A 55,925-nucleotide genomic window follows, 5' to 3' on the forward strand; every position below is an offset into this window, starting at 1 on the left:
GAACGGCGCTCGCACGCCATCGCACTCTCGTAAGCTCGATGGCGCTGCTGATCGCCAGCGCGCCCTTCGCGGCTCTGGCGCAGACCGCGCCCGCCGATCCCGGCACACCCCCCGTCGCCGGTACCAAGCCGGCGGCGCCCGCCACCGAGGAAATCCTGGTCACGGCGCAAAAGCGCGAGGAAAAGCTGAAGGACGTTCCAGCATCGGTCACGGCGTTGAGCGGCGACAAGCTCCAGTCGCTCGGCGTGCAGGACCTCGACCATCTTTCGGTCTACGTGCCGGGCCTGTCGGAACAGACGACCCGGCCGGGACAGTCCGGCGTCACCCTGCGCGGCATCACGACCGGCAATGCCGGATCGGGTGTCACGGTCGGCACCTATATCGACGACGTGCCGATCGGCAGCAGCAGCAGCCTGTCCGGCCCCGTCCTGGCGCCCGACACCGATGCGTTCGACATGCAGCGCGTCGAGATCGTGCGCGGCCCGCAGGGCACGCTCTACGGCGCCAGCAGCATGGGCGGCGTTATGAAATACGTGACGAATGCGCCCGATCCCAATCATTTCGACGCCCGGACCGAGGTCGATCTCGGCGGCATCGACGGCGGCGGCCTGACCGCCGGCGGCAAGGCGATGATCAACGTGCCGCTGGTGTCCGACAAGCTCGCGTTCCGCGCGACGGTTTACGACCGTAGCGCCGACGGCTTCATCAAGGACATCGGCACGCATAACGACGACGAAGGGCGCAACACCGTCACCGGCGGGCGCTTCTCGCTGCTGTTCACGCCGACGGACGACCTGTCGATCCGCTTCACCAGCCTGCTGCAGGACATTCATGACGATGGCACGCCGACCATCGACTACAATCCCGTAACCGGAAAGCCGCTCTATGGCGACTTGGAGCAGAGCCGGCATCTTCGCGAGCGTTTCACCTTCCAAGATCAGCTGCACAACCTGACCGTCAACTGGAACCTGCACTGGGCGACGCTGACCTCTTCGACCAGTTATGGCGCCGGGCGCAGCTATCAGCTATCGGATGCGACCGTGCAATATGCACCCTTGCTTGGTCCCGGTATCTACGGCTTCCCGTTCACGAACGACACGTCGAAGATTACGCAGGAAGTCCGTCTGGCCTCGCCGCAGAACCATCGGTTCGAATGGCTGGCCGGCGCGTTCTATACTTACGAATGGTCGAACGACCGGCAATCCATCGTGTCGCTGACGCCCAGCGGCCGATCCTCTACGGATATCATCGATGCCTGGTCTCCCAGCCGGTTCCGCGAATATGCCGGCTTCGGCAATATCGACTATTATTTCACCGATGATATCGACCTGGGCTTCGGAGCCCGCTGGAGCCGAAACCGCCAGGCGTTCCACGAGACCGAGGCCGAGGGCGGTGCCACGGCGATCGATGTGCTGAACTCGTCCGGCGATAGCAGCTGGACTTATTCCATAACGCCGCGCTGGCGGATCAACGACGTGATCTCGGCCTATGGTGTGGCCTCCAGCGGGTATCGGCCGGGCGGCCCGAACGTCGTGCTGCCGCCAGCGCTGACCGGCGGCGATGTCGTTCCGCACACGTTTGGGCCGGACTCGCTCTGGAACTATGAAGCCGGTCTCAAGACCGAGTTGCTGGACAAGAAGCTGACCTTCAACGTGGCCGCGTTCCAGATCGACTGGAATTCGATCCAGCTCACGGCCACGACGCCCAACGGCGCCGGCTATACGGCGAACGGCGGTAAAGCGCAGAGCCGGGGGCTGGAATTCGACGTCGGCTATACGCCGATAAGCGGCCTGCATCTCGGCCTCAACGGCTCCTATACCCGCGCGGTGCTTGAGGATGACGTGCCGGCGATCGGCGCGGTCAAGGGCGATTTTCTCGCGAGCGTGCCGCGGTGGTCCGGTGCGGCCACCGCTGACTACTCCTTTCCTGCGTACGCCGACTGGGACGGCGTGGTCGGCGGCACCATCGCCTACATCGGCCCGCGCAATTCGGAATACCGCAACACGCCGACCGATCCCAACATCCGCATGGCGGGCTACGAGCTCATCGATCTTCGGGCCGGCGTCCAGGACGAGAAATGGAGCGTCACGCTGTTCGTGAAGAACCTGCTCGATCGGCGCGGCATCACCAATGCGACCAATGGCTTCGTCTCCTCCGGCGGCCCGCAATATCGCTACATCACCCAGCCCCGCAGCGTCGTGCTGCAGGTCACCACCCAGTTTTGATCGCCCATCCGGCTCGAGCGTCCGCGACCGGTCGAGCCGGATTACGTCTTCGGGAGCCAGGCAAGTGAGGCCAACCATGCGTCGCGCGGCAACGCGGTTCGGATACAGTATCGGGCCGTTCGGGCTCGGGATCATCGGCGTGCCGATGGCCATGTTCATGATGATCTACATGACGGACACGCTCCGCATCTCGGCCGTGGTCGCCGGCATCATCATGGCGATCCCGAAGGTCTGGGACGTCTTCATCGACATTCCGGTCGGCGGCCTGTGCGATACCATCTCCCATCGCTTCGGTGGCCGCTGGCCGTTGATCCTCGTGGGCGTGGTGGGCTTCCCGCTTGCCCTCGTCGCTATCTACGGTGCGGCATTCCTGGGGTCGGTCTGGGTCGCCGGCGTCACGATCGCCGTGGCGCTGACCTTCAACTCGACCCTGACCACGGTCTTCCTGGTCGGGCATACCGCGCTCGCCGACGACATGGAGGCGGACCCGGCCGCCCGGACCGGGCTGCTGGGCGCCCGGAACATCGCGAGTACGCTGGGTGCCATCGGCGCCAGCATCGCGGCCCCGCAGGTCCTGGCCTGGGGCGGCGGCGACCGGGCGGGCTATGCGATCATGGCGCTGATCTTTGCGGGCATCGGCATCGGCCCCCTGGTGGTCATGCTGGTTCTGACCGGCCGCGTTCCGATCGGTGCCGGCAGCGCCAAGCGCGAGGCGCTGCCGCTGCTCGAAGCGGTCCGCACGACCATCGACAACAAGGCGTTCTACGCCCTGTTCTTCGTGCTGCTGCTGTCCGGCATCGTCAGCGCCTTTCTCAATACCATCTTCCCCTATTCCAATCGCTACCTGGTCGGCGGCGGCCCGGATCTGCTGTCGGAGCTCTATACCTCGGTGCTGGTCACGACGATCCTGGGCATCCCGGTCATGACCTGGATCTCGGCGCGGATCGGCCCGACGCGGGCGCTGCAACTCGCGACCTGGAGCATGGTCATCGCCGTTGGCGGCTTCTACGCCGCAACCTTCCTGCCGCCCTGGGCCACGGTCGCCGCCGGCGCCTTCGCCGGCCTGTCGAGCGGCGGCTACGCGCTGCTCATCCAATCGGCCACGATCGACGCGGCCAAGATGCCGCACAAGGGCGTCGCCGTGGATTCGATCGGCGTCTATCTCGGCATCCTGTTCGCGGGCACCAAGATCGGCGACACCATCGGCGGCCTGCTCTGCGGCTTTCTGGTCGATCTTTCGGGCGCCTCGCCGGACGCCGCCATGACCGACATGGGACGCGAGATCTTCCGGACCGGCTTCGGCCTGTTGCCGCTGGTGCTGACCATCGTCAGCCTGCCGCTGCTGCGCCGGGCCGGCTCGGCGAGCGAGCCGCCGGCCGACCGCGCTGCCCTAGCGGTCGAGTGAGGAGGCCGGCCGATCCAGCCAGGCGCGGTAGAGGTCGCAAAAACGGCTGAAGCCGTATCCGCCCTGGGCCGCGGCCCGATAGAGCGTCCATTGCTGCGACAGGGTTCCGCCCGGTGCCTGCAGGGCCCGGTGGATCGACGGCCAATCCGGCTGGGGCTTGCGGCGGGTGCCCGCGACGGCGCCGGAGCCCGGGAACAGCAGGAGATCGAGCGCGGCGTCGTCGTGGCCGGCCGGCAGCGGCCATTGCAATGCCGCTGCCGCGGCACGCTGGATACAGGCCGCAACGATCGCCCGCGAGGTGCCGAGCCGGCGCGCGATGGCGCTGTCGGACCATCCGGCCTCGTGCTTCAGACGCAGGATCTCGCCGATCGGTCGCCGCGTGCGGACTTCCTCGGTCGCCTGTGCGGGCTCGAGTGTGACGTGGGGGGGATACGCGGAGGATTCCGATATGAATTCATTGTTATTTTCCGATATGAAATCGTCTGAGGCGGTAGCGGCAGATGCGGCCGATTGCGGGACGCCGAAGATTCTCGGCGGAACGCCTGGCGCAAGCAGGCCGCGAAACAGCGCTTTCGAGTTCGCGAACAGCCTCTCGGCCTCTCCGCGCGACCCCAGCGCATTGACCACGCGAACGCCGATGCTCGTCGCCGTCCAGAGGGTCGCGACATCCGCGGGATTCACGGCCGGATCCACCTGGCCTCTTTGTTGGCCGATCTCCAGTATTCCCTTAAGCAAAAGCGCCGTGCCGCGGAAATGTTCCACCACGATGTCGCGAACTCGCTCGTTTCGCATCGCCTCCGACAGAATTTCCATCGTGATTCTCTCGGAGATCTTCAAGTCATCGAGCATTGTTTCGTGATTTTCGTCATACATCGTATCGAGTATGGCTTCCAACGTGTTCGGCGCATGAATGATCTGGTCGCCCAGTTCCTTGCTTCTGGCGAAGGTATCCTGAATCGCATAGGCAATAAGATCCTCCTTCGACTTGAAGTAATAGTACAACAGGCCGGGTCTGATCGACGCCTCATGAGCGATGTCGGCGAGGGTCGCCTTGGCAAATCCGCTACGCGCGAAACAGGCGAGCGCCGCCTCGATGATGTGGCGCAGACGCTCTTGCGACTTCTTGGATCCGGGTTTCCGCACGCTTTTCACCTTTGTTGGTTGTCTAACCAAAAATCGCTTGACGATGTCGGTCACCGAGAGGATATGTATCGGTAGGTTCACCAACCAAAACAACGCAATCATACGCATGATCCTGCGATGTTCAAATTGGAAATCTACTTTCCGGCGTCAGAACCCGCCGGGCGATGATCGGGAGTATCGAGGATGACGGACGATCCGAAGCAGCAGACCCCGGCGGAGGGACTCGATGCCCTGTTCGCCAAATGGAACCGGATGGACGAACCCGGCCTCGTCGTCGGCGTCGCCCATCGCGGCGCGGTGATCTACCGGCGCGGTTTCGGCATGGCGAGCCTGGAAAGCGGCCTCGTCAACACGCCGAAGACCCGCATGCGCATCGGCTCGACCACGAAGCATTTCACCTGCCTCGCGGCCCTGCTGCTGGCGGAAGAGGGCAAGCTCGACATCGACGCCGGCATCCGGACCTACATTCCGGAACTGCCCGCGTTCGACCCCGATCCGACCCTGCGCCAATTGATGAACCACACCGGCGGCCTGCGCTGCTTCATCGATCTCGCGATGTATTCGAGCGGCATCTCCGCCATACCGGACGGTGGCGCACTCGACTTCATGGTGCGGCAGCACGATCGAAACTTCGCGCCCGGCGACGAGATGATCTATTGCAATGGCGGTTACTTCCTGCTGTCGCTGGCGATCGAGCGGGTGAGCGGGCTCAGCTTCGAGGCGTTCTTGAAGGAACGCATCTTCCTGCCGCTGGGCATGACCGACACGGTCGCTCATTCGAGCGATCTCGAACTGCTGTCCGGCATGGCGACGCTGCATAACGCCGCCGCCGACGGGTCGTTTACGCGGGGCATCTTCCCCGTGCGGATCAAGGGCGAAGGGTCGATCGTCTCGACCATCGACGACATGCTGGGCTGGATCCGTCATCTGCGCGCGGCCGACCATCGCGTCGGCGGTGCCGAGACCTGGCGGCAGATGCTGACCCGGCCGCGCTACAATAGCGGGACCGAAAGCAACTATTGCTTGGGCCTGTCGCGCGAATTCTATCGTGGCATCGAGACGATCCACCATGCCGGCGGTGTCATGGGCGGCCAGTCGCAGATGCTGACCGTGCCGGACCACGAGCTCGACATCATCATCATGGCGAACCGGTCGGGCACCGACCCGTCCGGCCTGGCCCTGAAGATCATCGACATCCTGCTGGCCGATGCGCTCGATCCGCTGTCGGCGAAGGTCGAGGGAACCGTCGGCGAGGCTGTGGCCGGCCGCTATCACGGCGCCCGCTCCCATTTGCTCTACGGGCTGTCGGTGACCGATGGCAAGCTGGGCTTTTCCTTGTCGAATTCTCCGGCCATGCCGCTCACTGCCGGGGCGGACGGTGCCTTCGCCTTGAGCATCCCTGGCATGGGCGACTTCGTCATCCGGGCCAACGATCCGGTCGAGGGCAAGTCCCGCTCGATCGTGGTCGATTATTGCGGTCGTCAGGAGGCGGCGGAACGGTTGCCCGACGAGCCGCCGGAGACCGCGGCGGCGGCCGATGGGTTCGTCGGCCGCTATGACGGGCCGGACCAGGGCGCCGGCGCGACGGTGACTCTCGTCGACGGCCATCTGCGTCTGGCGCTGCAGGGCCAGTACGGTCGGACGGTCTACAAGCTCATGCCCGTGTCGCGCGACGTCTTCGCCGGGATGGCCGACGATCCGCTGCTGCCGTTGCCGCTGTCGATCACGGCGCATCGCACCGGCGGCCAGGTCGACCTCTTCTGGATCGATACCGGCCGGACACGCCACCTGCAGTTCACCCGGCTGTGACCGTCGCCGAGAGGGGGAAATCGATCATGACCGAAGATCAGCCACAGGATCCCGTGACGGCGCTCGACGCGCTGTTCGCCCGATGGAACCGCAGCGACGAGCCGGGCCTCGTCGTCGGCGTGGCCCACCGCGGCAAAGTGATTTACCGCCGCGGCTTCGGCCTGGCGAGCTTCGAGAGCGGGCTCGCCAATACGCCGAAGACGCGCATGCGCATCGCCTCGACCACGAAGCATTTCGCGGCCCTTGCCTGCCTGCTGCTGGCCGAGGACGGCAAGCTCGATATCGATGCCAGCATCCGGACCTATGTGCCGGAGTTGCCGGCGCTCGAACCCGAACCGACTTTGCGCCAGCTGATGAACCACACCGGCGGCTATCGCTGTCCGACCGACATGTCGTTCGGCCTCGGCGAGATGACGAGCCAGGATAGCCTGGACGGCATGGTGCGGCAGACCGGGGTGAATTTCCCGGCCGGCGAGCAGATGATGTACAGCAACGGCGGCTACGAGCTGCTGTCGCTGGCGATCGAGCGGGCGAGCGGGCAGGGTTTCGCCCAATTCCTGGCGGAACGGATCTTCCAGCCGTTGGGCATGCTTGACACGCTGGTCGCATCCACCGACCGCGAGCTGGTTCCGGGCATCGCCACCCTGCACTTGCCGAGTCCCGCTGGCGGCTTCGTCCGTGGCTATCTGAGCGGTGAAAGCCGCGGGTCCGGCGGCATCGTCTCGACCGTCGACGATATGCTGATCTGGCTCGCCCACCTGCGGTCGGCCAAGCATCGGGTCGGCAGCGAGGCGAGCTGGGCGCAGATGCTGACCATGACACGCTATGCGAACGGCACGGTCGGCACCTATTGCCTGGGCCTCGAACGCGAGACCTACCGCGGGGTCCAGACGGTGCATCATGCCGGCGGCCTGATGGGCGGCGCCTGCCAGATGCTGACGGTGCCGGCCGAGGCGCTCGACATCATCATCATCACCAACCGCGTCGACGGCGGCGTGAACCCGAGCGCACAGGCCGAAGCCATCGTCGACCTGTTGCTGGCCGAGGTGCTGGCGCCGCCGGAACCGAAGATCGAGCAGGATACCATCGCTCGTCATCTGGGCCGCTACTACGTTGCTCGGACGCACATGCTCTATGGGTTGCTCGACAGCAACCTGTTCGGCGTACCGGACGGTGCGGGCAAGCTCGGCTTCTCACTGTGCAACACGCCGGGCATACCGGTCTATCCGATGGCCGATGGCGCCTTCGGCATGAAGCTGTCCGGCATGGCGCAATACGTGATCCGCCCAGGTGCTGCGAAGGACGGCAAGACCCAGAGCCTCGACATCCAATATTGCGGTAGCCACGAGACGGCCCTGCGCCTGCCCGATACGCCGCCCGAGCCGGCCGTCGCGGCCGCCGGTCTGCCCGGACGCTACTACTGCAACGACATGGATGCGACGGCCACGGTCACGTTCGCCCAGGACGAGATCCTGATGGATGTGCGCGGCGGATCCGGTCACGTGGCCTATCGCCTCAATCCGCTGACCGCCGAGGTCTTTCGGGCGAACGGCACCGATCCCATGCTGCCGCTGATCGCCAGTCTGGCGGTCGAGCGCGCGAATGGCGAAGCGCAGACCCTCTGGTTCGATACCGGCCGTACCCGCCACCTGCGCTTCACCCGGCTGTGACCGCCGCCGAGGGAGAGAGTTCATGACCGAAGATCCCAAACCGCAGGACCCGGTGGCGGCACTGGACGAGCTGTTCGCCCGATGGAACCGCAGCGACGAGCCCGGGCTCGTCGTCGGCGTGGCCCATCGGGGCCAGGTGATCTACCGCCGGGGCTTCGGCTTGGCGAGCCTGGAAAGCGGGCTCGCCAATACGCCGAAGACGCGCATGCGCATCGCCTCGACCACGAAGCATTTCGCCGCCCTCGCCTGCCTGCTGCTGGCCGAGGACGGCAAGCTGGAGATCGATGCCAGCATCCGGCAATACATTCCGGAGCTGCCCGCGCTCAAACCCGAGCCGACCCTGCGCCAGCTGATGAACCATACCGGCGGCTATCGCTGCGCGCTCGACCTGTCGTTCTATTCCAACGGTTTCTCCGACCTCGCCGGCCAGGACAGCCTGGACTACATGGTGCGGCAGACCGGAGTAAATTTCCCGGCGGGCGAGCAGATGATGTACAGCAACGGCGGCTACGGCCTGCTGTCGCTGGCCATCGAGCGGGCGAGCGGACGCAGTTTCGAGCAGTTCCTCTCAGAACGGCTGTTCCAGCCGCTGGGCATGGTCGACACGCTTGCGGTGCCGACGGACCGCGAGCTGGTGCCGGGCATCGCCACCCTGCATATGCCGCGTCCGGGCGGCGGCTTCGTCCGCGGCAACCTGGGCGGCGAGAGCAAGGGCGACGGCGCCATCGTCTCGACGATCGACGACATGCTGATCTGGCTGGCCCATCTGCGGTCGGCGAACCACCGGATCGGCAGCGAAGCCAGCTGGGCGCAGATGCTGACGCCCACCCGTTATACCAACGGTACGGTCGGCACCTATTGCCTGGGCCTGGAACGCCAGACCTATCGCGGTGTCGAGACGGTGCATCATGCCGGCGGCCTGCTGGGCGGCTCGTGCCAGATGCTGACGGTGCCGGCCCAGGCGCTCGACATCATCATCATCGCCAACCGGGTCGATGGGGGCGTCAGCCCCAGCGCGCATGCCCAACGCGTCATAGACCTGCTGCTGGCCGACGTGCTGGCGCCGCCCGTGCCGAAGATCGAACAGGCTACCGTCACCCAGCATCTGGGCCGCTACTACGTCGCCCGGACGCACATGCTGTACGGGCTGCTCGACGCCGACGGCAAGCTGGGCTTCTCGCTGTGCAACACGCCGGGCATGCCGGTCTATCCGCTGTCCGATGGCGCGTTCGGCCTGGAATTCTCCGGCTCAGGCCAGTTCGTCATCCGGCCGGGCGATGCCGTGGGCGGCAAGACCCGGAGCCTCGACGTCGATTATTGCGGCAGCCACGAGACGGCCTTGCGCCTGCCCGACACGCCGCCCGAGCCGGCGGTCGCGGCCGATGGGCTGCCGGGCCGCTACTATTGTCACGACATGGATGCGACGGCGACGATCGAGCTGGTCGACGGCGAAATCCGGATGGACCTGCGCGGCCGCACCGGCCGGATGCCGTACCGCCTCGATCCGCTGACCACCGACATCTTCGGCGCCCAATGCACCAACCCGTTCCTGCCGGTAACGGCGGGGGTCTCGGTCGAGCGCACGAACGGCCAGGCGACGGCCTTCTGGTTCGACACCGGGCGAACCCGCCACCTGCATTTCACCCGGATCTGATCCGCTTTTTTCGCACGCGAGGATATGATGGCTCTTCTGTTGACCGACGCGCCGGTCTCATACCCGTATTTCGAGCCGTTCCGGATTTCCCGGGGCGCCGCTTCCGTTGCCAATACCGTGCTCGTGATCCTGAGCCGCGACGGCATCGTCGGGCGCGGCGAGGCTGATGGCGTCGGCTATGCCGGCGAGACCGTCGAGACCATGCGCGCCGAAATCGCCCAGGTGCGGGCGGCGGCGGAGGCCGGCGAACTCACGCGCCAGAGCCTCCAGACCCTGCTGCCGACCGGCGGTGCCAGGAACGCGCTCGACTGCGCCTTCTGGGATCTGGAGGCGAAGCAGCAGGGCATCAGTGCAGCGCGGCTCGCCGGCTTCGAGGCGCTGCGGCCGCTCAAGACCACGATCACGATCGGCATCGACACGCCGGCCCGCATGGCAGCGAAGGCCGCCGCCTTCGGACCGGGCGCGCTGATCAAGATCAAGCTGGGCGACCGGGGCGACCTGGAGCGGGTCGAGGCGATCCGTGCCGCGGCACCGACGGCGGGCCTGATCGTGGACGCCAACCAGGCCTGGCAATTCGCCGATCTCGCCGATCTGGCGCCCCGGCTGGCCGACCTGGGCGTCACCTTGATCGAGCAGCCGGTGCCGGCCAAGGACGACGAGGCGTTGCGCGGCTATCGCGGCCCCGTGCCGCTCTGCGCCGACGAGGCCTGCGACGATCGCTCGTCGCTGCCGGGGCTCGCCGGGAAATACGAATTCATCAACATCAAGCTCGACAAGAGTGGCGGCCTGACCGAGGGCCTGGCTCTGGCGCGCGCGGCGCGAGCCGCCGGCTTCAAGCTGATGGTCGGATGCATGAGCGGCACGTCGCTCGCCATGGCGCCAGCGTTCCTGGTCGGGCAATTGTGCGAGGTGGTCGATCTCGACGCGCCGCTGTTCCTGCAGCAGGACGTGCCCGATGGCATGCGCTACGAGGGCAACCTGCTGCATCCGTACAGCGAGCGGCTCTGGGGTTGACCGCCGGTCAGGGCGACGCGCGCCACCGGTCGGCGAACTCGCCCAGTTCCGTCTTGTTCAAATCGGAAACCGCCCAGAACACCATTTCGTCCTGGGTCCAGCGCAGGTAGTTGTAGCCGCTGTGCTCGCCGCTGCCCGGCGGTGACTCGATCGTGCTCGAGCTCGGCCAGACGTAGAGATCGACGACATGCTGCGCGCGGCGATAGGCGAGGGCGGCGACGGGACGGCCGGCCAGATAGTCCAATCGTCCGCCGATCAGCGGAAACCCCTGGGACGCCAGGTCCTTGACCGGCGGTGCATAGTCGAGCCGACCATCGAACCAGGGCTTGACGGTATGCTGGTCGGTCGAGACGACGTCCATCAGATGGCCGGGCTGCAGGGCGCGGATGTGGCTGGAGACCACGCTGTCGGTCAGGTCGCCGCCGCGCGGCAGGATCATCGCCAGCGCCAGCACGGCCGCCATCGCGGCGCCGGCGCCGAACGGCAGGGCGCGCGCGCGCCAGCCGCCGGCGGCCCTGACCCGGGAGGCTGCCGCCGGGCGAGCCAGCGGAATGGGCGCGGGCGGCGCCGCGGTCCTGGATGCGGCGAGTGCGGTTTCGATCGACCGGCGCAACCGATCGGGTGCCGCGTGATACGAGGCTTCCGTGCCGAGCCGGCCCGACAGGTCGCCCAGCGCCGCCTGCTTCGCCGCGCAATCCGCACAATTCGCCACGTGCGCGGCCACCCGTGCGGAGCCGCCGACGTCGAGTTCGCCGTCGAAATCCGCCTGCAGCAGGAAGGTCACTTCCGCGCAGTCATCGGTCGTCATCAGAACCCTCCCACGGCATGCAGCCGCATCAGCGCCCGGCGTGCGCGCCACAGTCTCGACATCACGGTGCCGATCGGCACCTGGGTGACCCGGGCGATGTCCTTGTAGGAAAGCTTTTCCAGCTCGCACAGCACGAGGCACTCGCGCAGTTCGATCGGCAAGGCGGCGAGGGCGGCGTCGAGCCGGGCCAGGTCCTGTTGCTGGGCGAGGGCCGCCTCGGGATCCGGGCCGGGATCCGGCACGTCCAGGCCGAAGCCTTCGCCGTTCTCGTCCTCGGCGCCGCCGCCGACCGGCACCTCCGTGCCGGGGCGCCGGGCCTTCAACGTCGAATAAGCCGTGTTGCGGACGATCTGCAGCAGCCATGCCCGGCCGTCCCCGCCGCGGAACGACGGGAAGTACCTGAGCGCGCGGAGCACCGCGTCCTGGACGATGTCCTCGGCCAGGGACCGGTCACGGACCAGCCATCGCGCGAGATTGTACGCCGCATCGAGATGGGGCAACACGATCTGCTCGAACGGCGGAGCGGCCTCCGCGGCTTCCGTCATTCTAGGCCTTGGCGCTTGGTGGCCGGTGTGCGCTGGGACATGTCATACCCCCGGCAAATCGCTCTGCCCGGGCGAGCGGCGCAGGCTCGGCAGCATGCCACGAAGCAGATCGTCCCGGCGGATAAAATGGTGATGGAGGGCCGCCCCCGCGTGGAGCGCGATCAGCGCCAGCAGCACGAGCGCCACCGTGCCGTGGAGGGCGAACAACTGTCGGGACAGCGCGCGATCGGTCGCCATGACCGACGGCAAGGTCCAGAGGCCGAAGAACCCGACCCGGTCGCCGTGCGCCTGGCTCGCGGCAAGGCCCAGCAACGGCTGCAGGAACAGCAGAACATAGAGAAGGATCGCCACGCCCTTCGCCGCGATCCGCTGCGCCCATGGCATGCTGTCGGGCAATGCCGGCGCGGGCGACACTTGCCGCCACCCGAGCCGGATCACCGTCAGCAACAGGATGGTCAGGCCGAACGATCGATGCACCATGCGCAGCCATGCGGCCTGGTCGCGCGATGACGCGCCGTCGATCGACCAGGCCAGCGCATAGGCACCGACCAGCAGCGCCAGCGTGATCCAATGGATCGCCCGCATGGCGCCGCCGTAGCCGTGGCGGGCAGGAGGCTGTGTCATTGCACCACGACCGTTCCCTGCATGTGGGGATGCAGGGAACAGAAGTAGTGGTAGGTCCCGGGCGTCGAGAACACGTAGGAGAACGCGTCGCCGGTATCGAGTGCCGGCGATTTGAAGGTCCTGGGCTCGCCGGCATCGACGATGGTGTGCGGGATGTCGTCGCGGTTGGCCCAGGTGATCTTCGTCCCGGCCGCGACGGTCAATTGCGCCGGCGCGAACGAGAAATTATCGATATTGACCTGGGCGTCCTCCGCCCAGGCCAGGGAAACGACGCTGCTGTTCAATAGAACGGTGCTGAATATCAATCCGGTCAGCGCAAATAAACGTCGGCGCATGATGTCTCTCGTCTGTAAAATGGGATCAGTTGGCGAGCGGAGTATCGACGATCGCCAGCTGGGCGTTGCCCTGGACTTGCCGAACGCTGGTGACGCCCAGGACCGACCGCAGCTTTCCCGGGGGCAAGTCCTTGATCGGCCCCGGGCTGGGGGCCGTGCCGGGCGCCGGCTGCGGGAACGCGGTTGACAGCGCGGTGTGGAATGCCACGTTGCCCTCGACCTTCTGCATGACCTGATGGATATGCCCGTTCAGCACCGTCACCGAACCGAACCGCTTCAGGTACGAGAGGGCCTGGGTGCCGTCGTCGGTGCCCCAACCCCATTCCTGATAGACCGTCCACAGCGGGATGTGGGCGAACACGACGATCGGCTGGCTGCTCGGGCGGCCGGCCAGATCCTTTTCCAGCCATTCGAGCTGCTCCTGGCCCAGGTTGCCCAGGCCGCCGGCCTTCAGGTCCTGGACGTTGTTCAGCCCGATGAAATGCACGCCCTGCTGGTCGAAGCTGTAATAGCCCTTGGCGGCGCCCTTGGTGAACCGCTCGAAGAAGCCCTTGCCGTCCTCGTCCAGCACGTCGTGCTCGCCCGGGACGTAGTGGGTGTCGAGCCCGGCGCCCTTGATGATCTGCTCGGCGGTGTCGAACTGGTCGGCGCGCGACAGCTGGCTGACGTCGCCGGTATGGATCAGCAGCGAGGATTTGCCCTTGAGCTGCGTCACCCGCTCCACCGCCTCGCGGAGCGTGCCTGGCGTGTCCATGTTCGGCGGATTGGCAAAGCCGATGTGGCTATCGCTGATCTGCACGAAACTCAACTCGCCGCTGGCCGGCGTCGCGGCCATGGCGCCGCCGCCCATCAGGATGGAACGCGGCACGCCGCCGCTCACCGTCCAGAGCACGCCGGTGCCAGCCCAGAGCATGCATTTCAGGAACCCGCGGCGCTGTGGTCCCGCCGCGTCCTCGATCTCGTTCGTCACGTCCATCACGACCCTCGTTCGGCTTGTTGCTGCAGCGTCTACCGAGGGGCGGCTCGCTTTATTCGCGGGCGTCGCAGCTTTTTATGCGCGATCGGAAAGATGGCGTGCGCAGGGCGAGGATTTGCGAGAACCGGCGGAATTTGGAAGGGTTCAAACATCTGAACCGCGAACAGATTCTGCTCGTGGCGACGACGACGCGCGTCGGCAATTGGAATATCCGGGATTCGACCAGCGTTACCGGCACCTTCGACAGCGCCCGCAACTTCACGGGCTCCAGGACCGACGCCAACAACAATGGTTGCCACTACGCCGGCATCGTCTCGGTGATCGCGGCCGGTTTCAACGCCGAGAGTGCGACCATGACCGTCACCGGCTGCTCGCTCGCGGACACCTACAGCGGGTTGGCGGCACTCATCGACTTCCGGTCCAGCGATGACACGATCGTGTTCGGGCTGGCCTCTTCCGACAAGAGCACGGCGGAGGCGAGCCGCCTCACCCGTTTCTAGGGCCGATGGCGCCACCCGATCCATCGGGTGGCGCTATTTCGCTTTTTGCGGGACGAGCGACGCGGTAAACGATGCCGGCGGCCCCTTGGAACTGGAGGCGCCCGGCGTCGGGCGGAAGCGATTGTCGGGAATGAACGATCACGCCGATGCCGTTCCGCCGTTCGAAGTCGCCTATTACATCGACCAGTGCTGGTGCGATGCCTACGGCCTCTATCTGAAAGGCTGGCTGCATTGCCACCAGCATCGGCTCGACGCGCTGACGGTTCATGTCGGCCCCGACAGCGCGCGGGTGGTGGATTTCCACGACCGGCCCGACCTGCTCAATTTCTTTGCCGACCATCCGCACGTCGTCCATAGCGGGTTCGAGGTCTATGTCGCCTGCCGTCCGGGTGTTCCGGTCGGCTTCGAGGTGGCGACGAAGGCCGGTCGGCGCACCTTGGCCGTGGAACTGCCCCGGCGCGAGTTGCCGCCACCCCTGAAGCAGCCCGGAAAGCCTTGGGCGCCTGGCGGGCCGCCGTTCTTCCTCGACTTCATCGACATGGTCAACGACCGGCATCTGTCGATCCTGGAGATCGGATCCCGCATCGTCGGCGGTGCGAGCGTCGATTTCCGGCGCAATTTCCCGGGTGCCGGGAACTACATCGGCTTCGACATCCATCCGGCGCCGGGCGTGGACGTCGTGGGCGATGCCCATGCCCTGTCGAGCCTGGTGGGCGAGGGCGCGGTCGATGCGGTGTTTTCGCTTTCGGTGCTCGAGCATCTGGCCATGCCCTGGATCGTCGCGGCCGAGATCAACCGTGTGCTGAAGCCGGGCGGGCATGTGTTCCACAGCGCGCCCCAAGCCTGGCCGATCCACGAATATCCCAATGATTTCTGGCGGTTCTCAGACCACGGCCTGCAGATCCTGTTCGGGCCGTTCTTCGGCTTCGAGGTGGTCGAGGCGACCATGATCAATCCGGTGCAGCTGTATCCCGAGCACCGGGAGGGGCCGCATCTTCAATTGCCGTTCAATCCCGGCTTCGGCAACGCGTGCATCTTGTCGCGCAAGGTTGCCGAGCTGCCGGACAGCGTGCTGACCAGTTTCGACCGCGGCCTGACCGGCCTTGCGGAACGGTCACGGCAATATCCTCGACGGCCCTGAAGGCGAGGGTCTTTCCCGGCCTGCGGGAAAGACCCTCGTTGGCTCAGTTGGTCTGGACGGCGACGCTGGTCGAACCGTGCGACAGGCCGTTGGAGTCGAGGAACCGGACGAAGACGCGCGATGATCCGGGGTTCAGCGGCACGGCCGCAGTGGCCGTGACGAAGATCGAGAAGGTCGGCGTCTGGCCAGTCGCATAGTTGGCGAGCGCGACCGACGATGCCGGCGGAGCCAGGCACTGGCCCGAACCATTCGTCTGGCACATCGTGACGATGATGGGCAGGGTGGCGCTTCCCGTATCGACCGTTGCGGTGATCGGTGCGGCCGCGCCGATATTGTCGCTGGCGACGGCGAAGGCGCCGGCCTGCTGGGCCGAGAACGGCACATTGACGATCCCGTTGGCGCTCGACGTTGCCGCCAGGGCGATGATGTCGGGCACCGGCGTCGTAGAGAATTGCAGGTCTATCGAATTCACGCCGAGCGTGATGGGGGCGTAGGTCGTGCCGCCGCACACGAACAGCAGCGGCTGCGACGGGTCGAGGGCGCCCGACGAGCCCTGGAACGCCAGCACGAAGGTCTGCGACCCGTTGGCCGCGATCGAGACCGGGGGGTTCTGCCCGCTGTTCGCGGTGTTGGTCGACGGATCGGTCGTTTCATAGAACATGCTCATGCCCGACGGCGCCGAGGTCGGCAGCAGGATCCGGCAGTTGTTGAGCGCGTTGGCGCCGGTGTTCAGGATGGTCGCGTAAATCGTCGCCGTCGAGCCGACCTGGACCGACCGGCCGCCGGGCAGAACCGCCGACAGCAGGACCGATGCCGGCTGCGCCTTGCCGATGAAATCGCTGCCAAAGGCCGCCGGCGCACTGCCGACCGCGATGGTCTTCACGACAGTGTCCGAGGCGACGTCGATTTCCGACACCGTGTTGTCGGTCTTGTTCGCGACATAGGCCTTCGCGCCGTCCGTGGTGAAGGATACGCCGAACGGACCCTGGCCGACCGGTATGGTCGTCGTCACCGTATTGGTGGCGGTGGAAATCACCGAAACGTTATTGTCGTTGTGGTTGGCCACGAAGACCTGGGTGCCGTTCGGCGAAACCGCGACGCCGATCGGACCGCCGCCCACGACGATCGAGCCTGTCACGAGGCCGGTCGCTGGATTGATCACCGTCACCGAGCCCGAGTTCAGGAATTGGGTGACATAGAGCTTGCTGCCGTCCGGCGTGATCGCGACCCCGTCGGGGCTGTCGCCGACCGAGATCGATCCGATCAGGGAATTGGTCGTGGTCGAGACGACCGAGACGAGGCCGCCCGTCGTTCCGTTCGCGACATAGAGCTTGGTGCCGTCCGGCGAGACCGCGACGCCGGCAGGCGTGCCGGGCACGGCGACGCTCGCGGTAACGGTATTGTTCGACGTGTCGATGAACGACACTTCCGGCGTGCTGGTCAGCCCGTTGGTCACATAGGCCCTGGTGCCGTCGGGCGACAGGGCCACACCCGGCGGGAAGGTGCCGGTGGCGATCGTCGCCGTGACCGTTTGGGGAAATTGCGCCGCATCGATGACCGAGACGCCGCCGAACAGGCTCGCCACATAGGCGGTCGTTCCATTCGGGGCGACCGCGACGCCCTGCGGTTCGGAATCGACGGGAACCGCGCCGATCACGGTTCCGCTCGGGACATCGACGATCGACACGGTATTGTCGCCCGTATTGGTGATGAATGCGTTTTGCGCATCCGCCGGCAGGATACCTGCCAGGGACGCCACCATTACGGTGCCGAGCAGCGGAAGGAAGCGGTCTAAGCGCATGGCTGTCACCAGATCATTGTTTTGTCGATCACCATAACTATTTGCCAGATACTATGCAATCACGGCGTGTTGAGAGTGCCCGCAATAATGGTTGGCGCTTCTTATGCGTGAGTTTCTACCTATCCCTTGCAAGTGTGCTTGAATGGCCGAACTGCTTGACGCCCTTACCGCGCAACCATAAAGTGCAGCATGGGCTTTAGTCTTTCAGATAAACCGGCGTCCGCGCTCCTTGCGGGGGTGTTCATGAGCATCGTCCTGGGCGGCGGCGGTGTCCGGGCCGCTGCGCCGCCGGATACGGACGGGCAGGCCGCGGCCGGCGCCAGCACGCTACGCGACGCGGTCGCCCTCATGGGCCAGACCTACGATTTCAGGATCGACGGCATCGATCGGCTCGGGACCGAAGCACCCGATTGGCCGGCGTCGGATCAGCCGCCGGCGGCCGTCCTGAAGCGGTTGCTGCGCCACTACGGCTATATCGCGGAATTGAAGACGGGCAATGCCGCGGCCCAGGCCGGCATGCCGCAGCATCTGCTCGTCGTCGGACCGAGCGCCGATCGCGGAGACGGTTCCGACCGTTCGTCCAATCCCATTCCGGCGAACCTGCAGCACGACGCCCAGGCGCGCCAGTCGTCGCCCTCGGCATTGAGCCGGGCGCTCGGGCAACTCGCCCTGTCGACCCATCCCGATCCGGCCTTGGCCGTGCCGGCACGCCCGACGACCGGCGCCTCGTCCCAGGTCGGTGCGCTGTCCGGCCCGAGCGCCAGCGCCGCCCAGCCATCGTCGAACGCACCCAACATGGCCGCGCTGACCAATACGGCCCGGGCGAACCTGGTCGGGTTGGTGACGAGCCTGCAGAACGCCTGCAAGGGCCGTGGGTGCTGATCAGATACCGTCGTCGATGACGCAGGCCGCATGACCGCCAGCCCCAACCGCTCGTACCTTCCAGAGGTCGACCAACTGCGCGGCATCGCGGCTTTGCTGGTCTTCTTCTATCATGGCTTCCAGCTGTTCGGCGCGCGGCTGGCCCATGGTGCGGTCTTCGATCCCAGCAAGCATTGGGTGATTTCGCGCAACCCGATCATCGCGACGATCGAGGAGGGGCACAGCGGCGTCGGCCTGTTCATCGTCCTGTCCGGCTTCATCCTGTCGATCGGGACGGTCGGGCGGCCGATGAGCTATGGCAAATTCCTGCTTGCCCGCATTCTGCGGATCTATCCGCTGCTGCTGGTCTTCGCAATCGTCGCGTTCGCCGTGGCGCCGACCGATCTCTCGAACATGATCGCGACCATCCAGCCGTTCGGTGCCAGCAATGCCCAGCGCGGCAATCTGGTCGCCATGTTCTGGGCGGTCGCTGTCGAATTCCAATGCTACCTGATCTTTCCCTTCCTGATCCTGTTCAGCGATCGGTTCGGCACGCGCTTTCTGGTGCAGATCATCGCGAGCGCCATCGCCCTGCGTTGCCTGGCGGTGTTCTCCGAAGGCGCGATCGCGCGGGACATCAGCTATTGGACGGTGGTCGGCCGTATCGACCAGTTCTGCCTCGGCATGATCGCGGCACGGCTCTATCTGCTCCACGGCTGGCGCGAGCGGGTCGGGAGGCTGGTTTTCCTTCCGGTCGCCATCGCTGTGCTGCTGATCCTCTGGGTGTTCAATCGCGCCGGCGGCTGGCCGCTGGCCAGTCATTGGAAACTGCTCTGGCCGACGGTCGAGGGCGGTTTCTGGGCCGTGTTCGTCCTCTGCTACCTGCGCATCGGTCCCTCGCTGCCGGCGCTGCTTTCCCGACCGCTCACTCAGTTGGGCGTGGTCAGCTATTCCCTGTACCTCGTCCATTTCACCGTCATAAATCTCTGCATCGCGAACGGGCTTTACTTGCGAATGACTGGAACGGGCTACTACGACGCCCTGCTGACGACGGCTTTCGTTGCCGTTCCGATTGCTCTCGGAATTTCGCTCTTGCTGTACGACACGATCGAGAAACCGTTCATGCAGCTTCGCCCCCGGTACGTCGAGGTCGCGAACGGAGCGTAGCGCCGCCTATCCGCCCATCATCGGCGGCAGGGGCGACGCGTCCGAGAAATCGAAGAAATAGCCGCCCGTCGGATGGCGCGAGGCGTGCCCCATGTCCGGTCGGTGATCGATCGCGCTGTAGTGGGATATCAACGACCGGCGCTCCGCGCCCGGACGGGTCGCCAGCGAGCCCCGGTGCAGCAGGCGGGAATGCCAGATCAGCACGTCGCCCCGCTCGCCCAGGAACTCTTCGACCTCGGCGCCCCGCCGCGCGATCTCCTGTTCGAAGAATGGCGTCAGCAAGCGCTCGGACCAGGTCGGCCAGTTGGTATCGGATCCGTCATGATCCAGCAGCTGCAAGATCTTCTGCTGGCGGATCAGCGGCCAGCGATGGGACCCGCGCACGAACTGGAACGGCCCTGCGTCTGGATGAATCCGGTCGAGCGCCATCCAGACGGCGGCATAATGTCCGGAGACGAAGGGAGGGTTGAGGTAATCGTCCTGATGCCAGTCCCGTTCGGTGCTGACCCAGCCCGTCAGGTTCAGGTGCAGCCCCATGGGATGGCCGATCAGATGTTCGAGCAACTCGGCCAGGGGCGGATGGAGGCAGAGATCCTTGATTTCGGGAACCTGCCGGTAGGGGGTTTCCGAGACCCAGCCGCCGGGCTCCCGCACCTTCGAGCGCACGGCGCAGTAGCGGTCGATCAGGTCGCTGGGCAGAAGCTTCGGCAGGATCACCATGCCGTCCTCGCGCCATTGACGCTGCAGGGCGGTAAGGCGGCTGGCATCGACGGTGCTGCGATCGAGGAAGGGTACGGCAGCATCGTCGACGACGTCGCCGATGTCTTCCCAGCGCAGCAGCGATTCGTGGGGCCGCACGGCTGTCACGCGCAAGAATAGATCGTCTGCGGTGCCGTCGTGCGGGGTGATCTCCAGACGGGTGAAACCGCACGCCCCGATCAGTCGAGCGACTGCGTCGGCCGTGTAGGCGCCCATGTGGCTGGTGGGTACGAAGAAATTCCAGTCCCAGCCGGCGGCGGTCCGCTCCGCCGAAGCGGCGTTGGGGACGACCAGGTACAGCATGCCGCCCGGCTTGAGCGCGCGATAGCACGCCTCGGCATAAGCGCGGGGCGCTGCCACGAAATTGAGCACGTCGAGGGACAGGACGATATCCTGGGACGCGGGCTCGAGTTCGGCTGCTTCGAGCTTCACGGGATCGATCGGCAGGCGTAGATATTTGGCTCCGGCGGCTGCGACGGAACGCCACGGCTCGACTCCGCGCGCCGCCCAGCCATGGGCGCGGAAATGGTTGAGGACCTGCCCGGCGCCGCAGCCGGCCTCGAGAATGCTCGGCGTCCGGTGGCTCCTGATCGAACCCGGCGCCCGGCGTCGCAGGGTGGCCATGATATGGTCGTACAGATGCGGAATGCCGGCGAGATCGAGCAGGCGCCAGTCGTCGTAGAAAAAGCTCTCCGGCAGGTCCGCCCAAGCCTGCTCCACGGCAGGATGCGGGAACAGGAAGCCGCAGTGCGGGCATTCCCATATGTCACGCCGCAGTTTGGGATCGTCGGGATGGGAAACGTGGACCAGCGTGCAGCCGGCTCCTTCGCAGGCCGGACAGGCGGCGGAGGAGGTATCGCTCATGGTCTGTTTCCGATGCATAGATCGATGATCGCCGCCTCCAGCCGATCCGTTCCTCGTGATGCGGCTGACTCTATAGGCCGGCATATTGCCTGCCAACCCGCTGCTTCGGCGGCACGGGGTCCGGCCGCCCGAGGCTTGACGGCGATCAGACCCATCACCAGTTGTTGCGAACGATTTTTTCGCGGCGACCGGGCGCGCGCGCAGCAGCAAATCGCGATGAAGCCTCAAAGATGCCACAAGTCCATCGCCGACGAGGCTCATCGCGGACAAAAATATTCATCAAAAATTCGTTCGGCCATCCGATAACCTCACGGTGGGATGAAGCCGGGAGCGGGTGCAGGCGCATGAAGATCGACACGTATTTTGCACGCATGAGGATCGTCATCGGCGGAATATTCTGCCTCTGCCTCCCGCTGGCGATGATCTCGGCCGCGGCGGCGCATGAGGCACCCCACGAGGTCCTGGATCCGCTGCCGCCGAGCACTCGGCTGCAGACGGCAAGCGGCGACGGCCTTTTCCGCACCACCACGGATTCCACGGCGGCACCAGCGCCGGACGCATCGGGCTTCGTCAAGCGCAGCCGCGTCGTCCAGTTCGATGCCTCGTATCGCGACCGTATGCTGATGGCACCCGAAGTGGGCAAGGTCGCGGCCGGCCGGATGACCGGCCAGGATCCGGTACCTGCCCAGGTCACGGTCTTCAAGCTGCCGCTGTTCGACGATGTGGTCGTCAGCCTCTACAAGACCGGCATGAGCACGGACAACCTCGGCAACACGGTCTGGACCGGACGCGTGCTGGGCAGTGAGGCGGGTGAGGCGACGCTCGTCTTCGGCCATGACCAGATTTCCGGCAGCGTGCGCGTGGGTTCGCGCTCATTTACCGTTGCCTCCCAGGCGGACGGCTCGACCAGAGTGATCGAGCTCAGTGCCAACAAGCGACCCCACGTCAATCCGCTGCGCCGGCCGGGACGGGCCGCAGCACCCGCTGCCGATGCGGTCAATGGCGGCGCCGCGGTGCCGGTCATCAGCGCCGCGACGGGTGCGGCGACGACGGTCAGCCTGCTGATCGCCTATACGCCCAGGGCGCTGGCGGACGATCCGAACATCGCGACCTCGATCTCGCTCGCGGTCGCCTATACCAATAACGTCTTCGCGAACTCCGGCATGAATGTCCGGGTGAATCTGCTCGGCACGATGGAGGCGAATTATACGGAAACCCTCGGCGAATCATCGTCGACCATCCTGACGGACCTGCAGGCCGGCGCCGGCGGCTTCGCGGCGGTCCATACCCGGCGGGACGCGCTCGGCGCCGATCTCGTGTCGGTCTGGTCCCATTTCAGCGACGCCTGCGGCGTCTCGTATATCCTGGACGATGCCGACACCACGCCGACGGTCTACGAAGCGCCCTACGGATACAACATCATCTCGACCAGCTTCGGCAATGGCTGCCTGACCGATGCGGTCGCCCATGAACTGGGGCACAACATGGGGGCCAGGCACGATCGTTACGAAGACGATCCGAACGACTTGCTGACCAGCGTGTTCAACTTCGGCTATGTCGACGTCGCCCATCGCTTCATGACGATCATGTCGTACCCGAATGAATGCGACGACGCCGGGGAAACATGCGCGATCATCCCCTATCACAGCTCGCCCAACCTCACCTACCAGGGTGCCGCGCTGGGGATTGCCGATGCCTCGCCGAATTCGGCCGACAACGTCAAAGAGATCAATGCGATTGCTCCGTACATCGCCCTGTTCCGGACCGGCGCGGCTGCGTCGACACCGCTGGTTTCCGCGGCCCTGCCGTCCTCCCGTTCCGTGCAAATCAACCACACCGCCACATTCTTCATGACGGTGATCAACAGCGGAACCGTGGCGGCGACGAACTGTCGCCTGACCGGGCTGGCGCGGACCGACGGCGGCGTTATGCCAGCCTATGCCTGGACGTGGCAGACGACGAGCAGCCAGACGAACCAGGTGACGGGAACGGCTGAAACGGCCGTGAGCATCCCGGCGGGCGGCTCGCAATCCTTCGTCGTCGGGGCCAGCTTGTCGTCGCCGGTCGCGAGCACGTTCGGCGTGGTGACGACGTGCGACAATGCTACTTCTCCGACGGTCATTCCGGGGGTGAATACACTGCAACTGACGGTCGATGCCAATCCGGTGCCGGACGTCATCGCCCTGGCCCTGACGCCTTCGGACAACGGGATCTTGGCCGTGCCGACCGGCACCAGCGGCGCGTTCGCCGTGGCGACCGCCGACATCGGCACCGCTGGTTCGATCGTGGTTTCCGCCGATACGGGCAGTGCCGTCCTGCCGGCTTCGCTCACGCTGTGCCAGACCGACTCCAGCACCGGACAGTGCCTGGCACCGCCGGCCAGCACGCTCACCCACGCCTTCGCCGCCGGGGAAACGCCGACGTTCAGCATCTTCGCCACCGCGACCGGGGCGATCTCCTTCGACCCGGCGAACGCTCGTATTTTCGTCCGGTTCAAAGACGCGGCCGGGGGGACCGTGCGGGGTGCCACCAGCGTGGCGCTGCAGTCTCCTTGAGTTCCGATCGCCCGGAAACCGTCGATCGCGCGGGAGCGCAACGGCCGGCAGGTCATTGATGTTAGGATGGACAGGGGATAAGAAGACCGCCGCAGGAATTGGGGTTACGCCGAACGATGAACGCTTCGCAGGTGGTACAACGCGTTTGGCAATCCTTATACAACCCCGTTGCCGATCGCGTGTCCTGGTATACCAGCTGGCGCCACTCCAAGCCGGACTACGTCAGGCAGCGATGGGAGGGACAAAGCGGCATCCGACCGTCCGGCAAGATCGCGGTGCTGGTCCATTTTTCGACCAACGGGCGCTTTGCCGGGTATTTCCTGTATCTGCTGCGGGCGCTCGAGGAAGCCGGCTTTTCGACCGTCATCGTCTCGAACGCGCGGCAGATCGATAGAGACAGTCTGGAAACGGTGTTGCCCCACTGCGCCCGGGTACTTCACCGCGACAATATCGGCTATGATTTCGGTGCGTGGCGGGACGGCATCTCGCTCACACCGGAGATCGCGGGTGCCGAGCAGCTTCTGCTGGTGAACGACAGTATTTTCGGCCCCTTGCAGAACATCCCCGAGATCCTGGGCCGATGCGACTTCGACAAGGCCGATATCTGGGGCATGACCGACAGCTTCAGCGGAAAATACCATCTGCAAAGCTATTTCGTCCTGGTTGGATCCAAGGCCCTGCGGTCGAAGATATTCACCGATTTCTGGCAGAGGCTCCGCTACGTTTCCAGCAAGCGGGTCGTCATCTATAAATATGAGATCGGCTTGAGCCAAGCCATGCTCAGGGGCGGCCTCAGGCTGCGCGCGCTCTTTCCCTATCGGACGCTCACGAAAGCCGTCTTCGACTGCGCGCTCGTCGGGCCACCGAAGGGCGTGCATCCTTTGAGGGATGAATATTTCGACCGGCTGTTCCGTAGCGTGAACGCCGGTCACCCGCTCAATCCGACGCATTATTTCTGGGAATACCTGATTACCGACCTGGAATTCCCGTTCCTGAAGCGCGAGTTGGTCGAGAAGAATCCCGCCGGCGTCCCGCTTCTGTCGGGGTGGCGAAGCACCATCGAGCAGTCGAGCGATTACCCCGTCGACCTGATCGAGGAATATCTGCAGTCGACGGCGAAGGACAGGGTGTTTTGATGGTCGACCAATTCGATGGCGGCGGCGGGGAAACGACCTCGGCGGTGACCTGGACGGGCGCTGCGGACGCGATTGCGGCGGAGTGCCCGGTGTGCAGGACGGGGGGCGCCAAACCGTCAATCCTCAGGACGCAGAGCCTGGCGCCGGGCCGCGGGGTCATCACCCTGCTGCGCTGCCCCGACTGTTCGAACCTGTTCTGGGACGACCTCGAGCCGTTCGCCTATGAGGGCGGGACGGGATTTCCCTGGTCGGCGGATTTCTATGTCGAGCAGGGCGCCGGCGTGGATGCGCTGATCGAGCCGATCGCGCGATTGCCGGCCCAGCGCGTTCAACGCTATCTGGAGATCGGCTGCGGCTTCGGTTTCTCCGTCGATGCCGCCCAGCGATTGTTCGGATGGCGCTGCATCGGCGTCGATCCATCCCCCCTCGCGGACGCCGGCCGTCTCGCGCTCGATCTCGACATCCGGCCGATCTATGCCACGACCGAGGCCGATCTGGGTGGCCGCTTCGACGTCGTCTATGCCTCGGAAGTGATCGAGCACGTCGGCACGCCCGAGGCGTTTCTGGCGATTTGCCGGGCGCATCTGGCGCCCGACGGCGTGCTGGCACTCTCGACGCCGGACGCCGGCTCCATCCGGCCCGAAACCCCGTTGCCCGAACTGGTGCTGGCGCTCAGCCCGGGCCATCACTTGATCCTCTATTGCGAACAGGGCTTGCGCCACCTGCTGCTCACGGCGGGTTTCGCGCATGTGTCCGTGACGTCCCGCGGGCACCGACTGGTCGCCTATGCCTCGCAGCGCGTGCTCGATTTCGATGTTTCGGCGCCGCTCGACCGGGGGCTCTATCGCAAGTACCTGGAACAGGCGCTCGAGCGAAACGAGCTTCGGCCGTCGTTGCGGCGGGGGTTGCGCTATCGCCTGCTGAAGGAATTCACCAACGCCGGCGACTACGACGCTGGGCGGTCTCTACTGGCGATGCTCGCGGCCGACATCGAGCAGGTCTTCGGCATTGTGGTGGACGAACCGCTCGCGCACAGCGTGGTCGAGCGGGTGCGCTCGGGGCCGCGGACCGGGCAATTCGGTGCCCCCTGGTGCCTTCCGGGCATTCTCTATTGCGCAGGCATGATCGCGCAGAACGGCGACGGCAATCCCGCGGTCGCGGCCAATCGGTTCGACCTCGCCAGCGCTGCGGCGACGGTCTTCCGCGAAGCTTACGTTTCCATCGGCATCGATGACGGCGAGACCGGGGATTTCGAGATCGTCGCGGCACGCCAGGCGCTCCTGTCGCTGTGTCGCGTCGATCCCCGCCGTGTCCTTGCCCGCCTTCGTGCCCGCGCAGTCCCACTCACCGGGGAATTGCTGGAATCGATCGTCCGGCTGCTGATCGATCTTGGAGACGCGGACGCAGCCATGAGTGCGGCCACCGGCGAGCCGGCACTCATGGCGATGGCCGCGGAGTTCAAGGCACGTCACCGCGAGGACGCCAAAACAGATCCTGCGTCACCGCACCGGGCCACCGCCCGCATCGACGCCCGCATCCCGACATCGGCGACCGAGGCTTGCGCCCTGGCCAGCCGCCTGCTCGAGCAGCAGCCACCGGCGACCGGGCCGGCGTTGGCGTCTGCGATGGTCACCCTGACGATCCTGGGTTTCCTGGAGCCGGCCGCGCTGATCGAGCCGAAGATCGTGGATGAACCCGGCTGGCGCGTGGAAAATGCGCGCGGCCTGCTGGCGCTCCTGCATCATCGCGAGCCCGAGCGCGCGGCCGGCCATTTCGGGCGCGCCTGGGTCGAGGCGATCGAGGCGGTTCCGTTGCCCTCGCCGGTCGACGGCTGCCGCCTCAAATATCACGAGACCCTCGCCTGGCTGACGGCCGGCGACGCCCATCGAGCCGCTGCCGCCGCGGCCGACCTGGTCGGACCCGGCGCACCCGCCTGGGTCACCGAAGGGGCGAAGAGCGATCTGGCGGTTCTGCTGGCCGATCACCCGTTGGTGACGGAGCTGCTGACGCAGGAGCTCGACACTCAGGCGTGAGGCGGCACCAAACCCCTGATGAGTTTGATCAGGCGCTCGCTCGCATGCTCGAGCGAGTAGGCCCGTTCCACGTGGCGTCGGCCGCTTTGGCCCATCGACCGGCGTAGTTCGGGATCGTCGCGCAGTCGGCGAAACGCAGAGAGCCATTCGTCCGGACCGTTCGCGACGAAACCGCCGATGCCGACGTCGATGATCTGGGCATTGATGCCGACCGGCGACGCGATGGCCGGCTTCCAGGCTGCCATATATTGCAACAGCTTCAGGCCGCACTTGCCGCGCTCGAACGGAAGATCGGGCAGAGGCATGATCCCAATGTCCATTTCGCACAAGGCCGCGACCTCGGTCTCCTCCGACCAGGGGCGAACTTCGACGGGAAGCCCCTTCAGGACATCGGGACGTCCACCGACGACGAGGATCCGAATCCGGCTTTCGGCGGCGAGCTGCGTCAGCGGCTGACGCAGCGCGTCGAGGTACGGGGAGTTCTGAGGACTGCCGATCCAGCCGATCGTGAAGAATTCGTTCGGCGGCCGTTCGGCCGGTTCCGGGGGATAGCGAGTGAGGTCGATGACCGTCGGCAGCTCGACGATCCGGCGGGCACCGCTTTCGCGAGCTCGGGCGGCGATCGTCGGGTTGCCACAGGTGACCACGGTTGCCGCCGCCATGGCGCGGTCGACGCGGTGCCCCAGGAATTTCCGCACGAAGCCGGAAGGGTGCAGGTCGTAGCGGTGGTAGATGCTGTCATCGAGATCGAGGATCGTCGGGATCCGCCGACCCAGCAAAAGACGCTCCAGCGTCCAGGGCATCCAGGGCAGAAGCTCGCGTTCGATCCAAAGGATGTCCGGCTTCTGCGGACCCAGCAGCGTCATGACACGCCGCAGATAGGCCGCGATGACCCTCCACTTCGATGGGCGTTGTCCGTCCACCAGCGATCTGACGTACCAATTGTCGAAGAGCGGCTTGACGGCGACTTCGATTGCCGCGGTGGACAGTGCTGGCAGAAATTGGATGAGACGGTAGCGCGAACTCGCTGCAAGACGGCCGTATCGCGTCAGTGCGAGAACCTGGATCTTAGACGCCTTCGACATGCGGGGTTAGTTCTCGCTGACCAAATAGCACCACAATAGACGATACCCTGCGATGACGGACCGGAATCCGCTCGATCCTTGGCGCCAGCCTGCCAAAACAAGGCGGCTCCAAGGCTCAATCGCCAGGGTTGCGAACAAAACGACTATGTATTGACCATAGCCAAAGTGTTTTTTGGCGAAGATAAATCGGCTTTGCAGGAAATAGAACAGCCGTTTCGCCGGTATCGCGCCGCTGCTGCCGCCGCCGATATGTTCGACCTCGCCAGAAATTTCAAACCAACTACCCCTTCCGGCTTGCATCGCGCGCAGCGCGAGATCGGCATCTTCATAATACATGAAGAATCGTTCGTCAAAACCGCCGAGCGCCTGGAACAGCGGACGAGGCATGAACCAGCAGGCGCCCATGACCTGATCGACCGCGCGGCTCTCGATGCACGCGGCTTTGGGCAGGAACGCGCGAAAGCGGCTCAACCATGGCAATCGATCGAGGGCGAGCGCACGGGCCAGAACGGCCGAGGCTGTCGGAAAGGTCGAGCAGCTCTCCTGGGTCTCCCCAGCATGATCGACCAATTTCAGCCCCACGATGCCGGTCGCCCGGCGGTTCTGAAGGGCCGATAGTCCGGCTTCGAGTGCACCTGGGCGAACTCTGGCGTCGGGATTGAGGAAAAGCAGGAAGTCGGCATCGCCCAGAGCAGCGCCGCGGTTGCAGCCGCGCCCGAAACCCAAGTTCTCATCGACGCGATCGACGACGAGCGGCAGGTCGGGGGAGGTTTCCACAGCGAGGCTGTCATCGCTCGACGCGTTGTCGACGACGATGGTCGATTTTATCAGACCTTTTCCGTTGTTCCTGGCAAGCGCAGCGAGGCAGTCGGCAAGGTGCCTGCCTGAATTCCAGTTAACGATAATGACATCTATCATGCCTGCCGATTGAATGACCATGGAGGCTCTCTACGGGGTTCACGGATTCTTAACCGATCGTTTGATAATCTTTGATAAGAAAAACTGGGGCCTTGCGAATACATTGGAGAGAATAGCAACCTGAGGCTAAACGTGTCGGTTGGTCACATGCTGAGGCTTTGCTGCCTGCTTCCGCGGGATTTGCGAGCCGCAACCTCATGTGATCGCACAGACCTTCGGCGGGTTCACGTGGAAACGCGAGTACCTGCCGCCGTTTCAAGTTGCACGCCGTTTGCCGCCAGGATCGGCGAACGGGTTTCGACGAAGGGCGCGTGGGGCTATTATAAGAAGTCGGGCGGCTCGAAATTTCTGGAACCAAAGAACCGCGCCGTGGTTTATGTCAATAATGGGTCAAGGGTGAGGGTTCTGGTCATGTCTATGCTTCGTGTGCCAATGGCGATTGCTGCGGTGGCTGCGGTATTCGCGTACGCAGCGCCGGCAAAGGCGGACATCATTGCGGAACTGACTGATAGCGCCAACGACGCGCCGGTGTTCGCGACAAGTACCGCCGGTCAATATCAGTTCAATGGCGCAATCGGAAATTTCACGATCAGCGACCTGATCTCGTCGGTGTCGACGGGTAACACCAGCAACCTGCTGAGCCAAGGATTGACCTTGACGGCCAATGGCGCCGGCACCATGACGCTGACGGTGACGCAGACCAACTTGACCAGCGCCGCCCAGGTCATGAATTTCGCCTCGCAGTTCGGCGCGGTGACAAGTAATGCCACCGGTCTGACCGTCAATCGGACGACGTGCTTCGATCCGGGCAACGGGCCCAAGGGCGGCAGCAAGAACGAGCCCTGCTTCAACACGATCGGCAGCAACGGCACCCTGGCCGCCGCGGCCAACTCCGTGGCCGAGATCGTTGGCAATTCGCCTTTCTCGATCTCCGAGAACATCACCTTCACGTCGGTGGCGGGCGTGCTGCCGAGCACGGGCGACAGCACCGGCCCGGTTCAGAGCGCCGACCCGGATATCCCGCCTGCGGGATCGACCACCAGCCTGTTCGACGCGGTGACTTCGGTTCCGGAACCCGTCTCGATCGCGCTCTTCTTCACAGGCTTGGTCGGCCTGGGCTTGGCTCGCCAGCGTCGCCTGCGCGGCGGCATGGTAAAGACGACCACCGTCTGACATCGCCATGAGGCGTACCGACGCGGGGCAGCTTGCTGCTCCGCGGCGGTACGCCTCAAGCTTTGCGCAGCGCGCCGGGCTTGTGAATTGCCTTCGCACCGGTCTTGTCACTGCGGACCTCGAACTGCGGCGCGTCGGGCGAGGCGGTCGCCGCATGGGTTTTGACCTTGGCTGCCCCGGTCAATTTCTGCTCGATCCGGCCCGTCGTCTCGCCCTGGGGCGTGTTCCACCGGACCTTGTCGCCCGACTTCAAATCCTTCGCCATGATGGCTCTCCTCAGGCCGTCTCGTGGGGCCGGGTCGCCAGCACCGCGCTGGGCGACGAGCCCACCGGATGCAACTCGTCGAGCGTCCAGTCGCGTTTCTGGTCCATCAACGCGATCAGCGCCGCCATGTCCTGGTCCCGGTTCCATCCGGCCGCGGCCACGATCCGGCCGTCGCGCCGGTAATAGGCGATGAATTCCGGCGCTTCGGTGTCGCCGCGCACGATCAGTTCATCCGACCCGGACCCGTGGCCGACGTAGTCGAGCCGCTTCGAGAACTGGATCGTCCAGAAATACGGCACGGCCACGTAATGCCGTCCGGCGCCCAGCATGTTGCGCGCGGCGAGCCGGCCATGCTGCTCTGCCACGCGCCAATGCTCGACCCGGACCGTCGGTCCATCGCCTTGCAGCGGAAATGCAGCGATGTCGCCGGCGGCATGAAGCCCATCGGCCAGGCGCAGTTCGGCATCGACGTCGACGCCGCCGTCCTCGCGCAGCGGCACGCCCTGCAGGAAGCCGGTCTGCAGTCGGACACCCAGGCCAACCACGACCAGATCGGCCGCCAGTTCCTCGCCATCGGTCAGCACCACACCGGCGACCATCCCTTCGCCTGTCACCCGATCGACCCGGCGGTTGAGGCGGAATGCCACGCCCTCGGCCTCGTGCATCTTGCGGAAGATCGTGCCGATCTCGGCGCCCAGCTGCGGCTCGAACGGCGCGCGCTGGTCGGCCACGACCGTCACCTCCAGCCCGCGTTCGCGCAGGCTGGCGGCCACCTCCATGCCGATGAAGCTGGCGCCGACGACGACGACCTTGCGGCCGGGCACGGCGACATCGACCAGATGGCGCGCATCGGCGCGGTTGCGCAGGACGAAGACATGTTCCAGGTGCGCCCCCGGAAAGCTCGGCCGTACCGGCGCGCCGCCGGTCGCGATCAGGGCCGCGTCATAGACCCGCGTCGTGCCGTCCTCCAGCACGATGATGCGTGCCTTCGGGTCGAGCATCCGCACCGTGCCGTGGATCCGCTCGATCGCGTGATGGCGATAGAACGCCTCGTCCTGCAGCGGCGATTTCTCGCCGGCGTCGGCGCCCGACAGCACGTATTTGCTGAGCAGGGTGCGGTCGTAGGGTAGTTCACCATCCTGGTCGATCATCGCGATCTCGCCGGCGAACCCTTCTTCCCTCAGGGTCTGCGCGGCCGTGGCGCCGGCGCCACCACCGCCAATGATAACGAACCGGCGCGGATCGCGTGCCGCCGGCAAAGCCGGCTGCGCTTGGACCGGAGGCTCCGGCGCCAGCACCACCTCCCCGTCGCGGATGCCGACCGGGATATGGAGCAGCCCGTCGACCGCCGGCGGTTCCAGGCAGGCGCCGCTGGTGATGCAGAACGCGGCCTTGTGCCAGGGACAGACTACCCGGTCGCCGTCGAGGATCCCCTCGGCGAGCGGACCGCCCGCATGGGGACAGGTGCCGGCCATCGCGAACACGTCGTCGCCGCGTCGGACCAGCAGGATCTTGGCGCCATCGACCTCGACCTGCCGCATCGTGCCGTCGGGGAAATCGGCGAGGCGGGCCACGACACGGGCTTGGTTCGGCATGGGGGCACCTGTTGTTTTTGGATCCGTCTCCCCTTCAAGCCGCGAATTCCGCCCCCGGTTCCCGCATCGCTGGCGGGCAGCGCAACCAAATCTCCCCTCAGCAGTTCTGAAAGGCCTAACCGAGAAGCGGGAGAAGCCGACGTGCGAGCCCTTCGGGTCGATCCAACCGAGAGTGCCGACCCGCTGCCCGACGTGCGCGCGATCGCCCGCGATGCCGCCGATGCCTGCCGCGCCGAAGCGGCGGCGCTGGATCGCTCTGGCCTGGTCCCGCCGTCCAGCATCCGGCGCCTGGGCGAGGCCGGGCTGCTCGCGGCACCGCTCGGCCTCGACGCCGGCGGTTGGGGCCTGGGCGGCACGCCGGGGTCGACCGCGCGCCTGCTCGAGATCCTGACCATCATCGGGGGCGGCGACCTGGCGATCGGGCGGCTCTACGAAGGCCATGTCAACGCCCTGTTGCTGGTCGACCGGTTCGGCACGCCGACCCAGCGGCAGCGGGTCGCCATGGCGGTGCGCCATCATCACGCGCTGCTGGGCGTCTGGAACACCGACACGGCGGCGCCGCTGACGCTGGTGCGCGCGGGCAGCGCCTGGCACTTGGCCGGCGGCAAGTCGTTCGCTTCCGGCGTCGGCCTGGTCGCCCACGCGCTGGTCACGGCCCGCCGCCCCGACGGCGGGCGGCAGATGCTGCTGGTGCCCATGGCCGACCTCGCCTGCCGGATCGACCGGACCAGTTGGCAGCCGCTCGGCATGCGCGCCTCCATGAGTTTTCATATCGATCTGGAAGGAGTCGGGGTCGGCGCCGATGCGTTCCTGGGCCAGGCGAACGACTATCTGGCCGAGCCCTGGTTCTCCGCCGGCTGCATCCGCTTCCTAGCGGTCCAACTGGGCGGCGCGCTCGCGCTGCTGCGCACGGTGCATGCCCATCTGCGCCGGACCGGGCGTGAGGGTGATCCCTACCAGATCGAACGCTTCGCCCGCATGCGGGTTGCCGTCGAAACCGGGCGGCTGTGGCTCGATCGCGCCGCCGCCGTGTTCGACGGCACCGACGCCCCGGCCGAGATCATCGCAACCGCCAACATGGCGCGCCACGCGATCGAGCAGGCCTCGACCCTGACCCTCGAGCTGGCCGGCCGCTCGGTCGGCGTGCAGGGCATGCTGGCGCCGCACCCGATGGAGCGGCTGATCCGCGACCTGTCGACCTACATGCGCCAGCCGGCGCCCGACGCGGCACTGGCATCGGTCGGCCGTGCGGCGCTGGCGGCGGACGAGCTGCCATGGTGAGCGCCGGCGAGGCGATGCTGGAGCTGGACGGGCTGCGGGGCACCGTCCTGGTCGTGGCCCCGCATCCGGACGACGAAAGCATCGGCTGCGGTGGCCTGATCGCGACGCTGCGCCGACGGGAGGTCGATGTCCACGTCGTGATCATGACCGACGGCACCGGCTCCCACCCGAATTCTCCAAGCCATCCGCCGGGGCGGTTGGCGGCCGTGCGTGCGGGCGAGGTGCTGGATGCCTTGGCCATCCTGGGCGTCGCCGGGGGCGCCGTGTCGTTCTGGCAATTGGGCGACCGGTTCGTGCCCGATGAAGGTGCGGACGGCTTCGAGGGGGCGGCCGTCCGGGCGCGGGCTTTGCTGCGGGTGATGCAGCCGTCCCTGCTGGTCATTCCGGGCCGGGCCGACAGTCATGGCGATCATCGCGCGGTCTGGGCGATCTGGTCGCGCGCCGCCGCCGAGCTGCCGGCCCCGCCGCGGCAGCTGGAATATATCGTGTGGCCCCGGCCGGACGCTGCCGGCGAGGGGCGTCCCGTCACGCTCGACATCGGCGCGGTGCTGGCGCTGAAGCGCCGGGCGATCGCCGCCCATCGATCGCAGCTGGGGCTGGTGATCGACGACGATCCGACGGGCTTTCACTTGCCGGACGATCTGCTCGCCAGGGCCGACCGGCCCCAGGAATCCTATTTCGAGGCTCGGCCATGACGCAGCGCCGCACCCTGCGCATGCCGCGGGAATATTTCGAGGATCTCTACGTCGGCTCGCCGGATCCCTGGGGATTCGTCACCAGCGACTACGAGCGGCAGAAATACGATGCGACCATGGTCGCGATCGGCGGCGGCCATCGCAACGCCCTCGAGATCGGCTGTTCGATCGGTGTCTTCACCCAGCGGCTTGCCGCCAACTGCCGGCAGTTGCTGGCGGTCGACATCGCCGAGACCGCGCTCGACGCCGCGCGCCGGCGCTGCGGCGACCTGCCCAACGTCGAATTCCGCCGCATGCAGTTCCCGGACGAATTGCCGGACGACCGGTTCGACCTCGTCGTGCTGTCCGAGGTCGGCTATTACTGGACCTTGCCCGACCTGGACCTGTTTCTCGCCTGGCTGCGCGATGCGTTGACGCCGGATGGGGTGTTCGTGCTGGTGCACTGGACCGGGGGTACCGACTATCCGCTGACCGGCGACCAAGTGCATGACCATGTCGTGACCGCGACCCATGATTTCCTGCATGCGACGCACAAGGCCTATAACGACTTCTATCGGCTCGACGTGCTGGCCGGCGGGGATCGCCCGGCCGACGGGGCGTAGCGGCTATTCGGCGACCAAGGTCGTCGCGAACTCCGCGGGCGAGGTGATTTCCAGCATCTCGAGGTCGTCCGAATGGCCGAGTTCCCGATGGCGGACGCGCGGCGGCTGGTGGACGCAAGAGCCGGCTTCCAGCAGCACTTCGCCGGTGCCTTCATATTCGAAGCGCACCCAGCCTTTCAGCACATAGACCATCTGAAATTCGAGATCGTGAAAATGCCACTCCGGCCGGGCCTCGTGATCGTCGCGCGCCCGGATGACATGCGCCTTCATCCGGCCGCCCGTTGCATCGCCGATCCCCAGGTCGCGATATTCGAAGAAGCCGCGCAGCCCGTCCGCCGCGAAGGCATCGTCGGCCGCATGGCGCACCGTCACCGTCGAATCCATTCCGTTTCTCCCGCTCGGCCAAGGGCCGGATCTTACGTCGGCGTTCGCTCCTGATCCAAGGCGTTCAAGGTCGGACGGCGACCAGGTTGACCAGTGTTTCCTCCCGTCCGACCGGTGGCGTTCGGCCGAAGCAGCGTTCGAGAATGCCAAGGTCGCTTCGGCTCCACCATAGATAGGGATAGGAGATCGACGCCGGTGCCACGGCGAAGCCGGCCTCGGCGATCATGGCGATATATTCCTCTGCACTGCGCTGAACCTCCATGGGGTGGCGGAACAGCAGGCGGATGGCCCATGAATGGATGTATTTGCGCGTCGATTCGGCAAACAGCAGCAGGCCGCCCGGCTTCAGCACCCGGTAAAACTCGCGCAGTGCCGCTTCCTGGTCGACCAGGTGATGGAAGGTCTGGTGACAGAAGACCATGTCCGCGGATTGATCGGGCAGACCGAGGCACGCGCTGCTCGTCCGCGCGAATGCCACCGACAGGCGGCACCTGGACGCTTCCGCGGCGGCGGCTTCGAGCAGGTCGGCATCGATATCGATGCCGACCATGCGCTCCGGCCGGAAGCGGTCGTGCAGCAGCGCGAAGGAGCGGCCCCAGCCGCAGCCGACGTCGACGATCACCGGATAAGAGGGGCGCCGGTCCGGGATCAGCCGATCGAGATCCGCGACGGCGCGCGCCAGGACGTGTTCGACCCAGATCTCGCTCTTCAGAAACCACAGGCCGAACCGCGATTCCGGGACGTACGCGTCGGTCATTCCCGGCAACCGACCCCTCAGTGCTTGAGCTTGACGACGGTACCCTTGAGCGCCACGCCGGCGACGAATTCGCCGGCGTGGCATTCATAGTCGGTCTCGCTCGCGACGACCTTCTTCTTGTAGTAGCTCACGATATTGACGACCGCATCGCCCCCCAGCTGGTTGGCCCGATCGCGTAATTCCCGGAGCGCGGATAGCATGGCCCAGCGGCACGCGTCCTCGTCGGACCTGCCGAAAGAGTCGGTTTTCCGATTGGTGACGAACTCGCCATAGGTCTGGTCGATCGCCGGCGGATTTTGCGTGGCGAAGAAGAACGCCACCCCCGGGCCGACCCGCAGATAGAAGTCGCCGTTCTTCATCACTTCGTCGATCTTCGGATGGTATTCGGTGTCGCGCGCAAGGGCGTGGTGCGTGAGCAACAGCGTGCTCACCATCAGGAAACCGGCCGATATTCGACGCATGGGAAACAAGCTCCTCGGAACGGACGGTCGCTATCGCCGGTACCGCCCGCGACAGCTAGTTCTCGCTGGGCGGGAAGTTGGTCGATTCCGATTCCTCCGTCAAGTCGTGAAGTCCGAGCGGAGAGACGATGGCGTCGCCAGCCGGAGAGGCGAGCCTAACCAGCCCCAGGCCGTAGCCCTCGGGCAAGCGCCAATAGGCGAAATTCCAGGCGCGGCCCTGGACATCCTGGTGCGGGGCCGGTGCGTCGGGCGTCGGCGGCACCAGGTCCGTCCGGTTCATCAGCATGCCGAAACCGGCGCCGGTCGCCTTTGCCAGCGCCTCACGCAATGTCCAGATGCGATAGAATCCGTCGCTGCCCGCCGCCTCGACCGCGGCGGTTTCCAGCGGACCGAAGGCGGTGCCGGCCAGGGCAGTTACGGGCCGGTCCGGGCGGATCCGCTCGACGTCGATGCCGACCGCCGCACTCCCGATGGCGCAGGCAACGAGATCGCCGCTGTGGCTCAGCGAGATGAACGGCGCCGGCAGACCTGGGCGGCCCATCTCCAGATAAGGCGCGCCATCGTCGGCGCGCAGGATCTTCCAAGGCTCGGCCGGCACGGGATAGTGGCGGGCCAGCAGGGCGCGCAGCAGGACACGCACCATCAGCCGCTGCCGCTGGCCGGTCGGGTGGCGGTGCTGGTCGGCGAACCGCTGATCCTCCGTCGTGCCGTGCCGGGCGGCCAGCAGGTTTGCCGCGGGCGAGGTCGTGTCCAGATAGGCGATTTGGGTCAGTTGCTCTCTCCCGGTTCGTTCTCGCAGGGATGTGCGAGACCTCGCTGTCATCTCGACAGGTGGCATGGTAGGGGTCAAAGCGCCGGGAGGCGAGGGCCGTGCGCTCGTAGGCGTCTTGCCGACCAGGAAACATGATGCCGAAGGGCTCGTCGATTGGAGAACGCCGCTTCCGTATTTTTTCGCGTCCGACGATGGGCCGCCTGGGCGCCGGGAACGCCGTCAATCGATGTTCAGACGCCGACGTTGCTCCGGCGCCGGGTCAGCGCCCTGGGTCAGGAAGCGCTGAGGGCGGTCTGGAGTCTGGCGGACTCCGCCCAAAGCCGCATCATCGTCTCGTCGCGCCACGGCGAATTCCGCCGGACTCTCTCGATCCTCGAAGATCTCGCCGACCGGACCGAGGTTTCGCCCGCCGATTTCACCCTGTCGGTTCATCACGCGCTGGCGGGGCTGCTCTCGATCGCCCACGGCAACCGGCAAGGTCATACCGCCGTGGCGGCCGGGTCGGAAAGCTTCTGCTTCGGCCTGATGGAAGCAGTGGCCTGCCTCGCGGACGCGCCCGACACCCCAGTGGTGCTGCTGCACTATGACGAGCCTTTGCCCAGCCCTTTCTCTGACTTCGACGAGCCGGCGCCCGCGGCGGAGGTGCTGGCGCTGGTCCTGGCGGCCGACGGTCCTGGCGTCCCGCTCAGCCTGGCCTTCGTCCCCGCGCTGACCAAGGCGGAGCGATCCGTTTCCCCTGCGGCGGCGTTTCTCCGCTTCCTGGAAACGCCCGCGCAGACCGAGCTGGTTTCCAGCGGTGATCGCTTGGAATGGCACTGGCGGCGACATGCGACGGCGGATTGACCGGCTCTGGCGGCTGGGGGGAACCGCCTTCGCCTTCTCCTTCGTTTTTTTCGGCGGCTGCCTGCTGGCGGCGACCGTGCTGCCGGTGCTGGCCCTTCTGCCGGGCAATCAGCGCGACCGGGCCCGGGCGATCGTCCAGTTGAGTTTCCGATTCTACCTGGCCATTCTGCAGTTCCTGGGCGTGATCCGGGTGGATGTCGAGGGCGGCGGCCGGTTGAAGGAGGCAGGCGGGCGCATCGTCGTCGCCAATCATCCGACGCTGCTCGACGTCGTCATGCTCATGGCGCTGGTTCCTCGGGCCCAGTGCATCATCAAGCACGAGCTTTGGACCAGTCCGCTCCTGGGCGGGCTGATGCGGCGGGCCGGCTATATCCGTAACGACTTGCCAGCCGACGCCTTGGTCGAGGCGTGCCGCCAGGCGCTCGACCAGGGACAAAGCCTGATCATCTTCCCGGAGGGCACGCGGACGAAGCCCGGCGCCTTACCGCGATTCCGCCGCGGGTTCGCCAACCTCGCGACCATAGCGGGTGCCGCGATCCAGCTGGTCGTCATCACATGCGACCCGCCGACCCTCTTCAAGGGCGACCCTTGGTGGCGGATCCCGGTCCGAAAACCCCATTTCCATCTCGTCGTAGACGAGTGTCTGGACGCGAACATGTACCTAAGGTATCCGTACCGCAGCATCGCCGCGAGAAAGCTCGTTGCGTATCTTGAAGCACATTATGCGGAGAAGCTGCGCCCTGCCGACCATTGATCGGCTCGTGAACGGATTGGTAATCGATCCCCTCCAATAATCGATCGTCCGCACTGCTTGCCGGCGATCTGCGGATGACCTTGGCTCTCCGCCGTCATTTCCCCGTCGGTCGAGGTTTCGATTTTGTCGGTTTACCGCTTCGTTTTGCTGAAGGGCTGAACTCGAAGAAAGTTTTGGAAGTGCTTGATATTGAATTAGAAGTTAAGCAGATGATTATCGAAGCGCTCGTGCTTGAGGATATTTCACCCGACGAAATCGATGCGGGCGAACCGTTATTCGGCGAAGGGTTGGGACTCGATTCGATCGATGCCCTGGAACTCGGCGTCGCCATCCGCCGCCAGTATGGCATCCACATCGAGGCCGTGAACGATCAGGTGAAGGCACATTTCGCCAATGTGCGCAGCCTTGCCCGCTTCATCGAGACGCAGCGGGGGAAGTGACGATGATACTGTCGCGCGACGAAGTGCTGAGCAAGCTCACGGAGTTTCTGGAAGAGCTGTTCGAGGTGCCGAGGAACAAGGTCACCCTGGATGCGAGCCTGTACGAGGAACTGGATCTCGACAGCATCGACGCGGTGGATCTGGTGGTGAAGCTCCAGGGCCTGACCGGGCGTCGGATCAAGCCCGAAGAATTCAAGATGGTCCGCACGATCCGTGACGTGGTCGATTGCGTCGAGCGGCTGCTGGCAGCGGATGCGCCGGTCCAGCCGTAATCCCTGGTTCGCGCTGGCGGTCCTCGGCGGTCTCGGCTACCCGCTGCTGGTCTATTTCGGCCTGCAGCGCCTGCCGCCCGGTGCCATCGTGTTCGTCGGACTGGCGCTGATCGGCCTGCGCCTTCTGGCGACCTGGCGCAGCGAGCGTCACGTGGCTGGCGCCGGCATGCTGGCGCTTACCCTGGCGGCGACCGGGCTTGCCGCCCTGCTCTTCCTGGCGCCGCGCATGGCGGCGCTCGCCTACCCGATCGCGATCAGCCTCGCGACGGCAGCGATCTTCGGCCTGTCGCTGCTCCGCCCGCCGTCCGTGGTCGAGCGGATCGTCCGGATTCGCGAGCCCGACCTGCCGCCGGAGGGCGTCGCCTATGCGCGCAAGGTCACGATGGTCTGGACGGTTTTCCTGATGGCGAATGCTGCGGTCTCGGCCGCTTCGGCCGTCTGGGGATCGCTCGAGGCGTGGACGCTCTGGAACGGCCTGATCTCCTATCTGCTGATGGGTGCTCTGTTCCTGGGTGAAATCGGCGTGCGGCAGGTGGTACGTCGCCCCGCGGCGCTGCCGTGACGATCCTGCCGCTTTCGAGATTGCTGGCCCACGGGCGAGCGCCCGATCATCTTCTGGCGCTGACCGACGGCGTGCCGATTGCCTATGGGCGGTTCTCCGCAGAGGTGGCGAGCGCTGCCGTTCGCCTCCGCGCGACCGGCTGCCGGCGGGCGGCCCTGCTGTGCCAGGACAGCTATCGCTTCGCCGTCGGTCTGTTCGGCCTGCTCCATGCCGGGATGACCGTCGTGATGCCGCCCAACGGACAGGTGGGAACCTTGGCGGCGCTGGGCGATGCGTTCGATCTGCTGGTCGACGATGCCTTTCTCGCCGCTCCGGCAAGCGAGGCGCCATCCTTATCCGGGTTCGACCCGCTGCGGCCGGCATTCGAGTTCTTCACCTCGGGCTCGACCGGTGCGCCAAAACGCATCGTCAAGACCCTGGCCATGCTGGAACACGAGATCGCGGCGCTCGATCGGCTCTGGGGCGACGAGATGGGATCGGGCCCGGCGGTCGCCACCGTGTCCCATCAGCATATCTACGGGCTGACCTTCAAGCTGCTTTGGCCGCTCGCCGCCGGCCGTCCGTTCGCCGGCGAGATGCATGAGCTGTGGGAGACCCTGCTCGACCAGCTTCCGTCGGAGGCCGTGATCGTGGCGAGCCCGGCCCATCTCGGCCGCCTGTCGGGCATTGCCCCGCTGGCGCGGGCCCGGCGCCCGCGGGGGATCTTCTCGGCCGGTGCGCCGCTGTCGCTGTCAGCTGCGGCGGAGGCCACGACGATCCTCGGAGTCTGTCCCACTGAAATCTTCGGCAGTACCGAGACGGGCGCCATCGCGACCCGTCGGCAGATCGCTGGGGACGAGCCGTGGCAAGCGCTGCCCGGCATCGCGATCGCCACGGATGACGGCGGACGGTTGAAGCTGCGCTCGCCCTTTCTCGGCGACGGGGAATGGTTCGAGACCGAGGACCTGATCGAGCCCGTGGAACGAGGCTTCCATCTGCGCGGGCGGGCCGACCGGGTGGTGAAGATCGAGGGCAAGCGCATCAGCCTGACCGATATCGAGCAGACGCTGGCACGTTTGCCCTGGACGGCGGCGGCGGCGGCGGTCGCCTTGCCGGGCGAGCCGGTTCGGCTGGCGGCTGTCGTCGTGCCGAACCAGGCCGGGTGGGAAAAACTCGCCGAATTGGGACGCTTCCGGTTCGGGCGCCTGCTGCGCCAGGCCCTGACCGAGACGCAGGAACCGGCGGGCCTGCCGCGGCTCTGGCGTTTCGATGACCATTTGCCCAGCGGTGCCATGGGCAAGCGGCGCGATGCCGATCTGCGGGCCCTGTTCGGTATCGCGCCATGAAGCTGCCGCAGATTCAGAACCGACGGGGCGAGGCCGGTGAGATCGTCGTCGATCTGGCGCTGCCGATGAGCCACGCGTGCTTCCTCGGCCATTTTCCGGGCCGGCCTGTTTTGGCGGGCGTGCTTCAGGTCGACTGGGCCATGCGCTTCGCCGCCGAATATTTCGCCCTCGACCAGACCGTCGCGCAGGATTTCCAGGTGAAATTCCGTCGGGTCGTCGGGCCCGACGAAGACCTGTCCTTGGCACTGCGGTTCGATCGGCAACGCGGCACCGTAACGTTCGAATATCGCAGCGCCGGCGAGATCGTGTCGTCCGGGAAGATCAGGCTGGAGCAGCACTCGTGAGCTGCCGGGTCTGCGCCATCGTGCCGAGCCACGATCATTGGGCCAGCGTCGGCGTCGTCGTGGCCCGCCTGCGGGCGGCCGGTCTGCCGGTCTATGTCGTCGACGACGGCAGCGGCGAGCCGGCGCGGAGCGTGCTGGCAGCCCTCCATGACGAGGCCGGCGGCGTGATCGTCACCCGCCTCGACCCCAACCAGGGCAAAGGCAGCGCCGTCATCTTAGGCTTTCGGCTGGCGCTGGCGGCCGGCTTCACCCATGCGGTGCAGGTCGACGCCGACGGGCAGCACGACCTCGATGCCTTGGCATCCCTGCTGACCCTTTCGGAGCGCCACCCGACAGCGCTGGTCAGTGGCCAACCGATCTATGACGCGTCCGTGCCGCCCAGCCGCAAGTTCGGCCGGTGGGCGACCCATATCTGGGTCTGGATCGAAACCCTGTCCTTCGCCATCACCGACAGTCTGTGCGGTTTCCGGGTCTATCCTCTGGCTGCGGTCGAGAAGTTGCTCGCGCGGGATCATCTGGGCCGACGCATGGATTTCGATCCCGAAATCATGGTGCGGCTGTTCTGGGCCGGCACGCCGGTCGCGATGCTGCCGGTCAAGGTCATCTATCCGCCGGGCAATACTTCGAATTTCGATCTGCTCGCCGACAATTGGCGGATGACAAAGATGCACACGCGGCTCGTCATCGCGATGCTGCTGCACCTGCCGTCGATCCTGTTGCATCGGCCGAAGCGTTTCGAGCCTGCCCGCGTCTCTTCCGTCATTCGGGACTTGTAAAGCCATGCTTTCCGCGGAAATCGCCCTGAAGGCGCAGTTCTACGACATCGATCCGATGGAGGTGGTCTGGCACGGCAATTATACCCGCTTTCTGGAGCAGGCCCGTTGCGAGCTGCTCGATCAGCTGGGCTACAACTACGACCAGATGAAGGCATCCGGCTATGCTTGGCCGATCGTCGACCTGCGCATCAAATATGTCCGCCCGATCCGTTTCGGCCAGGAATTCACCGTCACCGCCAGGATCGCCGAATACGAGAACGGCCTGAAGATCGACTATCGCCTGCTCGACCGGGCGACCGGAGAGGTATTGACCAAGGCGCGGACGTTCCAGGTGCCGGTGCGGCTCGACACCGGCGAACTCTGCATCGAATCGCCGACTGCCCTGCTCGACAAACTGAGGGCGCTGGCATGAGGCGTCGCACGATCCTGGGCTTGCTGGCCGCGACACTGCTCCTACCGCCGACCGCGCGGGCCGCCGGTCCGGACCAGGGGTTGGCGGCGGGTTCGGTGCTGCGCGGCGGGTTCGTTCAGGAACGCCATCTCAAGGGCTTCAACGCGCCATTACGCTCCGACGGGCATTTCGTCCTGGTTCCAGGCCGGGGTTTGATCTGGCATGTCGAAAAGCCGTTCGCGATCACGACGGTCATCACTGCCGCCGGGCTGGTCCAGCAGGTCGGCGGCAACGAGACCCTGCGCCTCGCCGCCGCCCGGCTGCCGTTCCTGTCCCATCTCTACGACATGCTGGGCGGCGCGCTCGGCGGCGACTGGCACGCGCTGGAGACCGACTTCATCGTCGAGCGGTCGGGCGATGCCGCCCGGTGGCAGGCTCGTCTGACGCCGCGCAAGGCCGACGACACGCTCGCCATGCCGTTCGCCAAGATTGCCGCGACGGGGGGCCGCTTCGTCGAGACCGTCGAGATGACCAAGCCGGACGGCGATGCCGATACCCTGAGCTTCGTCGACCAGGTGCTGAACGGGACGCCGCTCACGGCGGAAGAAGCGACCGCGCTCGACAGCCCGGGCAAATGAGGCGTCTGACAGCCTTGCTCTGGCTGGCGGTCGTCGTGCTCGCCGGGGGCTATCTGGCGGCCCGGCTCCATGACGGGCTGGCGTTCCGCACCGACCTGATGGCGTTGCTGCCGCGCGAGCAGCAGGACCCCGTACTGCAGCATGCCGATGACGCGGTCGCAGGCGCGCTGTCGCGCCGGATCGTGATCCTGGTCGGCGACCCCGACCGGACGGCGGCACGAGACGCGGCGCGCGCGATCGGCGATGCGCTCGGCCGGTCGGGGCTGGTCGAATTGACCACGAACGGCTTCGACAAGGATCGCCTGACCCGCATGGGCCAGGTCTATTTTCCCTATCGCCGCGGCCTGCTGAGCGACGCCGACCGGCGGCGACTTGTCGATGGCCGGGGGCAGGAGATCGCCGACCGGGCGTTGTCCCAGGTTTTCGGCTTCGTCGGGCTGGGCGATGCCGGCCTGCTCGGCCGCGACCCGTTCCTGCTGATGCCGGCGTTCTTCGGTGCCTTGCCGCTGCCTATGTCCAAGCTCAGCCTGGACGAGGGCATGCTGTCGCTCAAGGCCGAGGGCAAAACCTGGATCCTGGTCTCCGGCGCGCTGACTGACGAGCCCTATGCGCTCGACGTGCAGAAGCGTTTGAGCCTTGCGCTCGATCCGGTCGTCGAAGGGCTCCATGCGTCCTATCCGGATCTGGAGGCGCTGCGGCTGGGCGCGGTGTTCTTCGCCCAGGCCGGGGCCGCCCAGGCGATCGGCGAGACGACGCTGATCAGCATTGCCTCGACCTTGGGAACCCTGCTGCTGGTCCTGGTCGTGTTCCGGGCCCTGACGCCGCTGTGGCTGACACTGCTTGCGATCGGTGTCGGCGTGATGGTCGCGCTCGCGGTCAGCCTGTGGCTATTCGGCGAGTTGCATGTCGGCGCGCTGCTGTTCGGTGTCAGCCTGATCGGCGTCGCGGTCGACTATAGCCTGCAGTATTGTAGCGAGATCTTCGCGCCGGACCCGCCGCCGCCGGCCGCGCGGCTGGGACGGGTGCTGACCGGGATCACGCTCGGCACGGCGACGACGATCATCGGCTACCTGACTCTGATGCTGGCTCCGTTCCCGGGCCTGCACCAGATCGCCGCCTTCTCGGTGATCGGGCTGTTCGCGTCCTGGGCGACGGTCGTGCTCTGGCTGCCCGGGCTCGACCGGACGCGCGCGCCGCGCCACGGCAAAACCATGCTGGCGGTGGCGGGCGCGTACCTGGCCTGGTGGGTCGATCCCCGCTTCCGCACGGCTCGCGGGATCGTCCTGGCCGTGCTGGTCGTCGCAGGCGTCATCGGCCTGTTCCGGATCGAGGCCGACGACGACGTCCACCATATGCAGTCGCTGTCGCCGACCTTGGTGGGGCAGCAGGAGCGGTTGCAGCGCCTGATCGGCTCGACCGCGGGCAGCCAGTTCTTCCTGGTGCAGGGACCGGACGACGACACGGCGCTCAGCCGCGAGGAAGCGCTGGCCGATCGGTTGCGACCGCTCGTCGGCAAGGCGCTCGGCGGTTTCCAGGCTCCCGCGCAATATGTGCCCTCGGTCGGACGGCAACGCGCCAATCGCGCGCTGGTCCATGGGCAGCTGGACGGCGATCTGCTGCAGCGCCAGGTATCGCGGCTGGGCCTGAGCGACGCGCCGGCGACGGTCGACGATGGTGGGCCGGTACTGACCCTGCCCGCGGCGCTCGACAGCGGCGCGCTTGGTTTCCTGTCGATGCTGATCCTCGACGGCGGCGGCGGGGCGGTCCATGTCGTGACGCTCGACGGCATCACCGATCTGCCGGCGTTGGCTGCGGCCGCCGATGGGATCGCCGGCGTCCGCCTGGTCGACCCGGCGGGCGATTTCAGCCTGCTGCTCGGCAAGTACCGCAGCCGGGCGATCGTCCTGCTGGCACTTTCCGCGGCCCTGATGGCCCCGTTGCTGGCCTGGCGCTACGGAGTGCGCGGGGGCTTGCGCGTGTTGGCGCCACCGCTGCTGGCAGTGGCCCTGGCACCGGCCCTGCGCGCGCTCGCGGGGGGGCATTTCACCTTCTTCGACGCCATGGCGCTGGTGCTGATCCTGTCGATCGGTGTCGATTATGCCGTGTTCTGCGCCGAGACGGCTGGCGAGCGCAAGCCGGTGACGATGCTGGCGGTGGCGATGGCGGCGGGCACCGCGCTGATGTCGTTCGGCCTGCTGGCGGCGAGCGGCGTGGCGGTGGTGAGCGCGTTCGGCGCCACCATGGCGACGGGCATTCTGCTGGCACTGCTGCTCGCCCCGCTGGCGCAGGGCGCGCGTCGGGCCGGCTCGGCCGGCCACTGGTCGCGCCTGGAAGAGCGTGGGACCTATTGGGGCATCCAACTCGTCGCCGGCAGCTATTTCTTGCTCGGCCGACGCGTTTCCTTTGCGCTGCTGTGGCCGATCGTCACGTATTTCTACTTGACCGATTCGAAGCGGCGCAGGGACTCCCTGGCTTATCTGATGCGGGCTCATCGCGCTTCCGGTCGGCGGGAGCCCGGCCATCTCGACGGGCTGCGGCATTTCATGAGCTTCGCCCAGAAGGCGCTGGAAACGTTGATCGCCTGGGCCCGACCGGACCGCAACGAGCTTGCGGTGGTCGGTGCCGAGGAGATCGACCGGCTGGCGGCGGAGAATCGTGGCGGGTTGCTGATCGTCTCCCACCTGGGCAACGCCGAACTCAGCCGATCGGGTCTGGAGGCCCGCTTCGGCCGGATCGTCAATGTTCTGCTGCACACCAAGCACGCCGCCCAGTACAACCGCATGCTCCAACGCATCAATCCCACGATCTCGATCCACACGATCGAGGTGACAGAGGTCGGCCCGGCGACCGCCATCGAACTGGAGGCACGGGTCCAACGGGGCGAATGGATCGCCATCGCCGGCGACCGCACGCCGGTCATGAGCGCCGGCCGGGTCAGCCTGGTGCCGTTCCTGGGCGCGCCCGCGCCGTTTTCCCAAGGACCCTACATCCTGGCCGGCCTGATGAAATGCCCGGTCCACGTCATGTTCTGCCTGCGCGAGGGCACCGGACACACCGTCTATTTCGAAAAATTCGCCGAGCGCATCGATCTGCCGCGACGGGACAAGGCAGCGTTCCTCGACGATCTGGCAACCCGCTACGCGGCGCTGCTGGAGCGCTACTGTCTCAAGGCACCGGCGCAATGGTATAATTTCTATGATTTCTGGAACGCCGATGCGAACCCCGACCGGGAGCGGCGGTGACGCCTGCTCGGGGGTTTTTCCGATCGGCCGGTTTTGTGTATGGTCGGCACCGTCGCCAATGGCTTGAGAGGTCGGCTTTGCCCACACGGGCTCTCGTTTCGCTGCTCCTCGCCCTGCTGCTCTCGGCATGTGCCGGTCCGGGACCGTCGCTCACGAGCGTCCGGATTGCCCCGGACCTGGATCTGGTCCTGCCGCGCCCCGGCGACCTGGGCCGCAGCCTGGACGCGACCCAACTGGTTTCCGCCCGTTATGGCGACCAGGCCATGGTGTTCGAGGGGCATGTGAGCGTCACGCCGGAACGCCTGCTGCTGGTCGTGGTCGATCCGCTCGGCCGCCGGGCGCTCAGCGTGACCTGGACCGATGCCGGCGTGACCTATGATGCGGCGCCCTGGTTGCCGGCGACGGTGAGACCCGAGAACATGCTGGCCGATATCGTCGTTCTCTACTGGCCGGAGGCCGTCGTGCGCCGGTCGCTGGTCGGCGGCAGCCTGACTGCCACACCGGGTACGCGGTCCGTCCAGGTCGCCGGGCACGAGGTCATCCATGCCGACTACCAGCCGGCGGCGCCGGGCGAAACCTGGGCGGGGCGGGCGCATTACGTCAACCTGCCCTGGGGCTACGCGCTCGACATCCAGTCGGTGCTTTCAGCGCCATGATCGTCCCGCTGTTCCTCAACGACTGCGGCATCGTCTCGCCGCTGGGCCGCGGCCGGCGGGCCACCGCCGCGGCACTCGCCGCCGGGCGCCGCGACGGCTTGGTGCTGCGGAACGATCTGGTGCCGGATAGAACCGTGACCGTCGGTGCGGTGATCGGCGACTTGCCCGCGCCCGATCGCACGCTCGCGGCATTCGACAGCCGCAACAATCGCCTGATGCTGGCCGCCTTGACCCAGATCGCCCAGAGCATAGAGGCCGCCGCCGAACGCTATGGCCGGCATCGCATCGCGGTCGTGCTCGGTACCAGCACGTCCGGAATCGCCGAGGGCGAGGCGGCGCTCGGCCGGTTCCGGGCGACCGGCACCTGGCCCGAATCCTACCATTATCGCCAGCAGGAGACCGGCAGCCTGGCCGAGTTCGCCGCCCGGGCGCTGGGACTGACCGGGCCGGCCTATACGGTTGCGACCGCTTGCTCGTCAAGCGTCAAGGTCTTCGCCTCGGCGCGCCGGCTGATCCGGGCCGGCCTGGCGGATGCGGCGGTGATCGGCGGCGCCGACACGCTGTGCCGGATGACGCTCAACGGCTTCGGCGCGCTGCAAGCCTTGTCGCCAACGCTTTGCAATCCGTTCAGCGCCCATCGCGACGGCATCACGATCGGCGAAGGGGCGGCCGCGTTCCTGTTGAGCGCCGAGCCGGCTGCGGTGCAGTTCCTCGGCGCCGGCGAGACGTCCGACGCCCATCATCCGACCGCACCCGATCCGGAGGGTGGCGGCGCGCGCCTGGCGATGTGCCAGGCGCTCGACGATGCCGGGCTATCGGCCGGGGATATCGACTACGTCAACCTTCACGGTACGGCGACGCCGCTCAACGATGCCATGGAGAGCAAGGCGATCGCCGGTCTGTTCGATCCGGCAACACCCTGCAGCTCGACCAAGGGCATGACCGGCCACATGCTGGGCGGCACCGGCGGGTGCGAGGCGGCATTCCTCTGGCTGACGCTCGATCCCGCGACCAGCACCGGGATGCTGCCCCCGCATGTCTGGGACGGCGTACCGGATCCGGCCCTGCCGCCGCTGAACCTGGTCCGGCCGGGTACGCCCGTCCCGGATCGCGCGCGGGTCGCCATGTTGAGCAATTCCTTCGGTTTCGGCGGCAGCAATGTCGCGGTCGTGCTCGGTCGAGGTTGGGCATGACGGCCGGCACCTTTCCGCCGATCGCCGATCTGCTGCCCCATGGCCCGCCGATGGTGCTGCTCGACGGAGTGGTCGCTGATACGACGACCAGCCTGACGACCAGTGTGATGCTCGGTGCCGGCAGCCAATTCGTGGTCGACGGCGAAGGCGTGCCGGCCCATGTCGGCATCGAATACATGGCCCAGACCTGCGGTGCGTTTGCCGGGCTGGAGGCGCGGCGCAGCGGCCGGCCGGTTCGGCTAGGCTTCCTGCTGGGGACCCGGCGCTACCGGGCGCTCGTGCCCTGGCTTCGCATCGGCTGGCGTCTGACGGTAACGGCCGATCTGGTGTTCCGCGAGGGACCGATGGGCGTGTTCGACTGCCGGATCGGGCATGACGAAACGGAGATCGCGGCGGCCCAGATCACGGTCTATCAGCCCGACGAAGCGGCAGGGATGCCGGTCGACGGCGTCGAGAGGGTGAGATGACGGACAGAACCATCCTGGTGACGGGCGCCAGCAAGGGCATCGGCCAGGCGGTGGCGCTTCGACTGGCACGCGACGGCTTTCGCATAGCGGTCCATTACCGCACCGACCGCGTCGGGGCCGAGACCGCGTTGGAGACGATCCGGCGCGATGGCGGCGAGGGGCGGCTGCTGGGCTTCGACATTGCCGACCGGGCTGCCTGCCGCACTGCGATCGAGGCCGACATCGATGCGCACGGCGCCTATTACGGTGCGGTGCTGAACGCCGGCATCTCGCGCGACAACGCCTTTCCGGCGCTGACCGACGACGATTGGGACGCGGTGCTCGGCACCAATCTCGATGGCTTCTACAACGTGCTGCATCCGCTGGTCATGCCGATGGTCCGGTTGCGCACGGGCGGCAGGATCGTCACCCTGTCTTCGGTCTCGGGACTGGTCGGCAATCGCGGGCAGGTCAACTACAGCGCCGCCAAGGCCGGCATCATCGGCGCGACCAAGGCGCTCGCGATCGAGCTGGCCAAGCGTGCCATCACCGTGAACTGCGTGGCGCCGGGCATCATCGAGACCCAGATGACGGACGGCTTGCCCCTGGACGAGATTGCCAAGCTCGTGCCGCTCCGTCGCGTCGGACGGCCGGAGGAGGTGGCTGCGGCAGTCTCCTTCCTTTGCTCCGACGGCGCCGGCTACGTGACGCGCCAGGTCATCTCGGTAAATGGGGGCATGGTCTGATGCGCCGGGTCGTCGTGACCGGAATGGGCGGTGTGACCGCGCTGGGCCAGGACTGGCCGACCATCAGGGCGAATTTCGCCGAGGGGAAGACCGGCATCCGCTTCATGCCGGACTGGGAGCGGTTTTCCGGCATCAACACGCGGCTCGCCGCCCCGATCACGGATTTTTCGGTCGAACAGCGCTATCCGCGCAAGAAGCTGCGGACGATGGGCCGGGTTTCCTGCCTTGCGGTCTATGCGACGGAGCGGGCGCTCGCCGACGCCGGGCTGATCGACGACCCGGTCGTGCGCGGCGGCCGGACCGGCGTCGCCTATGGCTCGTCGTTCGGCAGCCCCGATGCGGTGCTGGGCTTCTATGAGCTCAAGATGCACGGCGCCTCGAAACACCTGAACGCGACCAACTACATTCAAATGATGAGCCATACGGCGGTGGTCAACATCGGCCTGTTCTTCGGTGTGACCGGGCGCATCATCCCGACGTCGAGCGCCTGCACTTCGGGCAGCCAGGGCATCGGTTATGCCTATGAGGCGATCCGCTGGAACAAGGCCGACGTCATGATCGCCGGCGGCGCCGAGGAATTGGACATCACCGATTCCGCGGTGTTCGATACGTTGTTCGCGACCAGCGTGAAGAACGACAGCCCCGAGGCGACGCCACGGCCTTACGACCGGGACCGCGACGGGCTGGTCATCGGCGAAGGCGCCGGCACGCTGATCCTGGAGGAATACGAGCATGCGCGGGCGCGGGGCGCGCGCATCCATGCCGAGATCGTCGGGTTCGGCTGCAATTCCGACGGCAGCCACGTCACCCAGCCGCAGGCCGAGACCATGCAGGGTGCCTTGCGTTTGGCGCTCGAGGATGCCGGGCTCGATGCGGCGGCGATTGGCCTGGTCAGCGGACATGGTACGGCGACGGAATGGGGTGACATCGCCGAGACGACCGCGACCAATGCCGTGCTGGGTCCGACGATGCCGATCCACTCGCTGAAGAGCTATTTCGGCCATTCGCTCGGCGCCTGCGGCGCGATCGAGGCCTGGCTGTCAATCGAGATGATGCGGGACGGCTGGTTCTGCCCGACCGCGAACCTCACCCATGTCGACGAGCGCTGCGCCCCGCTCGACTATCTGATGGGACAGCCACGGCAGCTCGAGATCGACCATCTGATGAGCAACAATTTCGCGTTCGGCGGGGTCAATACCTCGCTGATCCTCAAGCGATACTAGGCCTTCATTTCGCCCGCTCGCAGATCGTGTCGAACGGACGCCGTGACGGCGGTGGCTTCGAGAGCGAGGCCCACCACCGGTCCAGGCCGGAACGATGGCAGTCGAGCCGGATCGTCAGGCCGCCGGAAAAGCCCAGCCAGTCGCTAAAGAGCGCCTGGGGCACGGCGATCAGGATGGGAACGTCGAGCCGGACGGCCTCGACCAGCACACGCAATAACCCGCCGCCAGAGAGTTCGGCCGAGCCGAAGCGGCTGACCACCAGCAGGTCCGGACGGCGGCGCACCGCATCGAGCAGCGATGGCTCGGCCGCCGACAAGGCGTCGGCGCAGGACCGGCCGGTGCCGAGGATGCCTCTGTCCGGCACGAGCCTGAAATCGACCCAGGAGTCCGTGCCGTTCCCGCGTCGCCGCTGCAACAGCCCGGCAACGTCGAGGCGCCGGGCGGCAAGATCGGCCGTGAAGGCTTCGAGCAGCGCGTCGGGTTCGTCGCCCCTGGCATAGACCAGTGCCGCCACGTCGCTGTCGGCGGCGAACAGGTCGTGCGGTTTCGCGATGGTCGCCATGGATGCTTCCTCGCTTCAGGACGGCATGTGCGACCGGGCGGCTTTTACCGCCCGGTCGGGCGCGCCTGGCTCAGGCCGCCTCGTAGCCCACGACGCCCTTGATCTCGAGGAATTCCTCGATGCCCCAGTCGGCATACTCGCGGCCGTTGCCGGACTGCTTGTAGCCGCCGAATGGCGCGCCGGCGTCCCAGGCTGGATAGTTGATGTAGACGTTGCCGGCCCGCATCCGGGCGGCGACCTTGCGGGCATGGTCCAGGCTGCCCGACTGGACATAGGCCGCCAGGCCATAGACCGTGTCGTTCGCCATGCGGATCACATCCTCCTCGCTCTCGTAGCCGAGGATCGCCAGCACCGGCCCGAAGATCTCCTCGCGCGCGATGGTCATTTCCGGCTTCACGTTCGCGAACACGGTCGGGCGCACGTAGTAGCCGCGGTTCAGCCCTTCCGGCCGGCCGGGTCCGCCGGTAACCAGCTCGGCGCCTTCCTTGATGCCGGCCTCGATCAGCCGCTGGATCTTGTCGTACTGCAGCTGGCTCACCACCGGGCCCAGCATCGACCCGTCCTCGGAAGCGGGGCCGACCCGGAACTTCTCGGCCGCGGCCTTGGCGACGACAGAGGCGACCGCTTGCTGGTCGGCCGGCACGAACATGCGGGTCGGCGCGTTGCACGACTGGCCGCTGTTGCCGAAGCAGCCGGCGACGCCCTTCGAGACCGCGCGCTCGATGTCGGCGTCGGACAGGATGATGTTGGCCGACTTGCCGCCCAGTTCCTGGTGCACTCGCTTCACCGTGTCGGCCGCGGACTTCGCGACCGAGATGCCGGCGCGGGTCGAGCCGGTGAAGGACATCATGTCGACGTCCGGATGGCGTGCCAGCGCGTCGCCCACGGTCGGGCCGTCGCCGTTCACCAGGTTGAACACGCCCTTGGGCACGCCGGCCTCATGCATGATCTCGGCCCACAGAATCGCGTTCAGCGGCGCGATCTCGCTCGGCTTCAGCACCATGGTACAGCCGGCGGCTAGCGCGGGCCCGACCTTGCAGACGATCTGGTTGATCGGCCAGTTCCACGGCGTGATCATGCCGACGACACCGATCGGCTCCTTGGCGATCAGGGTCGTGCCGCGCATTTCCTCGAACTCGAAGCGCTCGAACACCTCGATCAGTTTGGCGAGATGCCCGGTGCCCATCGCCGCCTGCGCGGTCTGGGCGAACTTCAGCGGCGCGCCCATTTCGCGGCTGAGGGTGCGGGCGACCTCGTCGTAGCGCGATTTGTAGACCTCGAGGATACGGCGCAGCAGCTGCAGGCGGTCCGCGCGCGAGGTCTGGGAGAATGCCGGGAACGCGGCCTTGGCGGCCGCGACCGCGCGGTCGGCGTCGGCGGCGCTGCCGAGCGAGATCTGGGCGAAGGCCTCCTCGTTCGACGGATCGATCACGTCGAGCGTCTTCGGCGAGATCGGATCGACCCAGGCGCCGTCGATATAGAATTGCAGATCGTGGGACATCGGTGCTGCCTCGAAAGCTGGGGACGCGGAAAACGAAGTTCGCCGCCCGGTGGGGACGGCGTTCTCCGAAAATGCGGGCTCAAGACGGTGGCGCAGAAACGCACGCCGGAAAAGGACGATATATTCTCTTGGATATATCGCCCCCAGCATGCGCCGAAGCCGGCGGCAGTCAAGCACCGAGCGCTACGGTGCGGACTCGCTCGGCGGAAATCCGCTCAGTTCGTCGCCATGTTCACCAGGACCGGCTTGTCGCGATAGAGCGCCGGGAACATGCGTTCCAGGCCGCGCACCTTCGGCAGGTCGTTGATCGCGATATAGGGATAGGCGGGATTCCGCGTCAGGAAATCCTGATGATAGGCCTCGGCGGGATAAAACCCCTTGAACGGCTCCAGCTTCGTGACGATCGGTCCGGGGAACGATCCGCTCTTGTCGAGCTGGCTGACGTAGGCTTGCGCCACGCGCTTCTGCTCGGCGGACTGGACGAAGATGGCCGAGCGATATTGCGTGCCGCTGTCGGGTCCCTGACGATCGAGCTCGGTCGGATCATGGGCGACGGAGAAGAAAATCTGCAGCAGCTTGCCGTAGGTGATCTGGTGCGGGTCATAGGTGATCTCGACCGATTCGGCATGGCCGGTTCTGCCGGTGCCGACCCGCTCGTATTGCGCGGTTTCCTTGGCGCCGCCCGAATAGCCGGAAACCGCCTTGGTCACGCCGGCGACATGCTGGAACACGCCCTGGACACCCCAGAAGCAGCCGCCGGCGAAGACCGCGGTTTCGGCGCTGGCGGTCGCCGGAGCGGTCTCGTCGACGGCCGGCGGCTGAACCAGGACAGGGCTTTCCGCACGGCCGCTCGGCGCCTGCAGGAACACGGCGCCAAGTCCGAGCACGGCCAGGGCTCCCACCCCTTTGCCGAGGGCGGCGAGCTTCGAGGGTTGGGACGAGGGCTTCATGGAATCTCTCCGGGTCAAGAGGATGGGTCAGCCGAAGGTGAAGGCGAAGGCTTGTACGTGAGGGTCGAGGAATTCGATCGCGAACGTCCGGTCGCCGACCTGGTGGCCTTGGCGCACGAGCTGGTAGAGCCGCTGGTCGGTCACCGTGCCGGCGCCGTCGGCATCCGTATCGGCACCATGGTCGGCGCCCGGCGCCTGGCCGTCGAGCGTCACGCGGAAGCGGACCGGCTTGCCGTCGGATCCCGGGCCCAGCACCAGGTGCAGGTCGCGGGCATGGAAGCGGAAGAGGATCCGCCCGGACGCCTTGTCCAAGTCGGCCTTCTCGTCGGTGACGGTCCAGCTGCCGGCCAGGCCCCACTGGTTCGGACCCAGCTGCCCCGGCGCCTCATACTCGTGCGGCTTGTCGCCGACCTCGCCGCCGGCCGACGCGAAATTGTCGGCGCGGCTATAGCCGATATAGGTCTCCGGCGAGGCGATGTCCGCATCGTCGGGTGCCGCGAGCGCGCCATCGCCCTTGACCTGGACGGTGCCCGAAGGCACGTCGCTCTTGCCGGCCTCGGCCAGCAACTGCTGGATCACCGCCTCGGACTCGGCATATTCGCCCTCGCCGAAATGGTGGTAGCGGATGCGGCCCTGGGCATCGATGAAGTAGTGGGCCGGCCAGTATTCATTCTCGAAGGCGCGCCAGATCTTGTAGTCGTTGTCGATCGCGACCGGGTAGGTGACGCCCAGGTCCCGGGTCGCGCGCCGGACGTTGCCCAAGTCGCGCTCGAAGGCGAATTCCGGGGCGTGCACGCCGATGACGACCAGCCCCTGGTCCTTGTACTTCTGCGCCCAGGCCTCGATGTACGGCAGCGAGCGCAGGCAATTGATGCAGGAATAGGTCCAGAAATCGACCAGCACGACCTTGCCGTGCAGGCCCTCTGCGGTGAGCGGCGGCGAATTCAGCCATTCGACCGCGCCGGCCAGCGACGGCAGGGTGCCCTCGACCGGCAGGCCGCTCGCGGTGGCGCCGGGCGCGGCCATCGCCATGCTGCCGCCGGCTGCCGGAACCTTCTTCGGCTGGATGCGGTCGATCAGCCCTTGTTCCAGCCGGGCCGTGCTGGCGGTCGAGACGCGGGTCAGGAATTGGGTATCGACACCGAAGCCGATCGCGACGACGGCGGCCAGCACGGCGACGCCCAGAACGCGGCGTGCCCATTCGCCGGCGCCGAACGAACGCTTCAATGCGGCGGAGACCCGGTTGCCGAGCAGCAGGGCGGCCGCCAGCGATGTCGCGGCACCCGCGGCATAGGCGATCAGCAGCACCGATGTGCCGACGTTGGCGCCGTTGAGTGCGGCCCCGGTCAGCACCAGCCCCAGGATCGGGCCGGCGCAAGGCGCCCACAGCAGGCCGGTGGCGACGCCCAGCACGAAGGACGGCACCACCGAGGCGCCGCCGGCACGGCCGCTCGCCGCCGCCTGGGACAGCCGGTCGCCGAATGCGACGAAGGGTTGGGCCAGCCGATCGGCCAGGGCGGGGATCAGCAGGGTCAGGCCGAAGAAGCCCAGCAGGATCAGCGCCGCCGCCCGGCCGATCTCGTTCGCCTGGACCGCCCAACCGCCGCCGACCGCGGCGAGGCTGCCGACGGCGGCGAAGGTGATCGCCATGCCGACGAGCATCGGCAGGCCGCTGCGCAGGAAGGGCAGGTTGGTGCGCGCGAAGACGAACGGCAGCACCGGAAGGATGCAGGGGCTGAGGATGGTGAGCACGCCACCCAGATAGGCCAGGATGAAGAGAACCATGACGGATCCGGAAATTATGGGACCGGGGCGGCGTCTGTCAGCGCCATGCCCTTCGTTATGTTCATATGGGAATAGCGCCGCGCTTCATTCATAACGATTCCGTGAGAGGCCCGGCATCCGGGCCTCGTGATGCGATCAGTGGAGGCTTGGATGCGGCTCAAGGATAGAACGGCGATCATTACCGGCGGCATGCGCGGCATCGGCCGGGCGATCGCCGAACGGTTCATCGCGGAGGGCGCGCGCGTCATGCTGTCCGACATCGA

55 protein-coding genes (1 of these 55 running past the window's edge) are annotated in these 55,925 nt (G+C 66.4%); 34 read left to right on the plus strand and 21 right to left on the minus strand.

All coding sequences use genetic code 11. The features are described 5' to 3' along the window. Positions 1-2,225, plus strand: a 2,225-nt coding sequence (locus tag VGV37_RS16200; RefSeq protein WP_326880737.1) for a TonB-dependent receptor, incomplete at its 5' end; no start/stop codon positions are given. Positions 2,226-2,301: 76 nt separating this feature from the next. Beyond that, on the plus strand, positions 2,302-3,630 hold the full coding sequence (locus VGV37_RS16205) for an MFS transporter (RefSeq protein WP_326880738.1): 1,329 nt from the start codon (positions 2,302-2,304) through the stop codon (positions 3,628-3,630). Here VGV37_RS16205 and VGV37_RS16210 read toward each other — a convergent pair. Then, on the minus strand, positions 3,616-4,875 hold the full coding sequence (locus VGV37_RS16210; RefSeq protein ID WP_326880739.1) for a TetR family transcriptional regulator: 1,260 nt from the start codon (positions 4,873-4,875) through the stop codon (positions 3,616-3,618). The two genes, VGV37_RS16205 and VGV37_RS16210, sit on opposite strands and share 15 nt — an antisense overlap. Before the next feature lie 81 nt (positions 4,876-4,956). Here VGV37_RS16210 and VGV37_RS16215 point away from each other — a divergent pair, with 81 nt between their 5' ends. Genes VGV37_RS16215 through dgcA form a run of 4 tightly spaced genes read left to right on the plus strand, consistent with a single transcriptional unit; the run spans position 4,957 to position 10,920 of the window. Beyond that, positions 4,957-6,582 carry a serine hydrolase domain-containing protein gene (locus VGV37_RS16215; protein ID WP_326880740.1) on the plus strand — a complete coding sequence of 542 codons (1,626 nt, stop codon included), beginning with the start codon at positions 4,957-4,959 and terminating at the stop codon, positions 6,580-6,582. 26 nt (positions 6,583-6,608) lie between these two features. Beyond that, a complete protein-coding gene (locus VGV37_RS16220) occupies positions 6,609-8,252 on the plus strand; it encodes a serine hydrolase domain-containing protein (protein ID WP_326880741.1) in 1,644 nt (547 codons plus the stop codon). Positions 8,253-8,274: 22 nt separating this feature from the next. After that, positions 8,275-9,906 (plus strand): serine hydrolase domain-containing protein, encoded by a 1,632-nt coding sequence (locus tag VGV37_RS16225; RefSeq protein WP_326880742.1) that lies wholly within the window; start codon positions 8,275-8,277, stop codon positions 9,904-9,906. 27 nt (positions 9,907-9,933) lie between these two features. After that, the gene (gene dgcA / locus VGV37_RS16230; protein WP_326880743.1) at positions 9,934-10,920 is read left to right on the plus strand and encodes an N-acetyl-D-Glu racemase DgcA; all 987 of its coding nucleotides are present in this window, start codon (positions 9,934-9,936) and stop codon (positions 10,918-10,920) included. 7 nt (positions 10,921-10,927) lie between these two features. Here dgcA and VGV37_RS16235 read toward each other — a convergent pair whose 3' ends face one another. The 5 genes from VGV37_RS16235 to VGV37_RS16255 are packed head-to-tail and all read right to left on the minus strand — an operon-like array spanning position 10,928 to position 14,208. Then, positions 10,928-11,728 carry an anti-sigma factor family protein gene (locus tag VGV37_RS16235; RefSeq protein ID WP_326880744.1) on the minus strand — a complete coding sequence of 267 codons (801 nt, stop codon included), beginning with the start codon at positions 11,726-11,728 and terminating at the stop codon, positions 10,928-10,930. Then, positions 11,728-12,273 carry a sigma-70 family RNA polymerase sigma factor gene (locus VGV37_RS16240; RefSeq protein ID WP_326880745.1) on the minus strand — a complete coding sequence of 182 codons (546 nt, stop codon included), beginning with the start codon at positions 12,271-12,273 and terminating at the stop codon, positions 11,728-11,730. Before VGV37_RS16240 ends, VGV37_RS16235 begins: the two co-directional genes overlap by 1 nt. Positions 12,274-12,315: 42 nt before the next feature. Then, positions 12,316-12,897 carry a cytochrome b gene (locus tag VGV37_RS16245; RefSeq protein WP_326880746.1) on the minus strand — a complete coding sequence of 194 codons (582 nt, stop codon included), beginning with the start codon at positions 12,895-12,897 and terminating at the stop codon, positions 12,316-12,318. Further along, the gene (locus VGV37_RS16250; RefSeq protein WP_326880747.1) at positions 12,894-13,232 is read right to left on the minus strand and encodes a cupredoxin family copper-binding protein; all 339 of its coding nucleotides are present in this window, start codon (positions 13,230-13,232) and stop codon (positions 12,894-12,896) included. The genes VGV37_RS16245 and VGV37_RS16250 overlap by 4 nt, the downstream gene beginning before the upstream one ends. Before the next feature lie 25 nt (positions 13,233-13,257). Then, positions 13,258-14,208: a metallophosphoesterase family protein gene (locus tag VGV37_RS16255; protein ID WP_326880748.1), complete on the minus strand. Its 951-nt coding sequence runs from the start codon at positions 14,206-14,208 to the stop codon at positions 13,258-13,260. Positions 14,209-14,342: 134 nt separating this feature from the next. Between VGV37_RS16255 and VGV37_RS16260 the strand changes: the two genes are divergently transcribed. Next, on the plus strand, positions 14,343-14,708 hold the full coding sequence (locus VGV37_RS16260; RefSeq protein ID WP_326880749.1) for a hypothetical protein: 366 nt from the start codon (positions 14,343-14,345) through the stop codon (positions 14,706-14,708). A gap of 130 nt (positions 14,709-14,838) precedes the next feature. Beyond that, on the plus strand, positions 14,839-15,849 hold the full coding sequence (locus VGV37_RS16265) for a class I SAM-dependent methyltransferase (protein WP_326880750.1): 1,011 nt from the start codon (positions 14,839-14,841) through the stop codon (positions 15,847-15,849). A gap of 43 nt (positions 15,850-15,892) precedes the next feature. Here VGV37_RS16265 and VGV37_RS16270 read toward each other — a convergent pair whose 3' ends face one another. Beyond that, the gene (locus tag VGV37_RS16270; RefSeq protein WP_326880751.1) at positions 15,893-17,650 is read right to left on the minus strand and encodes a beta-propeller fold lactonase family protein; all 1,758 of its coding nucleotides are present in this window, start codon (positions 17,648-17,650) and stop codon (positions 15,893-15,895) included. A gap of 243 nt (positions 17,651-17,893) precedes the next feature. Between VGV37_RS16270 and VGV37_RS16275 the strand changes: the two genes are divergently transcribed. After that, positions 17,894-18,532: a hypothetical protein gene (locus VGV37_RS16275; RefSeq protein ID WP_326880752.1), complete on the plus strand. Its 639-nt coding sequence runs from the start codon at positions 17,894-17,896 to the stop codon at positions 18,530-18,532. 30 nt (positions 18,533-18,562) lie between these two features. Continuing rightward, on the plus strand, positions 18,563-19,678 hold the full coding sequence (locus tag VGV37_RS16280; protein ID WP_326880753.1) for an acyltransferase: 1,116 nt from the start codon (positions 18,563-18,565) through the stop codon (positions 19,676-19,678). Between the two features lie 6 nt (positions 19,679-19,684). Here the strand turns inward: VGV37_RS16280 and VGV37_RS16285 are convergent, their stop codons facing one another. Then, a complete protein-coding gene (locus VGV37_RS16285; protein ID WP_326880754.1) occupies positions 19,685-21,301 on the minus strand; it encodes a phytanoyl-CoA dioxygenase family protein in 1,617 nt (538 codons plus the stop codon). A 154-nt stretch (positions 21,302-21,455) separates the two neighbouring features. Next, the gene (locus VGV37_RS16290; protein ID WP_326880755.1) at positions 21,456-21,686 is read right to left on the minus strand and encodes a hypothetical protein; all 231 of its coding nucleotides are present in this window, start codon (positions 21,684-21,686) and stop codon (positions 21,456-21,458) included. Here VGV37_RS16290 and VGV37_RS16295 point away from each other — a divergent pair. From VGV37_RS16295 to VGV37_RS16305, 3 genes are all read left to right on the plus strand, one after another. Further along, positions 21,673-23,856, plus strand: a complete 2,184-nt coding sequence (locus VGV37_RS16295; RefSeq protein WP_326880756.1) for a reprolysin-like metallopeptidase — start codon at positions 21,673-21,675, stop codon at positions 23,854-23,856. The two genes, VGV37_RS16290 and VGV37_RS16295, sit on opposite strands and share 14 nt — an antisense overlap. Before the next feature lie 131 nt (positions 23,857-23,987). Beyond that, positions 23,988-24,992, plus strand: coding sequence for a rhamnan synthesis F family protein (locus tag VGV37_RS16300; protein ID WP_326880757.1), 1,005 nt, complete (start codon positions 23,988-23,990; stop codon positions 24,990-24,992). After that, positions 24,992-27,025, plus strand: a complete 2,034-nt coding sequence (locus VGV37_RS16305; RefSeq protein ID WP_326880758.1) for a class I SAM-dependent methyltransferase — start codon at positions 24,992-24,994, stop codon at positions 27,023-27,025. Before VGV37_RS16300 ends, VGV37_RS16305 begins: the two co-directional genes overlap by 1 nt. Here the strand turns inward: VGV37_RS16305 and VGV37_RS16310 are convergent. Together VGV37_RS16310 and VGV37_RS16315 are read right to left on the minus strand one after the other, a co-directional pair. After that, positions 27,016-27,948: a glycosyltransferase gene (locus tag VGV37_RS16310; RefSeq protein ID WP_326880759.1), complete on the minus strand. Its 933-nt coding sequence runs from the start codon at positions 27,946-27,948 to the stop codon at positions 27,016-27,018. The two genes, VGV37_RS16305 and VGV37_RS16310, sit on opposite strands and share 10 nt — an antisense overlap. A gap of 168 nt (positions 27,949-28,116) precedes the next feature. Then, a complete protein-coding gene (locus VGV37_RS16315) occupies positions 28,117-29,049 on the minus strand; it encodes a glycosyltransferase family 2 protein (protein WP_326880760.1) in 933 nt (310 codons plus the stop codon). Positions 29,050-29,256: 207 nt separating this feature from the next. On the opposite strand from VGV37_RS16315, the gene VGV37_RS16320 reads away from it, so the two are divergent. After that, positions 29,257-30,201, plus strand: coding sequence for a PEP-CTERM sorting domain-containing protein (locus tag VGV37_RS16320; protein WP_326880761.1), 945 nt, complete (start codon positions 29,257-29,259; stop codon positions 30,199-30,201). A 55-nt stretch (positions 30,202-30,256) separates the two neighbouring features. On the opposite strand, the gene VGV37_RS16325 is transcribed toward VGV37_RS16320, so the two are convergent. After that, the gene (locus VGV37_RS16325) at positions 30,257-30,466 is read right to left on the minus strand and encodes a DUF2945 domain-containing protein (RefSeq protein WP_326880763.1); all 210 of its coding nucleotides are present in this window, start codon (positions 30,464-30,466) and stop codon (positions 30,257-30,259) included. An 11-nt stretch (positions 30,467-30,477) separates the two neighbouring features. Next, on the minus strand, positions 30,478-32,061 hold the full coding sequence (locus tag VGV37_RS16330) for an FAD-dependent oxidoreductase (RefSeq protein WP_326880764.1): 1,584 nt from the start codon (positions 32,059-32,061) through the stop codon (positions 30,478-30,480). Between the two features lie 141 nt (positions 32,062-32,202). Here VGV37_RS16330 and VGV37_RS16335 point away from each other — a divergent pair, with 141 nt between their 5' ends. Genes VGV37_RS16335 through VGV37_RS16345 form a run of 3 tightly spaced genes read left to right on the plus strand, consistent with a single transcriptional unit; the run spans position 32,203 to position 34,639 of the window. After that, the gene (locus tag VGV37_RS16335) at positions 32,203-33,342 is read left to right on the plus strand and encodes an acyl-CoA dehydrogenase family protein (protein WP_326880765.1); all 1,140 of its coding nucleotides are present in this window, start codon (positions 32,203-32,205) and stop codon (positions 33,340-33,342) included. Further along, entirely contained in the window at positions 33,336-34,037 is a 702-nt protein-coding gene (locus VGV37_RS16340) for a PIG-L deacetylase family protein (protein WP_326880766.1), read from the plus strand. The genes VGV37_RS16335 and VGV37_RS16340 overlap by 7 nt, the downstream gene beginning before the upstream one ends. Further along, positions 34,034-34,639 (plus strand): class I SAM-dependent methyltransferase, encoded by a 606-nt coding sequence (locus VGV37_RS16345; RefSeq protein WP_326880767.1) that lies wholly within the window; start codon positions 34,034-34,036, stop codon positions 34,637-34,639. The genes VGV37_RS16340 and VGV37_RS16345 overlap by 4 nt, the downstream gene beginning before the upstream one ends. Positions 34,640-34,642: 3 nt before the next feature. Here VGV37_RS16345 and VGV37_RS16350 read toward each other — a convergent pair whose 3' ends face one another. The 4 genes from VGV37_RS16350 to VGV37_RS16365 form a co-directional block, all read right to left on the minus strand. Next, on the minus strand, positions 34,643-35,023 hold the full coding sequence (locus VGV37_RS16350; RefSeq protein WP_326880768.1) for a cupin domain-containing protein: 381 nt from the start codon (positions 35,021-35,023) through the stop codon (positions 34,643-34,645). 64 nt (positions 35,024-35,087) lie between these two features. Beyond that, positions 35,088-35,780 (minus strand): class I SAM-dependent methyltransferase, encoded by a 693-nt coding sequence (locus tag VGV37_RS16355; protein ID WP_326880769.1) that lies wholly within the window; start codon positions 35,778-35,780, stop codon positions 35,088-35,090. A 17-nt stretch (positions 35,781-35,797) separates the two neighbouring features. After that, positions 35,798-36,241: a hypothetical protein gene (locus tag VGV37_RS16360; protein WP_326880770.1), complete on the minus strand. Its 444-nt coding sequence runs from the start codon at positions 36,239-36,241 to the stop codon at positions 35,798-35,800. A gap of 55 nt (positions 36,242-36,296) precedes the next feature. Further along, entirely contained in the window at positions 36,297-37,064 is a 768-nt protein-coding gene (locus tag VGV37_RS16365; protein ID WP_326880771.1) for a 4'-phosphopantetheinyl transferase family protein, read from the minus strand. 102 nt (positions 37,065-37,166) lie between these two features. On the opposite strand from VGV37_RS16365, the gene VGV37_RS16370 reads away from it, so the two are divergent. From VGV37_RS16370 to VGV37_RS16445, 16 genes are all read left to right on the plus strand, one after another. Beyond that, on the plus strand, positions 37,167-37,856 hold the full coding sequence (locus VGV37_RS16370; RefSeq protein ID WP_414638009.1) for a beta-ketoacyl synthase chain length factor: 690 nt from the start codon (positions 37,167-37,169) through the stop codon (positions 37,854-37,856). Positions 37,857-37,932: 76 nt separating this feature from the next. Continuing rightward, positions 37,933-38,610: a lysophospholipid acyltransferase family protein gene (locus VGV37_RS16375; protein WP_326880773.1), complete on the plus strand. Its 678-nt coding sequence runs from the start codon at positions 37,933-37,935 to the stop codon at positions 38,608-38,610. A gap of 74 nt (positions 38,611-38,684) precedes the next feature. After that, complete coding sequence (locus VGV37_RS16380) at positions 38,685-39,050, plus strand: phosphopantetheine-binding protein (RefSeq protein ID WP_326880774.1); 366 nt, start codon at positions 38,685-38,687, stop codon at positions 39,048-39,050. A gap of 2 nt (positions 39,051-39,052) precedes the next feature. Continuing rightward, positions 39,053-39,322 (plus strand): acyl carrier protein, encoded by a 270-nt coding sequence (locus VGV37_RS16385; RefSeq protein ID WP_326880775.1) that lies wholly within the window; start codon positions 39,053-39,055, stop codon positions 39,320-39,322. Then, positions 39,303-39,884, plus strand: coding sequence for a hypothetical protein (locus VGV37_RS16390; RefSeq protein ID WP_326880776.1), 582 nt, complete (start codon positions 39,303-39,305; stop codon positions 39,882-39,884). Before VGV37_RS16385 ends, VGV37_RS16390 begins: the two co-directional genes overlap by 20 nt. Further along, positions 39,881-41,209: an AMP-binding protein gene (locus tag VGV37_RS16395; RefSeq protein ID WP_326880777.1), complete on the plus strand. Its 1,329-nt coding sequence runs from the start codon at positions 39,881-39,883 to the stop codon at positions 41,207-41,209. The genes VGV37_RS16390 and VGV37_RS16395 overlap by 4 nt, the downstream gene beginning before the upstream one ends. Further along, on the plus strand, positions 41,206-41,553 hold the full coding sequence (locus VGV37_RS16400) for a hypothetical protein (protein WP_326880778.1): 348 nt from the start codon (positions 41,206-41,208) through the stop codon (positions 41,551-41,553). Before VGV37_RS16395 ends, VGV37_RS16400 begins: the two co-directional genes overlap by 4 nt. Next, complete coding sequence (locus tag VGV37_RS16405; protein WP_326880779.1) at positions 41,550-42,329, plus strand: glycosyltransferase family 2 protein; 780 nt, start codon at positions 41,550-41,552, stop codon at positions 42,327-42,329. The genes VGV37_RS16400 and VGV37_RS16405 overlap by 4 nt, the downstream gene beginning before the upstream one ends. Before the next feature lie 4 nt (positions 42,330-42,333). Next, the gene (locus VGV37_RS16410) at positions 42,334-42,741 is read left to right on the plus strand and encodes an acyl-CoA thioesterase (protein ID WP_326880780.1); all 408 of its coding nucleotides are present in this window, start codon (positions 42,334-42,336) and stop codon (positions 42,739-42,741) included. Further along, positions 42,738-43,358 carry an outer membrane lipoprotein carrier protein LolA gene (locus VGV37_RS16415; protein WP_326880781.1) on the plus strand — a complete coding sequence of 207 codons (621 nt, stop codon included), beginning with the start codon at positions 42,738-42,740 and terminating at the stop codon, positions 43,356-43,358. The genes VGV37_RS16410 and VGV37_RS16415 overlap by 4 nt, the downstream gene beginning before the upstream one ends. Continuing rightward, positions 43,355-46,600 carry a hypothetical protein gene (locus VGV37_RS16420; RefSeq protein WP_326880782.1) on the plus strand — a complete coding sequence of 1,082 codons (3,246 nt, stop codon included), beginning with the start codon at positions 43,355-43,357 and terminating at the stop codon, positions 46,598-46,600. Before VGV37_RS16415 ends, VGV37_RS16420 begins: the two co-directional genes overlap by 4 nt. 77 nt (positions 46,601-46,677) lie before the next feature. Further along, on the plus strand, positions 46,678-47,256 hold the full coding sequence (locus VGV37_RS16425; protein WP_326880783.1) for a DUF3261 domain-containing protein: 579 nt from the start codon (positions 46,678-46,680) through the stop codon (positions 47,254-47,256). After that, positions 47,253-48,449, plus strand: coding sequence for a beta-ketoacyl-[acyl-carrier-protein] synthase family protein (locus tag VGV37_RS16430; protein ID WP_326880784.1), 1,197 nt, complete (start codon positions 47,253-47,255; stop codon positions 48,447-48,449). The genes VGV37_RS16425 and VGV37_RS16430 overlap by 4 nt, the downstream gene beginning before the upstream one ends. Continuing rightward, positions 48,446-48,916, plus strand: coding sequence for a hypothetical protein (locus tag VGV37_RS16435; RefSeq protein ID WP_326880785.1), 471 nt, complete (start codon positions 48,446-48,448; stop codon positions 48,914-48,916). The genes VGV37_RS16430 and VGV37_RS16435 overlap by 4 nt, the downstream gene beginning before the upstream one ends. Further along, a complete protein-coding gene (locus tag VGV37_RS16440; protein ID WP_326880786.1) occupies positions 48,913-49,641 on the plus strand; it encodes a 3-ketoacyl-ACP reductase FabG2 in 729 nt (242 codons plus the stop codon). Before VGV37_RS16435 ends, VGV37_RS16440 begins: the two co-directional genes overlap by 4 nt. Next, entirely contained in the window at positions 49,641-50,864 is a 1,224-nt protein-coding gene (locus VGV37_RS16445) for a beta-ketoacyl-ACP synthase (RefSeq protein WP_326880787.1), read from the plus strand. The genes VGV37_RS16440 and VGV37_RS16445 overlap by 1 nt, the downstream gene beginning before the upstream one ends. A 4-nt stretch (positions 50,865-50,868) precedes the next feature. On the opposite strand, the gene VGV37_RS16450 is transcribed toward VGV37_RS16445, so the two are convergent. The 4 genes from VGV37_RS16450 to VGV37_RS16465 form a co-directional block, all read right to left on the minus strand. After that, complete coding sequence (locus VGV37_RS16450) at positions 50,869-51,426, minus strand: DUF2478 domain-containing protein (RefSeq protein ID WP_326880788.1); 558 nt, start codon at positions 51,424-51,426, stop codon at positions 50,869-50,871. 70 nt (positions 51,427-51,496) lie between these two features. Further along, positions 51,497-52,927 (minus strand): aldehyde dehydrogenase family protein, encoded by a 1,431-nt coding sequence (locus VGV37_RS16455; RefSeq protein WP_326880789.1) that lies wholly within the window; start codon positions 52,925-52,927, stop codon positions 51,497-51,499. Positions 52,928-53,142: 215 nt separating this feature from the next. Continuing rightward, positions 53,143-53,877, minus strand: a complete 735-nt coding sequence (msrA, locus tag VGV37_RS16460; RefSeq protein ID WP_326880790.1) for a peptide-methionine (S)-S-oxide reductase MsrA — start codon at positions 53,875-53,877, stop codon at positions 53,143-53,145. 27 nt (positions 53,878-53,904) lie between these two features. Further along, the gene (locus VGV37_RS16465; RefSeq protein ID WP_326880791.1) at positions 53,905-55,662 is read right to left on the minus strand and encodes a cytochrome c biogenesis protein DipZ; all 1,758 of its coding nucleotides are present in this window, start codon (positions 55,660-55,662) and stop codon (positions 53,905-53,907) included. A 150-nt stretch (positions 55,663-55,812) separates the two neighbouring features. Between VGV37_RS16465 and VGV37_RS16470 the strand changes: the two genes are divergently transcribed. Then, positions 55,813-55,925, plus strand: partial view of an SDR family oxidoreductase gene (locus tag VGV37_RS16470; protein ID WP_326880792.1) — the start only. Its footprint extends 643 nt past the window's final position; only the first 113 of its 756 coding nucleotides appear in the window; it begins with the start codon at positions 55,813-55,815; its stop codon lies beyond the right edge, outside the window.

Origin of the sequence: Aliidongia sp., assembly GCF_035943795.1 — a bacterium.
Taxonomy (GTDB): Bacteria; Pseudomonadota; Alphaproteobacteria; order ATCC43930; family CGMCC-115725; genus Aliidongia.

Excerpts from the sequence above, each read along its gene's own strand:
- VGV37_RS16250 (WP_326880747.1), bottom strand. The coding sequence starts at position 13,232 with ATGCGCCGACGTTTATTTGCGCTGACCGGATTGATATTCAGCACCGTT.
- VGV37_RS16360 (WP_326880770.1), bottom strand. The coding sequence starts at position 36,241 with ATGCGTCGAATATCGGCCGGTTTCCTGATGGTGAGCACGCTGTTGCTC.
- VGV37_RS16220 (WP_326880741.1), top strand. The coding sequence starts at position 6,609 with ATGACCGAAGATCAGCCACAGGATCCCGTGACGGCGCTCGACGCGCTG.
- VGV37_RS16205 (WP_326880738.1), top strand. The coding sequence starts at position 2,302 with ATGCGTCGCGCGGCAACGCGGTTCGGATACAGTATCGGGCCGTTCGGG.
- VGV37_RS16385 (WP_326880775.1), top strand. The coding sequence starts at position 39,053 with ATGATACTGTCGCGCGACGAAGTGCTGAGCAAGCTCACGGAGTTTCTG.
- VGV37_RS16295 (WP_326880756.1), top strand. The coding sequence starts at position 21,673 with ATGAGGATCGTCATCGGCGGAATATTCTGCCTCTGCCTCCCGCTGGCG.
- VGV37_RS16270 (WP_326880751.1), bottom strand. The coding sequence starts at position 17,650 with ATGCGCTTAGACCGCTTCCTTCCGCTGCTCGGCACCGTAATGGTGGCG.
- VGV37_RS16280 (WP_326880753.1), top strand. The coding sequence starts at position 18,563 with ATGACCGCCAGCCCCAACCGCTCGTACCTTCCAGAGGTCGACCAACTG.
- VGV37_RS16355 (WP_326880769.1), bottom strand. The coding sequence starts at position 35,780 with ATGACCGACGCGTACGTCCCGGAATCGCGGTTCGGCCTGTGGTTTCTG.
- msrA (WP_326880790.1), bottom strand. The coding sequence starts at position 53,877 with ATGAAGCCCTCGTCCCAACCCTCGAAGCTCGCCGCCCTCGGCAAAGGG.
- VGV37_RS16340 (WP_326880766.1), top strand. The coding sequence starts at position 33,336 with ATGGTGAGCGCCGGCGAGGCGATGCTGGAGCTGGACGGGCTGCGGGGC.
- VGV37_RS16225 (WP_326880742.1), top strand. The coding sequence starts at position 8,275 with ATGACCGAAGATCCCAAACCGCAGGACCCGGTGGCGGCACTGGACGAG.
- VGV37_RS16445 (WP_326880787.1), top strand. The coding sequence starts at position 49,641 with ATGCGCCGGGTCGTCGTGACCGGAATGGGCGGTGTGACCGCGCTGGGC.
- VGV37_RS16465 (WP_326880791.1), bottom strand. The coding sequence starts at position 55,662 with ATGGTTCTCTTCATCCTGGCCTATCTGGGTGGCGTGCTCACCATCCTC.
- VGV37_RS16330 (WP_326880764.1), bottom strand. The coding sequence starts at position 32,061 with ATGCCGAACCAAGCCCGTGTCGTGGCCCGCCTCGCCGATTTCCCCGAC.
- VGV37_RS16215 (WP_326880740.1), top strand. The coding sequence starts at position 4,957 with ATGACGGACGATCCGAAGCAGCAGACCCCGGCGGAGGGACTCGATGCC.
- VGV37_RS16265 (WP_326880750.1), top strand. The coding sequence starts at position 14,839 with ATGAACGATCACGCCGATGCCGTTCCGCCGTTCGAAGTCGCCTATTAC.
- VGV37_RS16390 (WP_326880776.1), top strand. The coding sequence starts at position 39,303 with ATGCGCCGGTCCAGCCGTAATCCCTGGTTCGCGCTGGCGGTCCTCGGC.
- VGV37_RS16380 (WP_326880774.1), top strand. The coding sequence starts at position 38,685 with ATGACCTTGGCTCTCCGCCGTCATTTCCCCGTCGGTCGAGGTTTCGAT.
- VGV37_RS16430 (WP_326880784.1), top strand. The coding sequence starts at position 47,253 with ATGATCGTCCCGCTGTTCCTCAACGACTGCGGCATCGTCTCGCCGCTG.
- VGV37_RS16440 (WP_326880786.1), top strand. The coding sequence starts at position 48,913 with ATGACGGACAGAACCATCCTGGTGACGGGCGCCAGCAAGGGCATCGGC.
- VGV37_RS16410 (WP_326880780.1), top strand. The coding sequence starts at position 42,334 with ATGCTTTCCGCGGAAATCGCCCTGAAGGCGCAGTTCTACGACATCGAT.
- VGV37_RS16290 (WP_326880755.1), bottom strand. The coding sequence starts at position 21,686 with ATGACGATCCTCATGCGTGCAAAATACGTGTCGATCTTCATGCGCCTG.
- VGV37_RS16305 (WP_326880758.1), top strand. The coding sequence starts at position 24,992 with ATGGTCGACCAATTCGATGGCGGCGGCGGGGAAACGACCTCGGCGGTG.
- dgcA (WP_326880743.1), top strand. The coding sequence starts at position 9,934 with ATGGCTCTTCTGTTGACCGACGCGCCGGTCTCATACCCGTATTTCGAG.
- VGV37_RS16285 (WP_326880754.1), bottom strand. The coding sequence starts at position 21,301 with ATGAGCGATACCTCCTCCGCCGCCTGTCCGGCCTGCGAAGGAGCCGGC.
- VGV37_RS16245 (WP_326880746.1), bottom strand. The coding sequence starts at position 12,897 with ATGACACAGCCTCCTGCCCGCCACGGCTACGGCGGCGCCATGCGGGCG.
- VGV37_RS16365 (WP_326880771.1), bottom strand. The coding sequence starts at position 37,064 with ATGACAGCGAGGTCTCGCACATCCCTGCGAGAACGAACCGGGAGAGAG.
- VGV37_RS16415 (WP_326880781.1), top strand. The coding sequence starts at position 42,738 with ATGAGGCGTCGCACGATCCTGGGCTTGCTGGCCGCGACACTGCTCCTA.
- VGV37_RS16325 (WP_326880763.1), bottom strand. The coding sequence starts at position 30,466 with ATGGCGAAGGATTTGAAGTCGGGCGACAAGGTCCGGTGGAACACGCCC.
- VGV37_RS16235 (WP_326880744.1), bottom strand. The coding sequence starts at position 11,728 with ATGACGACCGATGACTGCGCGGAAGTGACCTTCCTGCTGCAGGCGGAT.
- VGV37_RS16420 (WP_326880782.1), top strand. The coding sequence starts at position 43,355 with ATGAGGCGTCTGACAGCCTTGCTCTGGCTGGCGGTCGTCGTGCTCGCC.
- VGV37_RS16345 (WP_326880767.1), top strand. The coding sequence starts at position 34,034 with ATGACGCAGCGCCGCACCCTGCGCATGCCGCGGGAATATTTCGAGGAT.
- VGV37_RS16255 (WP_326880748.1), bottom strand. The coding sequence starts at position 14,208 with ATGGACGTGACGAACGAGATCGAGGACGCGGCGGGACCACAGCGCCGC.
- VGV37_RS16455 (WP_326880789.1), bottom strand. The coding sequence starts at position 52,927 with ATGTCCCACGATCTGCAATTCTATATCGACGGCGCCTGGGTCGATCCG.
- VGV37_RS16315 (WP_326880760.1), bottom strand. The coding sequence starts at position 29,049 with ATGGTCATTCAATCGGCAGGCATGATAGATGTCATTATCGTTAACTGG.
- VGV37_RS16450 (WP_326880788.1), bottom strand. The coding sequence starts at position 51,426 with ATGGCGACCATCGCGAAACCGCACGACCTGTTCGCCGCCGACAGCGAC.
- VGV37_RS16350 (WP_326880768.1), bottom strand. The coding sequence starts at position 35,023 with ATGGATTCGACGGTGACGGTGCGCCATGCGGCCGACGATGCCTTCGCG.
- VGV37_RS16210 (WP_326880739.1), bottom strand. The coding sequence starts at position 4,875 with ATGATTGCGTTGTTTTGGTTGGTGAACCTACCGATACATATCCTCTCG.
- VGV37_RS16240 (WP_326880745.1), bottom strand. The coding sequence starts at position 12,273 with ATGACGGAAGCCGCGGAGGCCGCTCCGCCGTTCGAGCAGATCGTGTTG.
- VGV37_RS16275 (WP_326880752.1), top strand. The coding sequence starts at position 17,894 with ATGAGCATCGTCCTGGGCGGCGGCGGTGTCCGGGCCGCTGCGCCGCCG.
- VGV37_RS16400 (WP_326880778.1), top strand. The coding sequence starts at position 41,206 with ATGAAGCTGCCGCAGATTCAGAACCGACGGGGCGAGGCCGGTGAGATC.
- VGV37_RS16435 (WP_326880785.1), top strand. The coding sequence starts at position 48,446 with ATGACGGCCGGCACCTTTCCGCCGATCGCCGATCTGCTGCCCCATGGC.